Below are 56,558 nucleotides of genomic sequence, written 5' to 3'. Positions count from 1 at the left end.
CCCCGGACCCCGAACCTTTGCCGGACCCGGCCCCGGTTGAAGACCCGGTGCAAATGCCCGACCCCGTTGAAGCCCCGACCCCGATCGAGCAGCCGCTTCCCGAGCCCGAGCCCGAGCCCGAGCCCGAGCCCGAGCCCGAGCCCGAGCCGACCCCGGCACCGACCCCAGTCGAAGATCCGGTTATCGCACCGGATCCAACTCCCACACCGATCCCGGTCGAGCTGCCGCAAGACACACCCATCGAAGCGCCTCAACAGATGGACCCGACGCCCGCCGTCGAGGTGCAGGAAACTGCCCGCAAACCCGGCTTCCTGGGGCGTATGCTGGGACGGGGCGAGGCGAAAACCGTCACCCGCCGCGTGCTGGACGACGATATGTTGGAAAGCCTTGAGGATCTGATGATCACCTCGGACATGGGCGTCGATACCGCCATGCGCGTCACCGCGAACCTGTCGGAAAATCACTTCGGCAAGAAACTGTCAGTCGAGGAAATCAAGAGCCTGCTGGCCGACGAAGTCACCCGCATCATGGACAGCGTCGCGGTGCCGCTGCCGCTCTATCCGAAAAAGCCGCAGGTCGTGCTTGTCGTCGGCGTGAACGGATCCGGCAAGACCACGACGATCGGCAAGCTCGCGTCGCAATTCAAATCCGCCGGCAAGTCCGTGGTGATCGCTGCGGGCGACACGTTCCGCGCCGCCGCTGTCGAACAGTTACAGGTCTGGGGCGACCGTGCTGGCGTGCCGGTCCTGACCGCGCCCGAAGGCTCGGACCCGGCGTCGCTGGCGTATGACGCGATGACCAAGGCGGAAGAAGACGGTGCCGACCTATTGATGATCGACACTGCCGGCCGGCTGCAAAATCGCGCCGACCTGATGGAGGAGCTGGCCAAGATCGTCCGAGTCATCAAGAAAAAGGACGACACCGCGCCGCACAATACGCTGTTGGTTCTGGACGCCACCACCGGTCAGAACGCGCTGTCGCAGGTCGAGACCTTCCAAAAACTCGCCGATGTGTCCGGGCTGGTCATGACCAAACTTGACGGCACCGCAAAGGGTGGCGTTCTGGTGGCGCTGGCGGATAAATTCGCCTTGCCGATTCACGCCATCGGTGTTGGCGAACAGATCGACGACCTGGCCCCCTTCGACCCGGAAGATTTCGCCAAAGCCCTGACAGGCGCCTGATCTTTTTCTTGCCGAAAATATCCCGGGGGTCCGGGGGCTGGCCCCCGGCCTTGCCCGCAGTCGCACGATGAGCGATTGGCTGATCTCCCTCGAAGGCACGCCCGCCGGACACGACCTCGCGCTTTGGCTTGCTCTCATGGCAGCCTTCCTGCATGCGCTCTTCGGCGCGCTTCAGAAGGGTCGGCACGACCCTTGGCTGACCCGCGGTGCGATCGACGCCTCCTATGGTCTGATCGCAGCCCCCTTCGCCCTGTTCGTGGTGCCCTGGCCCGAACCGCACATGTGGCCGATCTTCGCCGCCGTCTTCGTGATCCACGTCGGATACAAGGTGGCGCAGGCCTATACCTATACGCTGGGCAGTTACACCGTGGTTTACCCGGTCGTGCGTGGCACCGGGCCGCTGTTCACCGTAATCGGCGCAGGCTTTCTGTTCGGAGAGGTCTTCACCTGGGTGCAATGGCTGGGCGTCGCCACGCTTTTGGCCGGGATTTACGGCCTTGCAGCTTACAACCTGAAACACTGGCAGATCGGGCGCGACAAGCTGAAACCGGCCATCGCAATGGCGGTTCTGACCGGGGGCTTTGTGGCCGCCTATACCACCTGGGACGCCTATGGCATCCGCGCCACCGCGGACCCGTTCACCTTTCTGGCCTGGTTCTTCTTCATCGACGGGCTGTTCATGCCGCCTCTCGCCGCATTGCGCTGGTGCAACATGGCCCACCGCCCCGCGCTGGGCCCGCTCGCGCTCAAGGGTTTAACCGGCGCGATCATTGCCTATCTGTCCTTCGGGTCGATCATGCTGGCCACCCGTCTGGACAGTGTCGGCGAAGCGGCCGTGCTGCGTGAAACCTCGACGGTGTTTGCAGCCCTCATTGGTTGGCTGGTTCTGGGTGAAAAGACCGGCCCGCGCCGGGTCACATTGATGGCTTTGATCGCGGCGGGCGCCGTGATAGTCGAAATGGGCGGATGACAGGGAGCCTGATATGAGCACGAAACAACCAAGCCCCGGCCTGAAAATGGCATTGGAGTACGGGCCGATCATCCTGTTTTTCGTGGGCTATGTGTTCCTGAAGGACCGCGTGTTCACCGTGGGTGGCACGGAATACACGGGCTTCATCGCGATGACCGCGCTGTTTATCCCGCTGCTGGCGCTGTCGACGCTGGCGCTGTGGCGCCTGACCGGCCACATCTCGAAAATGCAGATCGTCACGCTGGTGCTGGTCGTGGGCTTTGGTGGCCTGTCGATCTGGTTCAACGATGAACGCTTTTTCAAGATGAAACCGACGATGATCTACCTGTTGTTTGCGGGCATCCTGGGCTTTGGCCTGATGCGCGGGCAAAGCTATCTGGAAAGCGTGATGGACGCTGCCTTGCCGCTTCAGCGCGAAGGCTGGATGATCCTGACAAAACGGCTGGCGCTGTTCTTCCTGTTCCTGGCGGTCGCGAACGAAGCGATCTGGCGCACCATGTCCACCGACGCCTGGGTGAATTTCAAGACCTTTGGCCTGACCCTTGGCACCTTCGGGTTTTTCATGAGCCAGGCGAAGCTGTTCGCCAAATTCGGCATTCCCGAAGACGCGCCCAAAGATTGATCAGCGCTTGAACAGTAGCTTCTGCGCGTCCTTGTCGGTCTGCAGGTTGGACCGCGCCTCGGCGGCAACAGCGCGGCCCGCGATAACGGCGGGTCGGGCGCTGACCTCCTCCAACCACCGCGCCAGGTGCGGTTTGTCGTCTAGCGTCTGTTCTTGACCTTCCCACATAGATGCCCAGCCCCAGCAGGCCATGTCGGCAATCGAGTAGAAATCACCAGCCAGATACCGGTTGTCGGCCAGCTGCCGATCCATCACGCCGTAAAGCCGCGCGGTTTCGGCGCGATACCGGTCCTTGGCATAAGGCAGGTCGTGGGGCGGGTCCATCGCCGGGGCGTATTTCAGGAAATGATGCGTCTGTCCGGCCATCGGACCCAGCCCGCCCATCTGCCACATCAACCACTGGTCGACCGCGATCCGGTCGCGTTCGGTTGGCCCGCCGAACTGCCCGGTCTTGCGTGCCAGGTATTGCAGGATCGCCCCGCTTTCAAAGATTGAGATCGGCGCCCCGTCCGGCCCGTCGGGATCGACAATCGCAGGCATCCGGTTGTTCGGCGCGATCTTCAGAAACGCCGGGTCGAATTGATCGCCCGCACCGATATTCACCAGCTTCACTTCATACGGTAGGCCCATCTCCTCCAGCGCGATGGTGATTTTCCAACCATTCGGTGTCGGCCAGTAGTGAAGCTCGATCGGGGTGGTCATGTGCGGCTCTCCTGTCTGCGGTGGCTTGACGCAGCCTAGGGGCTGCGCTACCCCCAGACCAGAGGCGATTTGTCCACCGGATTGCGGGCCTCTTAAAAGATGCCGCTAAAGAGGTCAGGGAAGATGCCCCCGACGCTCGTGATGCGGTGGGGGTTTTTTTGTGCGGAAAGGATCGCGCGATGACGGAGTGGAGCAAGCGGACAAAGGCAGTGCATGCGGGCACGCGGCGCAGCCAGTATGGCGAGATCTCCGAGGCGATGTTCCTGACCCAGGCCTTCGCCTATCCCACCGCCGAGGCCGCCGAGGCGCGGTTCATCGAGGCCGGTGAAGATGAGTTCATCTATGCCCGCTACGGCAACCCCACCAACCGCATGTTCGAGGACCGCCTGGCGATGCTCGAAGGCACCGAGGACGCTTTTGCCTGCACCTCGGGCATGGCGGCCGTCAACGGCGCGCTGATGGCGCTGACCCAGGCGGGCGATCACGTCGTATCCTCGCGCGCGCTGTTCGGGTCGTGCCTGTATGTGCTGGAGGAGGTGCTGGGTCGGTTCGGGGTGGACATCACCCTGGTCGACGGTACCGACAACGCGGCCTGGGACGCGGCCATTCGGCCGGACACGAAGCTCGTGTTTCTTGAGGCGATCTCGAACCCCACGCTTGAGGTGATCGACCTTGCCCATGTGGTGAAGGTGGCCCACGCCAGCGACGCTTTGGTTGTCGTGGACAATGCCATGCCAACCCCGGTCTTTTCCTATGCGGCCAAGCTGGGTGCTGATCTGGTGGTCTATTCCACCACGAAACACGTGGACGGGCAGGGGCGCATGTTGGGCGGGGCCATTTGCGGCAGCCGTGACCTGATCCGCGGTCCGATCGAAACCTACATGAAACACACCGGGGGGGCGATCAATCCCTTTGCTGCCTGGACCCATCTGAAGGCGCTGGAAACGCTGGATTTGCGGGTGCGTGCGCAGGCTGACAGCACCATGCAGGTGGCCGAAGCGCTGGCCGGGCACGCGAAGCTGTCCCGCCTGAGCTATCCCCAGCATCCCAGCCATCCACAGCACGCGGTGGCGATGGAACAATCCCCGTCCGGCGGCACCGTGCTGGCGATCGAGGTCAAGGGCGGCAAGGAGGCCTGTTTTCGTTTCCTGAATGCGCTTGAGATATTCACCATCTCGAACAATTTCGCGGATGCGAAATCCATCGCCACCCACCCGGCGACGACCACCCATCAACGGCTGCCGCAGGATCAGAAAGATACGCTTGGCATCTCGGACGGATTGGTGCGCTTGTCGATCGGGCTGGAAGACCCCGAAGACCTGATCCGCGACCTGAAACAGGCGCTTGCGGCGGTCTGAACGTCGCACCCGGTGTTGTCGATTTGGTTTTTTGCCGTCAAACCCTTACATTAGGGCTGCGTGACAGGAGCCGGAGGGGCCGCCATGAACAAGCACACACCAGAGATCGATCAGGCACCTGATCGGGACGAGGCGGAGCAGGCGTTGCAGGTTCTGCGTGACTGGGCGGCGGCGGCCGACCCGGTTGAGGTGGCGCAGCTGGACCCGTCCATCGCCCGCCTGCTGCCCGGAGGCGAGGTCTCGAACTACCCGGCGCTCAACCGCGATTACCCGTCCGATTTCGCGCCGGATGCGGAGTACAAGGCGGGAATGCCCGACCTGCAAAACGGCCCCGCCAGCCTGATCCAGGGCGCCAAACGGCATATCCAGCATGTGGGCATCTCAAACTTTCGCCTGCCGCTTCGGTATCACACCCGCGACGGGTCGGACGTGCGGCTGGAAACCTCGGTCACCGGCACGGTCAGCCTTGAAGCCGGCAAGAAGGGCATCAACATGTCGCGCATCATGCGCAGCTTTTATGCCCATGCGGAAAAGACCTTTTCCTTCGAAGTGATCGAACACGCGCTGGACGATTACAAGGCCGATCTGGAAAGCCTGGATGCGCGCATCGAAATGCGCTTTTCCTACCCCGCACGGGTGGAAAGCCTGCGGTCGGGCCTTATGGGCTATCAGTATTACGACATCGCGCTGGAGCTGTTCGAACATCACGGCAAACGTCGCAAATTCCTGCATCTCGACTATGTCTATTCCTCGACCTGCCCCTGTTCGCTGGAACTCAGCGAACACGCGCGCCAAAGCCGCGGTCAGCTGGCAACCCCGCATTCGCAGCGCAGCGTCGCGCGGATTTCGGTCGAGAAGGTCAAGCAGCCGGGCCACACGCTGTGGTTCGAGGATCTGATCGACCTGTGCCGCGCCGCTGTGCCGACCGAAACACAGGTGATGGTGAAGCGTGAGGACGAACAGGCCTTTGCGGAACTGAACGCGGCCAACCCGATCTTTGTCGAGGACGCGGCGCGGCTGTTTTGCGAACAATTGCAGCAAGACCCGCGCATCGGCGATTTCCGCGTGGTCGCCAGCCATCAGGAAAGCCTGCACAGCCACGACGCTGTGTCGATCCTGACCGAAGGCGAAACCTTCGAGGCACAAAGCCTGGACCCGAAGCTGTTTTCGACCCTGTTCCACGTTGGTTAAACAGTCCGGGGAAGGCTCGGCTTTGCCGTATCTCGCTTGACACATGCGCCGTGCCCGTCCAACCCTGCGCCCATGTTTGACGTGCGCCCGGTAGGATATGTCATCGGTCTTCTGATCGCCGCTCTGGGCGCGACCATGCTCGTGCCCATGACGATCGACTTGTTGTTCGGAAGCCCCGATTGGGCGGTTTTCCTGCAAAGCGCCGTGATCACCATGATGGTCGGCAGTTCGATGGCGATTGCCAGCGCGAATGGCGTCGGCAAAGGGTTGTCGATCCAGCAAACTTTTGTTCTGACAACCGGCGTCTGGGTGGCGCTGCCTGTCTTCGGGGCCCTGCCATTCATGCTGGGCGAGGTCGACGCACGCCCGGTCGATGCCTTTTTCGAGGCGATGTCAGGCCTGACGACAACGGGCGCCACGGTCCTGTCGGGCCTGGAGGACCTCCCCGAAGGTCTGTTGTTCTGGCGCGGGTTGTTGCAATGGTTCGGCGGGGTCGGCATCATTGTTGTTGCCATGGTGTTCCTGCCTGAGCTTCGGATCGGCGGCATGCAGATCTTCCGCTCGGAAGGCTTTGATACCTTTGGTAAAATACTGCCCCGCGCCACTGAAATCTCGTCCCGCATTTCGGTCATCTACTTTTCCCTGACCGTACTTTGCGGGCTGACATATTACGCCCTGGGCATGTCGCCCTTCGATGCCGCGACACACGCGATGACGACGATCGCCACCGGCGGCTATGCGAATTACGACACAAGTTTTGGCGCGTTCGGCCCCGGAGTGGAATACGGTGCCGTGGTCTTCATGATGCTCGCGGCCTTGCCGTTCGTGCGCTATGTGCAGATGGTGTCGGGCTCGGCGCGCCCTCTGTTGTCCGACCCGCAGGTGCGCGGTTTTTTCACCACCGCCGCCGTGCTGGTCGTGGTCATGGCCGCCTGGCAGTGGAGCTTTGACGCCTCATCGCCGGAAACCTCGTTTCGCAAGGTGCTGTTCAATGTCACCTCGATCCTGACCGGCACCGGATATGCCAGCGAGGACTACATGAACTGGGGGTCTTTCCCAGTCGTGCTGTTCTTCTTCATCGGCCTGATCGGTGGCTGCGCGGGCTCGACGTCCTGTTCGATCAAGATCTTCCGCTACCAACTTCTGTTTGCCTCGATCCGGGCGCAGATACAGTCGATCCATTCCCCGCATGGAATTTTCACCCCGCGATACCAAGGCCGCCGGGTAAGCGAGGATGTGTTGTCCTCGGTCATGGGGTTCTTTGTCCTGTTTGTCGTCTCTCTGGGGGTGATTTCGGTGGTGTTGGGTATGACGGGGCTGGATGTGACCACCTCCGTGTCTGGCGCTGCGGCGGCACTGGCCAATATCGGGCCCGGCCTGGGGTCGGAAATCGGGCCGGCCGGGAATTACGCAGGTTTAAATGACACCGCGAAATGGGTGCTGGCGGGGGCGATGCTGATCGGGCGGCTGGAACTCCTGGTCGTCTATGTCTTGTTCACACTGAAGTTTTGGAGAGGCTGATGGCCATGCAACAGAAACCAACGCAGAAACCGTTGGGCGCGCAGATTTCACATATGCTGAAGGCGCGCGGGGTCGACACGATCTTCGGGATTCCCGGTGTGCACAATATCGAAATGTATCGCGGCATCGAAGAGGCCGGGATCACCCATGTTCTGGCCCGCCACGAACAGGGTGCCGGCTTCATGGCTGACGGATATGCCCGCGCCACCGGACGGCCCGGCGTGACTTATGTTATCACTGGGCCGGGGCTGTTGAACGCCCTGACGCCGCTGGGTCAGGCTTGGTCGGACAGCGTGCCGGTCCTGGCGATCTCTTCGTGTTTGGATGAGGTCGCCGCGCGCAAGGGGCAACTGCACCAGATGCGCGACCAGGAAGGTGCGGCGGCGACCGTCTGCGATTGGTCCGAAACCGCAACGTCGCCCGAGGCCGCCTTTGTCCTTGTGGACAGGGCGTTTTCCGAGTTCGCCAGCGAACGACCGCGGCCCAAGCACATGCAGGTACCGATCGCCCTTTTGGGTGCCCGCGCGGATGCTGCCCCCGAGGCCGCGATGCTGCCGACACCACCCGTGGCCCGGGCTGAAGACGTGGCAGCAGCGGCGGAATGGCTGCTCGGCGCGCGGCGCCCGTTGTTCATCTTTGGCGGCGGGGCTATTGAGGGATCGGATGCGGCGCGCGCGCTGGCCGCAGCCACCGGAGCGGCAAGTTTCTGTTCTTTTGCGGGGCGCGGCGTAATTGCGGGGGATGACCCGCTGCACTTTGGCGCCTACCTGTCGCGCCCCGGCTCGGCCGAGCTGATCGCCCGCGCGGACCTGGTCATAGCGGTGGGCACGGAGTTGGCCGAGGTTGACCTGTGGCGCGATACGCTGGGCCATGACGCCCCACTGATCCGTGTCGATATCGACGCGGCGACCCTGAACGCCACCGCGCAGGCCGATCTGGCCATCCAGGGCGACGCCGCCGCGTTTCTGAGCGACCTTCTGGCTCTGGTCGAACCGCATGCCACGCCTGGGAAATGGGACCGCGACATCATTGCCAGCGCGCGCGTGCGGTTCCGGGCTGAAGTGGACGCCGCACGCCCTGGAATTGCGCCGATCTGCGACGCCCTGGCCGCCGCGATGCCGGCGGATCTGATGGTCTATTCCGACATGACCCAGTTCGCCTATGTCGCCAAGGAAATCTGGCCGATGGCCCGACCGGGTCACTGGCACCACCCGTTTGGGTTTGGCACGCTGGGCTATGCCCTACCGGCGGCGATCGGCGGCAAGGTCGGGCGGCCGGATCTTCCGATCCTGACCATCGCGGGCGACTATGGGTTCCAATACACGCTGCAGGAGCTGGGCGTGGCGGTTGAGCTGGGCCTGCCGATGCCGATCCTTCTGTGGGACAACGCCAAGCTGAAAGAGATCGAGGATGCGATGGTGGCAAGCCAGATCGCCCCCAACGCGGTTGTGGCCCGCAACCCGGATTTTGTCGCGCTGGGCAAGGCCTATGGCACGATGGCGGTGAAGCCGGACACGGTGGAGGCGCTTATCGCCGCGGTGTTGGCGGGGTTCGAGGCGGACGGCCCGACCCTGATCCACGTCACCCCCGACATTCTGGGCTGAGCGCCAGGCCCGGCGCAGCTCCCACCCTTGTAAGCGTGCGTCCGGTGTGGGCCGCGTGGCATCCCACCCCGCTGCGCCGGGCAAAAAAAAGCGCGAGGTTTTGCCCCGCGCTTTTTTCCTTTTATCGGTCTTGGGTTTGACCCCGTCAGTTCCAGCAGCTGACCAAAACGGTCATATCCGCGGCCATCACGCTCATGTCGACCGGATCCATGTTGGCCAACGCGTCGGTGGCTTGCACGGTGATCCCGTTTTCAGCCAGGAACATGGCCAAGGCACCCGCGTCGGCGGCAAAGCTGACATCGGCGGGCAGTTGCGCCCCGCTGTTGTCGCGCGGTAGCAGCATGCCGATCACTGCACCGCCACCGTCCAGCACCGGGCCACCTGCATCGCCCGCCTGTGCCGCCAGCGCCAGGCGCGACAGATCCTGTTCGCCTTTCAACCCCTTAAGGTCCGCCAGGGTGCCGAAGGTCAGGGTCGGTGCGCTCAATCGGCCTTCGTAGGAATAACCGGCCACGGCCACATCGGATTTCAACCGCGGTTCCGAGGTCAAAAGAGCGGCCACCGCGATCGGGGCGAGGCTTTCGGTCGGCTTCAGCAGGGCCAGCCCGAGCGCTGTGTCCAACGCTGCGACCGAGACCTCATATGTGTCATTGATTGTGACACGCTCACAGCTGGCGACCGCTTCGGTGGTGGTCAGGATCGCACCGCTGCCGTCCACATAGAAGCCCGAGCGCGCCATGTCAGCGCGGCGGATTTCCAGGCCTGACAGCAGGTCCAGGCTTTGCGTTGCCGCGTCCAGCCCGGCGTTGTCTGCCAGCGCCACATCGCCCAGTGACGCAAAGCTGTTTTGCATCGCCGCAAGTGCCAAGCCACGGCGCTTTTCATCGCCATTGGGCCAGATCAGCGTGAAGCCCTTCACCGCGCCATCCACCAGCTTGGCATGGGTGTAGGAGGTGATTTTGTCGTCGGTGCCGGTCAAAGTGAATTCACGCTCCTTGCGTGTCCGGTCACCTTCCAGCGGCACGATTTCCAGCGATTGCAGGATGTCGTAGAGCCCGAATAAGGTCGACTGGTCGCCCGTCTGGCTGATCAGCACCACGCGCACACCGCTGTCATTTTTGGTGTCGTAGTGGGCAAACGGTGCCTCGTATCGCGAAAACCCGACCATACCAGAAGGCATTTCCACCACGATGCCCGCGTCGTGGTCCTGGATCGTCTGCATGCCCAGGCTGTCGATCACTGCCTGATAGCTTGCCAGAAGTTCACCGCGCTGCTTGGTGGTCAGAACGCCTGTCACCTCGTGCCCCATCGCGGCCTGATAATCGCTCATGGCGCGGCGCGTGCCGGGGCCGAAGGCGCCGTCGATCCCGGACGTGTAAAAGCCGTCCCATTTCAGTGCGACCTGAAGCGCCTCGCGGCCGGGGCGGTCGATCAACCGCTCCGAGGCCAGCGCCTCGCGCCTGGTCTCATCGGCGGGCGGCGGCGGGGTGACCTCGACAGTGGCTGCGGTGGTGTTTGCGGATGGCGCCGCAATCGGGGCCGCCCCCAGCGCGTTTGCGCCAACGGGCCAGAATTGCTGCCGATACTGGTTGGTGAAAGCCAGAAAGCTGTCGCCGGGAATGGCGCCCTGCCGGCGTAGATCGGCCAGACGCGCCACCGCGTCGCCGCGACTGTAGGGTCCAAGCGCGATCGCGTACCAGCCCGAGGCCATGCGAAACCCGTTCACGTCGGCCAATCGCCCGGCATAGGACTGCGCCGATCTCTGTGCTTCCTGAAGCGTCGGGTTCGCCTCGATCTGGACCCAGGCGGTCTGTGCCGAGGCGACCGCGCCCCACATCGTAACAAGCGCGACAAAAAGCGCGGAAAATAGTTGCTTCATAACCCCTCATGGCCCTGTTCGGGCTCTTTCACATGTAATCCGTTCCGATCAGATACACACCATCACGGGGGGGCAGGTCAATAACGCAGCCGCACCGATTGACCCTTTGTGACCCAAAGCCTATTGAGGGCGCGAGTTTCTACGAGGGTGCCATGGCCACGACCGACACGCTACCGACAAGTTTCCAGGAGATCATCCTGCGGCTTCAGTCATACTGGGCCGGGCAGGGCTGCGCCATGCTGCAGCCTTATGACATGGAAGTGGGCGCAGGCACCTTCCACCCGGCCACCACGTTGCGCGCGCTGGGGTCGAAGGCCTGGGCTGCGGCCTATGTGCAGCCGTCACGCCGCCCGACCGATGGCCGCTACGGCGAAAACCCGAACCGGTTGCAGCATTACTATCAGTATCAGGTGTTGATCAAACCCAGCCCGCCCGATTTGCAGGCGCTGTATCTGGGGTCGCTGGAAGCGATCGGCATCGACATGGATCTGCATGACATCCGCTTTGTCGAGGATGACTGGGAAAGCCCGACGCTGGGCGCCTGGGGCCTGGGCTGGGAGGTCTGGTGCGACGGCATGGAAGTCAGCCAGTTCACCTATTTCCAACAGGTCGGTGGACATGATTGCACCCCGGTGTCCGGCGAGCTGACCTATGGTCTGGAACGTCTGGCGATGTATGTGCTGGGCGTCGATCACGTAATGGATATGCCTTTCAACGCCCCCGATGCGCCGATCCCGCTGTCCTATGGTGACGTGTTCAAACAAACCGAGGAAGAATACGCGCGCTGGAATTTCGACGTGGCCAACACCGACGTGCTGCTGCGCCATTTCGAAGAGGCCGAGGCGGAATGCGCCCTGATCCTGGCCCAGGACCACGTGGACCCGAAAACCGGCAAGCGCATCGTCATGGCCCACCCGGCCTATGACCAATGCATCAAGGCCTCGCATATCTTCAACCTTCTGGACGCGCGCGGCGTGATCTCGGTCACGGAACGTCAGGCCTATATCGGCCGGGTGCGCACGCTGGCCAAGGCCTGTGCCGATGCGTTCGTTCTGACAGACGCTGGCGGGAACGCGGCGTGAGCGGTAAAATCGTAGGGATCGTCATCGTGCTGATTGGACTCATCTCGGGCATCGCAATCTATTGGTTGCAGCTTTTTGCCTTCTATGACCCGGTGCCGGTGGGCGAGGTCATGCGCATGACGAATGTCGTGACGGGCGAGGCCGAGGAGATCCTCGCCGACGATTTCGAAGGCATCGACGCCGACAGCTCCCCCCTGCGGTTTCGCGGCTGTTTCACCACGACGATGAGCCAGGCGATGCTGACCGAGACCTTTGAGACCTATGAAGAGGCCACGCCCCTGACCGCGCCGGGTTGGTTCGATTGCTTCGACGCGGTGGAAATCGGTGAAGCGCTGGAAACCGGCGAGGCGATCGCCTTTCTGGGCGAGCGCGAAATTCAAGATGGGGTGGACCGCATCATTGCCGTCTTTCCCGATGGCCGGGCCTTTGCTTGGCACCAGCTGAACGAAAAATACAGCGAGTAAAGCCCATGCCTGATCTGCTGATCGAACTCTTTTCAGAAGAAATTCCCGCCCGGATGCAGGCGCGCGCCGCCTCGGACCTGAAAAAGCTGGTGACAGATGGCATGGTTGAGGCCGGCCTGACCTATGCCGACGCTGCCGCTTTCGCGACCCCGCGCCGCCTGGTCCTAGCGGTCGAGGGTGTGCTGGCGCAGTCGCCAGACACGCGCGAGGAACGCAAAGGCCCGAAAGTGGGTGCGCCGGAGCGGGCGATCGAAGGCTTCCTGCGTGGTGCCGGGTTGACGATGGATCAACTTGAGGAACGCGACACGCCCAAGGGGGCTGTTTATTTCGCCACGATCGAGAAGGCCGGCCGCCCGGCCGCCGAGATCATCGCCGAGGTTCTGGACAAGACGATCCGCAATTTCCCCTGGCCCAAGTCGATGCGCTGGGGCGCGGGCTCCTTGCGCTGGGTGCGCCCGCTGCATTCGATCCTGTGCATCCTGTCGGATGAGGCTGGCGCCCAGATCGTGCCGCTGGACGTCGACGGCATCGTCTCTGGCGACACCACGCGAGGCCACCGCTTTATGGCGCCCAATGCCTTCGCGGTGACGGGGTTCGAAGACTACAGCGCCAAGTTGAAGAAGGCCCACGTGATCCTGGACCCGGCCGAACGTGCCGACCACATCTGGGTTGAGGCGCACAACATGGGCTTTGCCCAGGGGCTTGAGGTTGTCGAGGACAAGGGCCTTCTGGCCGAGGTCGCCGGGCTGGTCGAATGGCCCGTCGTGCTGATGGGTGACATCGCCGAGGATTTCATCGACCTGCCGCCCGAGGTGCTTCAAACCTCGATGAAAGAACATCAGAAGTTCTTTTCAGTGCGGAACCCGAAAACCGGCCGGATCGAGAAATTCGTTACCGTCGCCAACCGCGAAACCGCTGACAATGGCGCGACGATCCTTGCGGGCAACCAGAAGGTGCTGGCTGCCCGTCTGGCGGATGCAAAATTCTTCTGGGAAAACGACCTGCGCACGGTGAAATCCGTGGGGCTGGCTGGCATGGGCAAAGCGCTGGAGAACGTGACTTTCCACCGCGAACTGGGCAGCCAGGCCGAACGCATCGCACGGATCGAAAAGCTGGCGGGCGAAGTGGCGCCGCTGGTTGGGGCGAAACCCGACTTGGCGCAGGACGCCGCGCGGGTGGCCAAGGCCGACCTGTCGTCGGAAATGGTCTATGAATTCCCGGAACTGCAGGGTGTGATGGGACGCTACTATGCGTTGGCCGCCGACCTGCCTGAAGCCGTCGCAAACGCTTGTGAGGCGCATTATTCGCCGCTGGGCCCGTCCGACGACGTGCCAACCGAACCGGTGTCGGTCGCGGTGGCCTTTGCCGACAAGTTGGACACGTTGACCGGGTTTTGGGCGATCGACGAAAAGCCCACGGGATCTAAAGATCCCTATGCGCTGCGCCGCGCCGCGTTGGGGGTGATCCGCATCATCCTGACCAACGATCTGCGCCTGCGCCTGGACCGGTTCATCGACAGCCAGCTGCTGAAACATGAAATCGCGCAAAATGCCGATGGCGCCGAGGCGGCGGAACTGGCCGCGCTGGAAAACACGCTGGACGAGATCGCCGATCACGGCGTGTTCGGCGCGGCCTTCCGCGCGGTTCTGGACAAGCTTGGGCAAGACGTTCCCGAGGACGGGCTTCTGGCCCGGATCGAGGCGAAAATGCCCGATGTGTCGGTAGATCTTCTGGGCTTCTTCCACGACCGCCTGAAGGTCCACCTGCGCGAAGAAGGCATTCGTCACGACGTGATCGACGCCTGTTTGCACATGCCGATGAACGACGACCTGACGCTTCTGGTGAAACGCGCCGAGGCGCTGTCGGTGTTTTTGAAGACCGATGACGGGGAAAACCTGCTTCAAGGCTACAAGCGCGCCAACAACATTCTGTCGCAGGCCGAGGCGAAGGACGGTGTCGAGTATTCCTATGGCGCGGACGTGAAGTTTGCCGAGGACGACAGCGAGAAGGCGCTTTTTGCCGCGCTGGACGACGCGCAGGCGGCAATTGCCCCCGCGATGGAGGGCGAAGACTTCGCCGCGGCGATGACTGCGATGGCGGGCTTGCGCGCGCCGATCGATGCGTTCTTCGAGGCGGTGCAGATCAACACCGACAACCAGATCGTGCGACGCAATCGCCTGAACCTGCTGGCGCGGATCCGCGACATTTGTCATGGCGTCGCTGACCTGACCCGCATCGAGGGCTGACAGGGGGGCGTGCCTTTTCCAGACGCCGCCCACCCACCCACCCCGTCGCCCGGAAAAGGCACGCGAATACCTGCGGGAACACCCTGTTTTTTTGTGCCCCTTGTGTGAGCGCAAACCTGCGCTATGGTGAGGCTCGAATAGGAGCGCTGCAGTGCAGAAACTTGACGACATCACCGGTTTCACCGAAATCACGCCGACCGCGGCGATCGAGGCGGCGCGTCATGGCGGTCGGGCCAAGTGCCTGCAGCGCCTGATCCGGCTTGAGATGCCGGTGCCGCGCACCGTGGCGTTGGATTTCGACGCGGTGCATGGGGTGTCGGCAGGTGAAATGCCAGACTTGGCTGCGATGCTGGCCTTGTTCGGGCCGGATCCTCTGGTGTCGGTGCGCCCGTCGTCGGAAGACCCTGACTGGGGCGGTCCCGGCGCAATTCTGAACATCGGCATGAACGACGCGGTGCATGCCAAGCTGGTCGACAGCCACGGTGACGCGGCGGCCAATGCGCTTTATCTGCGGTTCATTCAATCCTATGCGGTGCATGTGGCCCGGTTGGACCCGGATGAGTTCGAGGCCCCTTCGGCCCCGACCGCCGCGGCGGTGAAGGCCGCGCTGGACCATTATGAAGAAGAGACCGACAGCTATTTCCCGCAAGACCCCGAAGTGCAGTTGGCGGAAATCCTGCGCTCGATGGCGCGGGCCTGGGAGGGCACCACCGCGCGACTGTTGCGCGAAGCCAAGGGCGCACCGGCGGATGCGGGGCTTGGCCTCGTGGTGCAGAAAATGGCACTGGGCGTGGGCAAGGGCCTGTGCGGCTCGGGCGTGATTCAGTTCGTGAACGCCCAGACGGGTCACCGCGAAGTGCGCGGGCGCTATCTGTGCAAAAGCCAGGGGCGCGACGCGCTGACCGAGGCCGGGGATCGCGACGTCATGTATCTGACCCGCGATGATCGCGGTCGGTCGATCGAGGATGTGCTGCCGCAGAATTTCGCTGACCTGAAACGCTATGGCGACCTTTGCCGCACCCGGTTGCGCGAAGAGATGCAGATCGAGTTCACCATCGAGAATGAAGAGCTGTTCATTCTGGACGCCGTGCGGGTGCATCGCAGTGAACGGGCCAATGTGCGCATTGCCGTCACCCTTGCGAGCGACGGTATCATTTCGCGTCAGGAAGCGGTGTTGCGGATCCCGCCGCGCGCCCTGACCGAACTGTTGCATAGCCACGTTGACCCCGACGGTGCGCGTGACGCGTTTGCCCACGGGATCGCTGCCAGCCCCGGGGCTGCCACCGGCAAGATCGTGTTCAACGCCCGTGCGGCCCAGGCGTTGGCAGCGCAGGACGAAGACTGCATTCTGGTGCGCCGGGAAACCAGCCCCGAAGACATTCGCGGCATGCATGCGGCAAAGGGCATTCTGACCATACGGGGCGGCATCACCAGCCACGCGGCGGTTATCGCGCGCGGGCTTGGCCTTCCCTGTGTCGTGGGCGCCAGCGACATGGCGCTGGACAAGAAGAAACGCCGCCTGATCGCCGCAGATGGTCGGGTGTTTAACGAAGGCGATGTGATCTCGGTGGATGGCACCTCGGGCCAGGCGATGGCCGGCGCGGTTGAGTTGCTGCCGCCAGAGCTAGGCGAAAGCTTTCAGACACTGATGACCTGGGCCGACGAGTTTCGCGATATCGGCATCCGGGCCAATGCCGACACGCCCCCCGACGCGCGCAAGGCAGTGATGTTTGCCGCTGAAGGCATCGGCCTATGTCGCACTGAACACATGTTCATCGACGATGACCGTCTGCTGGCAATGCGTGAGATGATCTTTGCCGACAGCCCGGAAGACCGGCGCGCCGCACTTGACCGTCTTTTGCCCATGCAGCGTGACGATTTCACTGAGCTGTTCCAGATCATGCAGGGCAAACCGGTCTGCATCCGCCTGTTCGACCCGCCCTTGCATGAATTCCTGCCGCACGGGCGCGAGGGCATGCGCGAATTGGCCGAGGCACTGGACCTGCCGCTGTCGGATGTTGAACGGCGCGTGGCGGGCCTGCGCGAATTCAACCCGATGCTGGGTATGCGCGGTGTGCGTCTGGGCCTGACCGTGCCGGAGATCTATGACATGCAGGCGCGCGCCATCTTTGAGGCGACGATCGAGGCGTCGAAATCCGGTGAACCGGTCGAACCCGAAATCATGATCCCTTTGGTCTCGGCTCGCCGTGAGGTCGAGATCGTGAAAGCCCGGGTCGACGCCGTCGCCGCCGCTGTGCGCATCGAGACCGAGGCCGACTTTGCCTATCGTCTGGGCGTCATGGTCGAAACCCCGCGCGCCGCGTTGGTGGCGGGCGACATCGCGCACCACGCGGCCTTCATGTCTTTCGGCACCAACGACCTGACGCAGATGACCTATGGTCTCAGCCGCGACGATGCCGGGCGCTTCATGGGCGACTACGTCAAACAAGGAGTTTATGAGGAAGACCCGTTTCACATGCTGGACACCGAAGGGGTGGGCGAGTTGTTGCAACTGGGCGCCACGCGTGGGCGCGCGGTGAACCCGGACGTGACGCTGTCGATCTGTGGTGAACATGGCGGCAACCCCGAATCTATCCGATTCTGTCGCGACACCGGGTTCGACTATGTGTCCTGTTCCCCGTTCCGCGTACCTGTGGCTCGGCTTGCTGCAGCCCATCTGGCGATCGGGGAATCCATATCGGAAGCCTCGGAAAAGGCTACATAAATCTCTAGGTTTTAGCCTGATGCATAGCGGACATGCGTGGTATCACAGGTCGTCAAGGTGGACGAGAACACATTTTTGCCCTATTTCCCCGGCCTGTTGGCGCGCGTTTTGGCGTCAGCAAGGGATAAAAATGGGTAACGACAATGCTGCGCAAGATGATTTCGGCCGCTGTTCTTGGCTTTTTCGCAACCGGTTCTGCTTTCGCGGAAACCGGCACAGATGCCGCCCTTGCGGGTGTTCTGGCACATGAGCAATCGTCCATCGCGGACCTTTCATCCGACCGGGTGGCCCGGCTCGGCGATACCTCTGCCGCTTCGAAACTGGCGCCGGGCACCATGTATTCCAAGGCGTGGCTGAGTGCACAACCCAAAGCCACCGGGGGCGCTGATTGGCAATGCCTGACTCAGGCGCTGTATTTCGAAGCCCGCGGCGAAACCCTGAAAGGGCAGTTCGCGGTGGCCGAGGTCATCCTGAACCGCGTGGACAGCGCGCAATACCCAAATTCGATTTGCGGCGTGGTCAACCAGGGCACCGGGCGCAAGTTTCAGTGTCAGTTCACCTTCACCTGCGACGGCAATCCCGAAACGGTGAACGAACCCGCCGCCTATGTGCATGTCGGCAAGGTTGCTCGCACCATGATCGACGGCGCGCCGCGTGTGCTGACTGAAGGCGCCACGCATTATCACACCACGGCGGTGAACCCGTCCTGGGCGCGTCGCTTCGTACAGACCGCGCGCATCGGTGTGCACAAGTTCTATCGCGTGCCCGTGCGGGTTTCCTCGAACTGAAACCCGTCGTTTCACGCGACCGCTCTGCCGCATTCCACTGGCCTTTGCCCCCCGTTTCGGGGCAAATTGCGCGCGACCCTGCCGGAGAGCGATATGAGCACCGAAACCCGCCTGGCCTTTGACCACCCCGACGCCCGCGCCGCCGCCACACCGCCCGGTGACACCCCGCCGGACCGGATTTCCTTGCGCGACCACGTGGTTGCGGTAGAGATCGGCGCTTTCCAATCCGAGCGTGGCGCGACGCAGCGCCTGTCTTTCAATATCGTGGTCGAGGTCGCCCCGCACGACGGTGCTGCCAGCGACGATGTGGATACGATCCTGTCCTATGACACGATTACCGAGGCGATTGCCGACGAACTGGCGGCCGAGCGGCTGAACCTGCTCGAAACCCTGGCCGAGCGGATTGCCGAGCGCATCCTGACCGAACCCCAGCCCTTGCGCGTCTTCGTGCGGATCGAAAAGCTTGACCGCGGCCCAGGTGCCTTGGGGGTCGAAATCGTGCGTGCCCGGGTCGAAAACGCGCCGTCTGATGCCGAAGATCTGGCCCCGCGTCCGCGCATCCTGCATTTGGGAAATGACGTGATCGACAGTCCTGAGCTGGCCTCGTTTCTGGACCGTCTCCAGGATGGTGGTCCGGTCATTTTGTGCGTAGACATCGGTGAAACGCCGCCCCCGGTCGCGCCCAGGGACGCGGCACAGCGGCGCATTGACCTGCTGGCCATCGAACAGAATGCCTGGCGCCTGGCTGGGCGCGACGAACGCTGCGTCGTGGTCGGCACTCGGACCGAGCTGGATTGGGGTCTGAAACATGGCCAGATCAGCGTGTGGGCTCCGTCCAAACTTGTGCTGGACGCGGTTGAGGGGCCGACCGGCCCGGTTGATCCGCGCGCCTTGTCGCGCTGGTTCGCAGAGGGGCTGGACGCGCAAGAGCTAACTATCCTGGGTGCCGATGACATGGGGCAGGGCTGATGCGGGTCTATCACCACGCGATTCCGTCCCAGAACGGCGCGCACCCCCTTGGCGGAAGTCGGGTGTTTCGGTTTCACGATGTGCAAGCAAGGCGGCGGGACGGCGCGGTGGATACGCTGGCCGATGCGGACACCCTGGCCCGTTTGAGCGCCCCGCGCCGCGACATAAGCGGCCTGACCCTGGACGTGCCACGCGTGATGGGCATCCTGAACGTGACGCCGGACAGTTTTTCAGACGGTGGCGACAACACCGACCTGACGACTGCCGTGGACCGTGCCCGCGCGATGGCCAAGGACGCCGACATTCTGGACATCGGCGGTGAAAGCACCCGGCCCGGTGCGGCCGAGGTTGGGATCGACGAAGAAATCCGTCGGACCGCTCCGGTCATCGCCGCTATTCGCTCAGCTGGCATCCAGACACCTATCTCAATCGACACCCGCAAAGCCCGCGTTGCCGAGGCCGCACTGAAGGCAGGTGCAAACATCGTCAACGACGTCTCGGCGCTGACATTTGACCCGAATATGGCGGCACTTGTGGCGGAGCGCGACGTGGCCGTTTGCCTGATGCATGCGCAGGGCGACCCTGAGATGATGCAAGCCGACCCGCGCTATGACAACGTCCTGCTCGACGTGTTCGATTGGTTGGAGCGGCGGATTGTTGCCGCCGAAGCTGCCGGGATTGCGCGCGACCGCATTATTGTTGATCCGGGCATCGGTTTCGGTAAGACCTTGCAACATAATTTGAGCCTTCTGCGCGGGCTGAGCCTGTATCATGACTTGGGCCTGCCGATCCTGCTGGGCGCGTCCCGCAAGCGCTTCATCGGCACGATCGACGAGGCGGATGAGGCAAAGGACAGGATGGCAGGCTCGGTCGCGGTGGCGCTGCATGCGGCGGCGCAGGGAGCGCAGATTCTGCGCGTGCACGACACGTATGAGACCAGACAGGCGCTGCGACTGCAGCTGGCATTGAGTGAGGTGGATTGAGACATGGACAAGCTGTTCGGAACCGATGGTGTTCGGGGTCTTGCAAACACCTGGCCCATGACCGCGGAGATGGCTCTGCGCCTTGGTGCCGCTGCCGGGCGGCATTTTCGTCGCGACGGGTTGAATGGCCACCGTGTGGTGATCGGTAAGGACACCCGCCTATCCGGCTATATGCTGGAAAACGCGCTGGTGGCAGGATTGACCTCGACCGGGATGAACGTGCTGTTGATGGGGCCGGTGCCGACGCCTGCGGTGGGGCGGTTCACCCATTCGATGCGTGCCGATCTGGGCATCATGATCTCGGCCTCGCACAACCCGTTCCATGACAACGGGATCAAGTTCTTCGGCCCGGACGGCTTTAAGCTGTCGGATGAGGACGAGGCGCAGATCGAGGCATTGGTTGCCTCGGGCGTCGAGCCTGTCCAGGCCCAGAACATCGGTCGCGCCCGCCGAGTAGACGAAAGCCGTCTGCGTTATGTCGAATACCTCAAGACGACCTTTCCCGAGGGCAAGCGCCTGAACGGCATCAAGGTCGTGGTCGATTGCGCCAATGGCGCCGCCTATCGCGCAGCGCCTGAGGTGCTTTGGGAACTCGGCGCGGACGTGGTGCCGGTGGGCGTCACCCCGGACGGAACCAACATCAACAAGGGCTGCGGCTCGACCGACACCGCCTTGGCCGCGCGCACCGTGGTGGAAACCGGCGCCGATCTGGGCATCTGCCTGGACGGCGATGCCGACCGGGTGATGATCATCGACGAAACTGGCCGGGTGGCGGATGGCGATCAGATCATGGGCCTATTTGCAAAACACTGGGCCGACGAAGGGCGCCTGACCGGCAACGCGCTGGTGGCCACCGTGATGTCCAACCTGGGATTGGAGCGGTTTCTGGGCGGGCACGGCATCGACCTTCTGCGCACCAAGGTCGGCGATCGTCACGTGGTCGAGGCAATGCGCAAGCATGGCCACAACCTGGGAGGTGAACAATCGGGCCATATCGTGATGACCGACTATGCCACCACCGGCGACGGGTTGTTGGCGGGCCTTCATTTCCTGGCAGAAATGGTTTTGACGGGCAAACCGGCCTCGCAACTGACACAAGTGTTTGAAACGGTGCCCCAGCTGTTGAAAAACGTGCGGTTCTCCACGGGGCAAGCCCCGCTTGAGGTTGCAAATGTGAAAGACGCGATCAAGGCGGGTGAGGCGGATCTGGACGGTAAGGGCCGGCTTTTGATCCGCAAATCGGGCACCGAGCCGCTGATCCGCGTGATGGCAGAATGTGAGGACGACGGGCTGCTCAGCCGTGTCGTCGACGATATCGTGGCGGCGGTCGAGGACGCGACCTAGGGCCGCCGTCGCACCGCGCGCGCCCGGCTGATGGCCAGTCCGGCCAGGATCAACCCCAGCGCATACAGGAACGAAGCCGGCAGGCGTTCGGACAGCAACATCACGCCAAACAGCACGCTCCAAAGCGGCACGAGGTAGTTCACGATGCTCAGAAAACTGGGGCCGGCGGAGCGTATCACCTGAACCAGCAGGATCGTGGCCAGGGCCGTGGGAAACAGCCCCAGATAGGTCACGGCCCACAGGGCGGGGGCGTTGGGCAGGGTCGGTAGGCCCTCGACGGCCAAAGCAACCGGCGCGATCAGCAGGCTGGCCACCAAAAGCGCGCCTGCGGAAAAGCTGATCAGGTCCGTCTTGGGGCTGAGCCGGGTGATGATCGACCCGATCGCATAGCACGCGGCCGCCCCCACACAGGCCAGCCGTGCCCAACCTTCGGTCTCGGCGCCCGAACTGGCCCAGGCACCCGGACCGATCAGGATGGCAACGCCGATAAACCCGACCGCAAAGCCGGCGGCCTTGCGCGGCGTCAGGTGTTCGTCGGGCACGAAAACATGCGCCAGGGGCAGAACCAGAAGCGGCACGACCGCCATGGTGATGCCCGCGAACCCGCTGGACACATGTTGCTGCCCCCAACTGAGCAGGAAAAACGGCACCGCGTTGGAAAACAGCCCCATCCCGGCGACGTGCAGCCACAGGCGCCGGTTGGAAAACGCAGGCAGCCCCACGCCCATGATCTGCGCCAGCACGACCAGTACCAGCGCCCCCATGACGATGCGAATGGCCGCCACCGTCAAAGGGCCAAACCCGGTCAGCGCAAGCGTCACACCCATGAAACTTGCGCCCCAAATCAGGGAAAGCAGCACAAGAAAGATCCAGTTGCGGGTCATGTCGGTATCCTGAAGGTCAACGCGGCCAAGGCTGCGATTGGGTCGGTAAAAAGTCTGAATGTCAAAAGAAAACGGCCCGCCAGGTTTCCCCGGCGGACCGCCTGATCAGATCACGCGGAGTGCGCGATCAGTTCTTTTCCTGGTCAACCAGCTTGCCGGCCGAAATCCACGGCATCATGTCGCGCAGCTTTTGGCCGACGACTTCGATCTGGTGCTCGTCGTTCAGGCGGCGGGTGCCCTTGAAGAACGGCTGGCCCACGGCGTTTTCCTGCATGAAGTCACGCACGAATTTACCGGTCTGGATGTCGGTCAGAATGCCCTTCATCGCCGCCTTGGTTTCGTCATAGGGCAGAACCCGCGGACCGGAAACATACTCGCCGTACTCGGCTGTGTTCGAGATCGAGTAGTTCATGTTGGCGATGCCGCCTTCATAGATCAGGTCGACGATCAGTTTGGTTTCGTGCAGACACTCGAAATACGCCATCTCGGGCGCATAGCCGGCTTCGACAAGGGTCTCGAAACCCATGCGGATCAGCTCGACGATGCCGCCGCACAGCACGGCCTGTTCGCCGAACAGGTCGGTTTCGCATTCCTCGCGGAAGTTGGTTTCGATGATACCCGAGCGGCCACCACCGATGGCGGAGCAATAGGACAGCCCGATTTCCAGTGCCTTGCCGGTGGCGTCGTGGTCAACGGCGACCAGGCAGGGCACGCCGCCGCCTTTGACGTATTCGCCGCGCACGGTGTGGCCGGGGCCTTTCGGGGCCATCATGATGACGTCGACGCCTTCTTTCGGGTCAATCAGGCCGAAATGCACGTTCAGGCCGTGGGCGAATGCAATTGCGGCGCCCGGCTTGATGTTGTCATGCACGTATTTCTTGTAGGTCTCGGCCTGAAGTTCGTCGGGCATGGTGAACATGATCACGTCACACCAGGCGGCGGCTTCGGCGATGCCCATGACCTGCAGGCCTTCGGCTTCGGCTTTCTTGGCGCTGGCCGAGCCTTCGCGCAGCGCAACGACAAGGTTCTTGGCACCAGAATCGCGCAGGTTCAGCGCGTGGGCGTGGCCCTGCGAGCCATAGCCCAGGATGGCCACTTTCTTGTCCTTGATCAGGTTGATGTCGCAATCGCGGTCGTAATAAACGCGCATGTCGGGCGTCCTTTCGGTTGGTTTGTGTTCTGAGGCGCATCATATGGGTTTTGATTGAATGGCGATTGCATATCGCTGCGAAAACCACATATGAACGGTAAAACAATTCGTATTCAGCGCTAATGATGAGAAAATCATGCAAGTTGACGACACCGACCGCCGCATTCTGCGCCGTTTGCAGCAGGATCCGAATCTGCCAGCCTCGGAGCTGGCCGAGCTGTCGGGCGTGACCGTCGCCACCTGTTCGCGCCGGCTGGAGAAGCTGTCGCGCACTGGCATCATTCGCGGCCAACACGCGGTGATCAACTGGGCCGCGCTGGGTTATGAGGTCGAGGTTGCGTTGCGCATCACCCTGGACAAGACCAACCCGCGCGCCTTCGATGAATTCCTGGCCGAGGCGCGCGATGTTCCCGAGGTGACCGAGATCCAGACCTTTCTGGGCCGGGTCGATGTGCGCCTGATCGTGCTGGCGCGCGACATGCCGCATTACCAGCAGATCTATCGCAGCCGCATCCTGACCTTGCCGCACATCGCAGACATCGAAAGCCTGGCCCATGTGGCCACGATCAAGACCGACGAGGTGCTGCCGCTATGACACTGGATGACACCGACCGCGCCATTTTACGCGCCTTGTCCGAGGACGCGACCCTGTCTGCGGGTGAGCTGGGGCGCCGCTTCGGCCTGTCGCAGCCGGCGGCGTGGCGGCGGGTGAAACGGTTACATGATGCGGACATCATCACCGGACGCAGGGTCGATCTGGACCGCGAAGCGTTGGGGTTCGGCGTAACCGTGTTTCTGGGTGTGAAACTGGCCACCAAGGGGCGTGTCAGCCTTGAGGATTTCGAACGTGCCGTGTCCGCCATCCCCGAGGTGCAAACCGTGCAGCACGTGCTGGGCATGTATGATTACCGCCTGCGCGTGGTCGCCCGTGACCTGTCGGATTTCGAACGCGTGCTGCGTCGACGCATCATGACATTACCCGGCGTCGGGGATGTCGAAGCCAATGTGTTGTTAAGTGAAGAACGCAGGCCCGGCCCGCTGGGCTGATTTGTCGCTTTTCAGGGCGGGCAAAATCCGCCACTCTGTCCGTCTGACATATGACGGAGGACCACATGGCCGCGCTTTTGCCCGATATCGACCCGGATGGGATGCTGGAATTTTCGGTGGTGTTCACCGACCGGTCCCTGAACCACATGTCCGCCGCCTTCCAAAAGGTCATGCGCGACATTTCGGAAATCCTGCGCGAGGTTTACACGGCAGATGCCGTGGCGTTGGTCCCCGGTGGCGGCACCTATGCGATGGAGGCCGTGGCGCGCCAGTTCGCAACCGGCAAGCGCGTGATGGTGATCCGTAACGGGTTCTTCAGCTTCCGTTGGAGCCAGATTTTCGAAATGGGTGCGATCCCGGCCGAAGAAACCGTGATGAAGGCGCGCCGCGTCGGCAATGACCGTCAAGCAGGGTTCGCCCCTGCGCCGATCGACGAGGTCGTGGCGAAGATTGGCGAAGAAAAGCCCGATGTGGTCTTCGCCCCGCACGTGGAAACCGCCAGTGGCATGATCCTGCCCGACGATTACCTCAAGGCGGTCGCCGACGCCGTGCATGCGGTCGGTGGCATCTTCGTGCTGGATTGTATCGCCTCGGGCTGTGCCTGGGTCGACATGAAAAAAACCGGCGTGGACGTGCTGATTTCGGCCCCGCAAAAGGGCTGGTCGGCGTCACCGTCGGCGGGGCTTGTCATGATGAACGACACCGCGCGCGACATGGCGAAAGCAGCCACTTCGACCAGCTTCGCCGTTGATTTGGGCAAATGGCTGGCGATCATGGAGGCGTATGAGGCCGGAGGACACGCCTATCACGCCACCATGCCGACGGACGCCTTGCGTGCCTTTCGCGACACGATGCTGGAAACCCGCGATTATGGTTTTGACAAGTTGGAGGCCGCGCAGTGGGAACAGGGCAACCGCGTGCGCGCGTTGCTGGCAGATCGCGGCGTGAAATCGGTGGCCGCCGACGGGTTCGGCGCACCGGGCGTGGTCGTGTCCTATACGGACGACGCGGATGTGAAGATGGGCAAGCCCTTCGCGGCCCAAGGGGTGCAAATCGCGGCCGGTGTGCCGCTGATGTGCGACGAGGGCGACGATTATTCGTCCTTCCGCCTGGGCCTGTTCGGCCTCGACAAACTTTACGATGTCGAGGCCTCGGTCGCGCGCCTGACGGCGGTCATCGACAAGGCGCTGTGATGGCTCAGCCGCCGTTGGTCATGACGATCAGCAGCAGGTAGATCACCGGCACGATGCCCACGGCCACCAGGCCGACGCCGGCCACGCCCATGGTCAGGAAACCGACAAGAAGGGCGGCGATGATCGCGGCAGCGATGCCAAAGCCGACCTTTTCGGCGCGGGCGTCGGCGGCTTTCTGTTCGGGGGTAAGGTCGGTTGCCATGGCGCGTGTCTCCTTGTGCTCGCGTGGTCATGGCCCGTATATGGATAAATTCCAGATTTGGAATGTGAAACCGGGGCGCTGCGTCCGCGTGCCGCAGAACGACGCTTAGCGGGGGCCAAGCCCCGCCCGCATCACGCCTTTGCGCACCGGGGCCACGTCATGCACGGCCTTCAATCCGGCAAGGCGTATCGCCTGCAGCGGCGCCTCGCCTGATCGGGCAACACGGTTGAACAGATCGATCACTCGCGCCCGCGCAGCTATGTCAGGTTTCCGTGCTTTTTCATAGGCTTGCATCATCTTGGGGCTTCCAAGATCAGCGGCATGTTTCGCCGCCAGATCCGACAGAACGATCAGGTCGTTCAGGGATGTGTTCAACCCCTGCGCTCCGATCGGAGGCAGGGCGTGGGCGGCCTCGGCCATCACCGCGACCCGTCCTGAGACCAGCTGATCCGCCGTCTGCGTGATGATCGGCCAGATCGAGCGTCGACCTTCCAGGCGCATCCGTCCCAGCAGCCCGACAGAGCGGTGGTGCATCACCTCTTCGAAGTCCGGCACGCCCATTTCCATCAGCTCGACGGCGCGCGGGCCCAGGTTCATCCAGACAATTGCCGAGGCATGGCGCCCGTCCATGTCGGGCAGGGGCACGATGGTGAACGGCCCGCCCGTGTTGTAGATCTCGGTCGAAATGTTGTCGTGCGGGGCGTCGTGGGTGACGGTGAAGGCCAGCGATTTCTGGCCATACCGCATGGTACTCACGTCGATCCCGACCGCCTCCCGCAGCGGGGAAAACTTGCCGTCCGCGGCCACGCCCAGACGCGCGCGCACCCGGTCGCCGTTCGTCAGGCCGACGATGATCTCTCCGGTGCGCTGCACGATCGATTTGAACCCGGTGCCATAGAGCGCGGTGATGCGGTCCTGCCCTTGCAGATACCCCCAAAGCTCGCGTCGCACGACCCAGTTCATCAGGTTCCAGCCAAAGGGTTCTTCGCCCATGTCGCTGGCCTGAAACACGCGCCGGTCGCGCTCCACAGGGGGCCAGCCGGCGGTGTCGATCACCTGCAACTTGTCCAGCGGCTTGGCGTGCGGCTCCAACACGGGCCAAAGCCCGCAGGTCTGGAACAGGTCCCGCGCCGGGCGCAGGAACGCAGTTGAACGCAGGTCGGATCCGTCCAGATCCGCCTGCGTGACTGGCGGCACGGGGTCGACCATCACGACGCTGAAGCCCTGGGCGGCAAAGACGCTTGCGGCCACTTGCCCCGCGATGCCGCCGCCCGAGATGAAGATGTCCACGTCATGAGTCTGCATGTCTGTCACTTAAGCCCGTTCAGTGCGGTCGGAAAGCCCGCTTGCGCCAGTTGCGACAGAAAGCCCGTCAGGTCGGCGGTGTGGTGGTGGATATGCGGGGCCGGCGCCGGGGTGCCGGCCACATGTACGGTGCGCATGCCCATCGCATGAGGCGCGGCCAGGTTGCGCGGGTCGTCTTCGAACATCGCCGCGCGGGTGGGGTCCAACCCGTCGTTCTCAAACACCGTCTCAAAGGCGATGCGGTCGGGTTTCGGATGAAAATCAGCATGTTCCACGCCATAGATCGCATCGAACAGCCCGCCCAGACCGCGCGCGTCCAGCACCCGTTCGGCATAGGGGCGCGAGCCGTTGGTATAGACGATCCGTCGCCCCGGCAGGTCGCCGATATGGGTGCGCAGATCCGCGTCCTGCTCCAGATGCGACATGTCGATTTCATGCACATGGGTCAGATAAGGGCCGGGATCGACGCCGTGTTCCTGCATCAGGCCTGCGAGGGTGGTGCCGTATTCGGCCCAATAGTGGCGGCGCAAGTGATCCGCTTCGGCCTTGTCCACGCCCAGCGCATCCATCACCCAGGCGGTCATCTTCACCTCGATCTGGTCGAACAGACGCGCCTCGGGCGGGTACAGCGTATTGTCCAGATCGAAGACCCAGGCCGAGACGTGAGAGAACGAGCGCGCAACCATGGGCGGACGCTAATCCTGCTGCGACCATTTTGCAATGCACGGGGCGCTTGATTGTGCCGCGTGGGGGTGCATAGTCGGTTGAACCCAAAGGGAGATTGACGTGTCCGAGACCAAATCCGGCCAGAAAGATGCTTATGAGCTGATCCTGGATGCCATTGACGTGGGGCTGTACAAGCCCGGCGACCGGTTGGTGGAAAGCGAATTGGCGGACCGGTTCGGAGTGTCGCGCACGCCGATCCGCGAGGCGTTGCAACGGCTTGAGACTCAGCGCCTGCTGGCCCGCGATGGGCGGTCGCTGATCGTGGCGTCCTTGACCCACAACCAATTGGCCGAGCTTTATGCGGTGCGGGCCGAGCTGGAGGGGCTGGCGGCGCGCTTGGCGGCACAACACGCAGCACCCGAAGAAATCAAGGTGCTGCGCGACATGGTCGAAGAGGATCGTGGTCTGCTGGATGACCCCGAAGCCCTGGCGCGCAGCAACCGGCGGTTCCACAAACAGCTGCACCTGGCGTCACACAACCGATACCTGGTGCAACAGCTGGATATGGTGCACCGCACGATGGCGCTTCTGGCAACCACCTCGCTTGCCGTCGAGGGGCGCAGCGAAACTGCCGTGGCCGAACATGACGCCATCGTCTCCGCGATTGAAGCGCGCGACGGGGAAGTGGCCGGAACGGCGTTGAAAACGCATATCTCCAAGGCGTTTGAAACGCGGCTCAAGCTGGATGCTGGCGGGGCTGATCCGGGACGCTGATTGTGTCGTCTTCGGCATGGTCGAACACGCCATGCATGGTCTTGTCCCAGTAAAACGGCCGGTGCGCGATTTCCAGAAACCCCTTCATCGCGGCCAGTGAGGCCAGCGGGAAATAGACGTGCAGCGTGGGCACCCACCAGCGCAGCCAGCGGTGTTTCGGGCCGGACACCGCCAGCACGCCCACGGCGATGGTCAGGACCTCCGACAACAAGAAGACTGCGCCCAGAAGATAGAACATCTCGATCGGCATCACGTTCAACAGCGGGTGCGGCAGACCCAGGGGCAAAGCCCAGAACGACCATAGGACGGGTGCCAACAGGAATTGGGACAGGGTGCCCAGGAACAGGATCTGGACCCCCAGGAATTTCCACCAGCCCAGTTCGCGCAGCAACGCGCGCGGCGCGCGCATCGCGACGCCATAGGTCATCGCATAGCCCTTGATCCAGCGCGACCGCTGTTTGATCCAGGGCCAGACCCGGCAATTGGCTTCTTCCTCGGTGACCGTGTCGATCAGCTCGGTCCGGTAGCCATGGCGGGCCAGACGAATACCAAGATCAGCGTCTTCGGTCACGTTGTGGGCGTCCCAGCCTCCCAGCTCTTCCAGCGCGTGGCGGCGGAAAAACAGCGTGGTGCCACCCAGCGGAACGGCAAAGCCAAGGCGTTCAAGCCCGGGCAGGATAACCCGGAACCAGGTGGCATATTCCACGGTGAAACAACGGCTGAGCCAGTTCGTGCGCGCGTTATAGAAATCCAGAATGCCTTGTAGACACGCCACGTCTTGTCCGCGTTCGTGAAACCGGCGTACGACGCGGTGGATCTGGTCGGCGTCCGGGGCGTCCTCGGCATCATAGACCCCGATGATCGAGCCCTTGCAGAAATCCAGCGCGAAATTCAATGCGCGGGGTTTCGTTTTCACAGCACCGCGCGGCACGGTGATCTGGCGCATCCAGCGCGGCAGGGCGGATCGGGCCAGGGTGGTCTGGGTCAGCGTGTCGTCTTCTTCGACGACAAGGCAGATATCAAGCAACTCGCGCGGATAGGAAATCGCGCTAAGCCGTTTGACAAGGCGCCCGGCAATCTCGGTTTCCTTGAACAACGGCACCATGATCGACACCGTGGGCAGTTTTGCGATGCCCGGGGGCTGCCGCTCTGAGAAAAAAGTCACCTTCTCGCTGTTGCGCCGGCGCATGTGGGCGACAGCCGCGCTGGCTTTCACGGCGGAGTTGACGACAAGCGTCGTGACCGCCCAGGCGGTGAGCAAGCCGAAGCCCAGGGCCGGACTGAAGATGAACAGGGCGATGATGCTCAGGGTCAGCGCAATGAAGATGAGACCGACCGTGCCGCGTTTCCAACTGCGGCAGCTTTCATGTTCAGCAACGCGGGTTTCAGCCCGCTTTGCCAGCGATCGGTGCCGTGCGGCGATCAGGGCCGCCTGAATGTCTTGCTCGGGCGCGATGGCCAGAAGCAGGCGCCCGAAATCATCGGGCATGACCTTTGCCAGCTTGTCGAATTCATCCGGCCGCGAGCAGATCAGGATGGTGGCCCCGCCGACGCGTTTCCAGGGCACAACGGCGTGACGAATGCAGAAATCCGCCCCCAGCTTGTCGATCAGGCGCACATCGGGCGGTTGGGCCTGCAGGTCTGCCGTCGAGGTGCCATATTGCTGAGCGAGGGCGGCATAAAGCTCCTCTGTGGTGACAAAACCGTTGGCCAACAGGATGTCGCCAAAGCGCGCTTCTTCGCGCTGCTGCAATGCGACGGCCATGGCCAGATCGTCCTCGGCCAAAGCGCCGCGCTGGCGCAGAAGCTCGCCCAACGGGACGCGCTGCGGGGCTGAGCGCGCCAGTTTCGGGGCCGGCTGAACGTCCCGTAGAAAGTGAAGATTGGATGCGGTCATATCTCATCAGGGTCTGTTTCCTGACGAGACTGCCTCACGGTAGGTTAACAGGTCGTTAACCGTAATGTTTTTTCCAATGTCAGCCGCGCTTGTCCATCGCTTCAGCGAAGCGTTCGAACAGGTAGTAGCTGTCTTGTGGCCCAGGGCTTGCCTCAGGGTGGTACTGAACCGAAAACACCGGGCGATCAGTCATGCGAATCCCGCAGTTCGAGCCATCGAACAGCGACACGTGACTTTCGATCACCCCATCGGGTAGGGTCTGGCTGTCCACGGTGAAACCATGGTTCATCGAGGTGATTTCAACCTTGCCGGTTTCTAGGTCTTTAACCGGGTGGTTTGCCCCGTGGTGGCCGTGGTTCATCTTCACCGTCTTGGCGCCCAGCGCCAGAGCCAGCATCTGGTGGCCCAGGCAAATGCCGAACACTGGCAGGTCGGCCTCAAGCACGGATTTGATCATCGGCACGGCATAGGCGCCGGTGGCCGCCGGATCGCCGGGGCCGTTTGACAGGAACACGCCGTCGGGATTGTGGGCAAGGACCTCTTCGGCAGTGGCGGTGGCGGGCAGGACGATGACCTCACAGCCAGCCGAGGCCAGACAGCGCAGGATGTTGCGCTTGGCGCCGAAATCGAGCGCGACGACCTTGTGGCGCGGGTTGTCCTGGGTGGCGAAACCTTCGCCCCAGGCCCAGCGTTTTTCGGTCCAGCTGTAGCTTTGTGCGCAGGTGACTTCTTTCGCAAGGTCAAGGCCTTCGAGGCCGGGAAAGGCGCGGGCCTCGGCGATAAGGGCTTCGATGTCGAAGGCGCCTTCGGGGTCGTGGGCGATGGCCACGTGCGGTGCACCTTGCTGGCGGATCGCGCGGGTCAGGCGCCGGGTGTCGATGCCGCCGATGCCGATCCGGCCGCGACGCTCCAGCCACGCGGTCAGTTCTTCGGTCGACCGCCAGTTCGAGGGCTCGGTCGGGTCCCATTTCACCACCATGCCAGCGGCGACCGGTTCGGCGGTTTCATCGTCTTCCGGGGTCACGCCGGTGTTGCCAATGTGGGGGAAGGTAAAAGTCACAACCTGGCCGGCATAGGACGGGTCGGTCATGATTTCCTGATACCCGGTCATGGCGGTGTTGAAGCACAGCTCGGCGGTGGTGACGCCGGTTGCGCCAAAGCCTTGACCATAGAACAGCGTGCCATCCGCAAGGGCCAGGCAGGCCGTGGGCCTAGAAGTTTCGACGGCGGTTGCAGCGGCAGCAGACATGGACGTTCCCCCGATTTCAAACAGGCCGGAACCTAAGCGCGGTGGCACGTGGGGTCAAGGGGCATCACGGCTCTGCGCTTTTTTGCCGTATTCAATGAAAACAGAGACTTAGCGGGTTTCGGGGGGAGTTGTAAGCCCGGATCGGATTGGATAGTGTCGGACTTCTGAAAAGCATGGGGATGCACCGGACAGATGGAAATGCGAAACCGCATCACGGACGCCTTGAAAACGGCGATGAAAAACAAGGACGCGGCACGGCTTTCGACGCTGCGCCTTATCAATGCCGCGATCAAGGACAAGGATATCGACCTGCGTGGCAAGGGCGATGACGCCACTGTCACCGACGCCGATGTGCTGTCGATTCTGGGCAAGATGGTGAAACAGCGCCAGGAAAGTGCGCGTGCTTATGAAGAGGGCGGGCGGCTGGAGTTGGCCGAGAAGGAACTGACGGAAGTCGGTGTCATCGAAGAGTTCCTGCCCAAACAGCTGGACGAGGCCGAGACCGAAGCTGCGGTGAAAGCGGCCATTGCCAAGGTCGGCGCCGAAAGCATTCGCGATATGGGCAAGGTCATGGGCGTGCTGAAGTCGAAATACACCGGCCAGATGGATTTCGGCCGCGTCGGCCCGATGGTCAAGGACCTGCTGGGCTGAGCCCCAGCCAGGCCGCGCGTGATCCAAAGGCGTGGCTGCGCCACACTCGATTCTGATTTGGCGCCCGGTGCGCGTGGTTTGCCCTACTGACGGCTTTTCGCAAGAATCAGGGCGCGGGTCAGCGCGTCGTGCAACGTCGGCCGTTCCGTTTCATCGAGGAAGGCGCCCAGTTCGACCGTGCGCCCAGCGCCTTTCAGTGTCAGGTAATTCGCAACCGGGCCTCCGGTCGGGTGGATTTCGAGGCTGACCCAATAGGGGTTGGCCTCCCAAACCTGCCGACGGCGCTTCGGGCCTGTGCGGGTCAGGCGAATGTGGTCGGGCCAGATCTCCAGCTCCTCCAGGATCTCGCCGTCCTTGTAGCTTTTTTCGATGAAGAACCACAGCCCGGCCAGGGCGGTCAGGGCGAAAGGCAGAATCCCCCACAGCAGAACCGACCCGATCAGGGGAAACAGCGGGATCATCAGAAGCAGGAAGGCCATGCCGATGATCCCGACAAAACCCCGGCGCGGCAGGGATCGGAACGGCCAGGCGTGCAGTTCCGCCACCGGTGCATCCCCGGCCGAGAAGCTGGGCGGGTGATCCACAGGCGGGGCCTGGGTGATGGCTGTGGTCCATTCGTATGGCATCAGCGTTCGGTGCGAAAAAGGGAGATCGCCGAAGCGGCCAACAGTGTGATCAGGCCCGCGAGTGCCACAAACGCGACAATGCCCAGCGCCATCGCGGTGCCGTTCAGTGGTGTGAAGCGCTCGACCAACGTTTCGGGGTCCAGAGAAGTGACCTGCGCCATCCACAGGCGCGGCAGGACCCAGCCGGACACCTGCGCGACCAGAAGCCCCCAGAACAGCCCGCATGCAAGGCGTGGATACAGCAGAGCGTTGCGCTGTGCCAACGCGCGGGTGGCAAGGGCCAGCAGGCCCCAGACCAAGGCCGTGGTCCAGGTGCCGGGTGGCGCGGCCACATAGTAACTGTCCTGCAGCGCGGGATCAGTGCCACCGACCGCGAACAGCTGCGGAGCCAGGGTCAGCAGCAGGCGACTCAGCGCTGCGGTCCCCAGATACAGGCCCGCGACGCTGGCCATCAGGGTCCACAGCTGCGCCCCCCGCCAGGCCAACCCGACGGGGACCAGCACGATCAACGCATGAAACAGGTCCGACAAAGTCATGCCCTGTGATTGGCACGGGTTCGGGCAAAAGAAAAGGCCCGGGCGTTTCCGACCGGGCCTCTTTGTCTCAAGTGACGGGGATCAGTGCGCGTGGCCCTTGTCCCAGTCCTCCTGCTTCGGCAGCTGCTCGAACGTGTGCTCGGGCGGCGGGCAGGGCAGGGTCCATTCCAGCGTATCCGCGTATTCGTTCCAGTAGTTGTTCTCGGTCACGCGTTTGCCCTTGAGCAGGGTGTAGGCGACGATGCCGATGAACAGCAGGAACGAGGCGAACGAGATCATGGCGCCAACAGACGACAGTTTGTTCCAGTAGGCGAAGGCCTCGGGATAGTCGATGTAGCGGCGCGGCATGCCCTGGCGACCCAGGAAGTGCTGCGGGAAGAAGGTTACGTTCACGCCGATGAAGAACATCCAGAAGTGCACCTTGCCCCAGAATTCCGGGTAATGACGCCCCGACATCTTGCCGATGTAGAAGTAAATCCCGGCGAAGATACAGAAGGCCGCGCCCATCGACATCGTATAGTGGAAGTGCGCCACGACGTAGTAGGTGTCGTGATAGACGCGGTCGACGCCAGCCTGCGACAGAACCACACCGGTGACACCACCAACGGTGAACAGCAGCAAAAAGCCCAGCGCGAACAGCATCGGCGTTTTGAACTCAAGCGAACCGCCCCACATGGTGGCGATCCAGCTGAAGATCTTCACACCCGTCGGCACTGCGATGACCATGGTTGCCAGCATGAAGTAGCTTTGCTGCGTCAGGCTCATCCCCACGGTGTACATGTGGTGCGCCCAGACGACGAAGCCCAGGAAGCCGATCGCGATCAGCGCCCAGACCATAGGCAGGTAGCCGAACACAGGCTTGCGCGCGAAGGTGGCGAAGATGTGCGACACCAGGCCGAAACCGGGCAGAACGACGATGTACACTTCCGGGTGGCCAAAGAACCACAGGATGTGCTGATACAGGATCGGATCGCCGCCACCGGCAGGGTCAAAGAAGGTCGTGCCGAAGTTGCGGTCCATCAGCAGCATGGTGATGGCGCCGGCCAGAACCGGAAGCGACAGCAGAATCAGCCAGGCGGTGACGAAGATCGACCAGGCAAACAGCGGCACCTTGAAGATGGTCATGCCGGGGGCACGCATGTTCAGGAAGGTGGTGATCATGTTGATCGCGCCCAGAATGGACGAGGCACCCGACACGTGAACCGCGAAGATCGCCAGATCCATCGAGTAGCCGCCTTCGGTGGTCGACAGCGGCGGGTAAAGCACCCAGCCAACACCCGAACCCAACTGGTCATTGCCGCCGGGCGACAGAAGCGAGGCCACGCCAAGCGCGACACCGGCCACATACATCCAGAACGACAGGTTGTTCATGCGCGGGAACGCCATGTCCGGCGCGCCGATCTGCAAAGGCATGAAATAGTTGCCGAAGCCACCAAACAAGGCGGGAATGACGACGAAGAACATCATCAGTACGCCGTGATAGGTGATCATCACGTTCCACAGGTGGCCGTTCGGGGTACATTCCGCCGCCGAGTTGGCGATGAAACGTGCGCCTTCCAGGCACATGTATTGAACGCCCGGTTCCATGAGCTCGAGGCGCATGTAAACGGTGAAACAGACCGAGATGAACCCGACCAGACCTGCGACAAACAGGTAGAGAATCCCGATGTCCTTGTGATTCGTCGACATGAACCAACGCGTGAAGAAGCTGCGCGTATCTTCGTGGTCATGGCCGTGAATGGCTGCGTCCGCCATGTAGTGCCTCCCTCAGGGTTACTTCGCCCGTTTGGGGAGTCGCCCCATCACGGATTTTGAATGTTTTTAAAGGGCGAAGTGTCACAGGGCAACGGGGTCTGGCGTGGTTGAGGCAAAAAACTTGGGCGGCGTGGGCGCCTTGCGGGCCGTTTGCAGGTGAAATCACGCACGGGGGCGCCGATCAGGATGCCGGTTTGCCGGTGTCACGGTGCGGTTGCCGGACCGGTGCGACCTCGGATCGGCTGGACTTTACCCTGTGGATGCGCGAGGGCTGCGACATAAGCGGGCCGACCGACGGCCGCCTTTGGTCACACGAAAGGGACCGCGATGCTGTTCCAATGGGATTTCTGGGTGTTCGTCGGGGCGCTGGCGCTCGCGGCAGCAACGCCCGGGCCGGGGTTGGCAGCCATCCTGGCCACGGTTATGGCCTGGGGTGCTCGTCGCACCGCTTGGTTCTGTGTCGGCATGATCCTGGGCGACTTGGTCTGGCTGACCCTGTCGCTGGGCGGGCTTGCGGTCGTCGCGTCCCGCATTCCGGCCGTGTTTCTTGTGATCAAATGGGCCGGTGTCGCTTATCTTCTTTTCTTGGCGATCAAAACCTGGCGGGCCCCGGTGCGGTTGGACCCGGCACAGGCGGCGCCGCGCGAAAAAGGCCGTGCCGCGCGTGTGCTTGCTGGATGGACTGTCACAATGGGCAATCCCAAGGCGATGCTGTTCTACTTGGCGCTGCTGCCCTCGATCCTGCACGCCGAACGCCTGACTCTGGACACCGCTATGTGGCTGGGAGCAGCCATCGTCATCGTTCTGACCCTGGTATTTGCGGCGTATGTCACCGCCGCCGACAAGGCGCGGCAGGCGTTCACCTCTCCCAGATCGCTGAAGCGGTTCAACATGGCGACCGCCGGGGCGCTAAGTGGCGCTGCGGTCTGGATCGCCAGCCGGTGAACCACGCCGCACGTAAAAAAAAGCCCGCCCACCGCGAATACGCGGGGGCGGGCCGGAATACCCATTTGGAAAGGGCTTATTCGCTGGCGGCGGTGTCACCATCGGCGGCTGCGGCGTCATCGGCGGCAGCTTCTTCGGCTTCACCCTCTTCGGCCATCGGGGCCGGGGCCAGGCTGGCCAGGTAGGCAACAACGTTTTCCGGAGTCTTCAGCTTGAAGGTCATCTTCGACTTGGCCGCGCCGTCGTCCAGAACATCCTTCAGGTATGCCTTCGGGTCCATCGCGTAGGCGATCAGCTGCTCTTCGTCCCAGACCAGCCCGGCTTCGCCAGCGGCGATGATCGACGCGCCGAATTTGAAGCCCTCGTAGGAGCCAGCGGTGCGGCCGACGATGCCATAGAGGTTCGGGCCGGTTTTGCCGCCCTTGACGATCACTTCGCCGGCATCATCCACGATTGCGTGGCAGGCTTTGCACTTTTTGAAGTCTTTTTCACCCTTGGCGAGGTCGACTTCAGCGAAGGCAGTGCCCGACAGGGCCAGCAAGGCAGCGGTGGTGGTCAGAAGAGTTTTCATGGTCATCCTCGTAGTTTGGGGCTCGGTTTGCGCAAAGGCGCGCGAATTTCAGGCGGAACCTGCCGCAAATGCAAGCGGAAACCAACAGGGCGCGCTGTCGCAGGGTGCTGCAGTGCGGAAAGCGGCCGATACGACACGTGTTCCTATGTGGCAATGCGCCCCAAAGGTAAGGAAACCGGCTCAAACGGCGAATCACGATGGTTCAAACGCTACCTCGGTCCAACGCGCCAAAAACCTGATCAAAGCTGCGCCGCAGCGCCACGTCCACGTCGCCCATGGTGACCGGAAGGCCCAGATCTACCAGGCTGGTCACACCGTGTTCCGTGATGCCGCAGGGCACGATCCCGGTGAAATGGTCAAGCTCTGGCTCTACGTTGATCGAAATGCCATGGAAGCTGATCCATTTGCGCAGGCGAATGCCAATGGCGGCGATCTTGTCTTCCCGTTTGGCCCCGGTGACGGTCAGGGGCTTGTCGTCGCGCTGGACCCAGACGCCCACGCGGCCCTCGCGGATCTCGCCGGTCACGTTGAACTCGGCAAGCGCCGCGATCACCCATTCTTCCAGCTGCTGCACGAAAAGGCGCACATCGTGGCCGCGTTTTCCCACGTCCAGCATGACATAGACCACCCGCTGACCCGGGCCGTGATATGTATACTGCCCGCCGCGCTTGGACGGATAGACCGGGAACCGGTCGGGATCGACCAGATCGACCGGGTTGGCCGAGGTGCCAGCGGTATAAAGTGGCGGATGCTCAACCAGCCAGACAAGTTCATCCGCCTCGCCACGCGCCATCGCATCGGCATGCGCCTCCATGAACGCCACAGCCTCGTCGTAGTCGGTCAGCCCGTTGGTTGTTTTCCACTCCACCATGGCCCCGGTTTACGCCCAGTGAAGGGGGCGTGGCAAGCCGGTGGCACAGGCGGCGGTTTTCCTCTTCCATTCCGCGGGAAGCCTCGCTATGAAGCGCCTCACCAAGTCAGGATTTGCGGTCGTGGCGGAATTGGTAGACGCGCAGCGTTGAGGTCGCTGTGAGGTAACACTCGTGTGGGTTCGAGTCCCACCGACCGCACCACTTACTCAGATAAAATCATTGAAATTCAATTGATTGATTGGGTTTATGTGTTTTTCATCCACCCTTTTGTCCACCTGAACGCGTCCATTTTCGTCAATTCATTCAGTTTCCAGAGGGCTTCTGCTGAACTATCCAAACCCCATGAATAGCCTCGACAAACTAGACCGGTTCTAAGATTCAGATGACCGCCCTGACGAGTGCATGGCGTTGTCTGACCTCGACGGGTTCCTGCATGGCGTGGCTTGCATGCTGGGCTAAAAATCACTTTTTCTACTACCCTAATGCGTGTAGAAAGATTGCATGACTCATCCGATAGACAAGCATGTGGGCCAAGCTGTTCGGCTGGCAAGGCAGATTTCTGGTCTCTCGCAAAGCGAGCTAGGCGCAGCAATCGGCGTCAGGTTTCAGCAGGTACAAAAATACGAAACCGGCGCCAATCGTATTTCCAGCTCCAAACTGTGGGACATTGCTAACACACTGGGCGCCCCCGTTTCAGACTTCTTCCCTGACAGCACTAAACCATTAAATGGAGCGAAAGCATTGGGGCTTTCGAGACAAGACGCGCGCCTAGTTTCATCCATTTTACAGCTTTCGGCTCGTCAAAAGAGTGCATTTCTTGAAATTGTGACGTCACTTGAATCACTACCAAAAAGCTAAACGCTGTTTTTAGGGTCTGCTGATTAACCGGCGAAAACTACCTAGTTCAGGGTCTTTATCACGCGAGAAGTTTGATAGGGGCCACGGATGGGCCGTGCTCATCGCTCCGTATTCCCTCCAATTTTCGCCTTGAAGGCTCTTGGATAGGTCATCAAGCGCCGCCTTGTTCTCGCTTGCTCGGTTTGTCGACACTTTATCGAGAGGGGCGAAATTCGAACGTATCTGCGCCTCCCGGATCTGGGGGGCAAGGTGCCCGTATGTTCGGCTCACAGTATCCGTGTTTGCGTGCCCTAACTGCTGCGCCACAACAACGAGCGGTGTCCCAGCCTGGACAAGTTGGCTTGCGTAGGTATGTCGCAAGCCATGAAATACAAAGTCTGTCGGAAGGCCTGCCTTTTGTACGGCCTCCCGATACAAGTGCTTGTAGTGCACGTTCCAAGAACCACCATTTCGTTTGGGGAATACGAGCTCGTCTTCTGACCGCCCCTCGCAAGTATCCAAGAAAAACTGCATGCCCTCGTCCGGCAAGAACACGTAGCGGGCCCGATAGTTTTTTGCTTGTGCTATGTAGATACCAAATACATTTGCCGCGACATCTCTCACGCGCAAGTTACAGAGTTCACCTGCTCGGCATCCAGTGTACAATGCGCCTAGAACCAGTTTCCGAATATCATCCCTGCAGGCGTCAAGGAGCCGATTGCACTCACTCCGAGATAAAAATACTTGCCTTGGACGTGCAATGTTGGGAATTCGTCGGATGCAACGCCAAGCGCGTTCGGAGTCCGTTCCCCCATTTTCCCATGCGAGTTGGATGGCTACGCGCAATATCCCTAGCAGGGTATTTAGTGTGCACTTTCTCTTTCGCAATTCCTCTGGAGACAAACTCTCGATTGGCCGTGGTGGCGGCGTTTTCTGATTGCCTCGCTTTGGAGCGGTTTCAAGCACCCTTCTGGAAAACTGAGTTATATGACGGCCATTGAACTCATTCAGTGGGATACCCCCGATCACCGGGAGAATATGGTGGTTAATTAGGCTGAGATTCGCATCAAAATGCGACTTGGCGGCAGCGATACGCTTCCATTCAACATAGTCCCTTAATGCATGGGCTACTGTGTAAACGTCGCCATACGGCGAATATATCAGATCCTGACGAACGCCGACGGGGTATGGGTCTGACGAGAGCGCAGAAATAGGAGGGGACGAAAACCACGCTCTTGCTAGAGTGAGCGCCTCTTGGAACGTCATGGAGACCGAAACATCAGAAGCTCCCGTGTCCAATGTCACATGTTTGTATGAACCCTTTTTTGTGCGCACTCGCGCCATCCAGAACCGCTTCTGGTCAGAACGAACGCGAATTCCAATATGACGACAGTACTCCAGTGTCATCCAATACGGGTGCTCTCTCGGGGGGAGTGAGATTCTCTCGGCCGAATTTGTGAGGTCCAGATTCTTCATGACGCCATTTCCTCAAAGCAGGTCTAGGTTGAAGCGCCATTCTCCTCCGTAATGATTGTTTTTGCGACGACTGCGGCAGCCGACTGCGTCGCAAGAATTTTCCGACCATAGCGGGCGGGCATCTCGGGTGAATTCCAGCGACCCGCTATCATTATTGAAGAAAGGTCACACCCTAACTCAAAGGCATCGTGCACGCCGCCAACTCTGGTGCTATGTGCGGAAACGCCCTGACGGCCAGCACACCTACGAATAAGCCTCGATAGGGTGGCGGTGTTGAGGGGGGCTTTCACACAGCCCTTTGCTGCTTTGGTCAGGATTGGATCATCCAAACTCAACTCCGCCAACTCTATCCAATCAAGGACCGCTTTCGTTCCCTCGCGAGAAAGGTAGGCGTAAGCTCCCTCGCCGTACTGGTCGGTTTTAGACTTGGCTACATACAGCAAACTTGATCCGTCTTCCTGTGCCTGGATGTCTCGCACCCGGAACGCAACGATTTCCGAGGCTCGACACCAACTGTCGCTCGCAATCCAAAGGGCGGCTTTGTCCCGAACTTCAATTCGACTGATACCTAAACCTTGGATAATTCTCAGAACCTCTCGCTTTCGCAGTGCAGGAGCCTGCCGAGACGTTGCCCCGAAGGTTCGCTTCACCCCTTTGAATGCCAGTTCCACTAGGCGATGGTTGCACGGCGACGGAAGAAACTGAGATTTGTGATATTCAGCTATTCCCCACAGCCTGGTCTCAATAGTATTCGCGCGGAGTTTCCCACCGAGATAATCCACATACTTAGCGACGACCTGGGGCGAAATTGGTGGGTCGGAAGAGTGACCGTTGTCCTCAAGCCATTTTCGAAAATGCTTGATAATGAGGCGTAGGTTTCGAACGGTTTCCGGTGAAAAAGCGCGCTCAGCCCTCTCTTGATACTCCTTTACAAGATTTTCGCGCTTACCGGCGGGAAGCTCCATTAGCTTTGCCGCTATGTTCATCCGTTCGGCTTCACGTTCCCTTTTAGTCTGCATTTCACCCTCCTGATTCGTACTCAGAAGTCTTATCAGATTGCCCTCCTTCCTTGAGTTCTCGCTCGCCCGGCAGTTCGTCTCCCGCTTGCGACGGAAGCAGTGAAAGCCCGCCCTGACGTGCGGGACCAGTTCAGCCAAACACCCAATGGTGCGAAACTGATGCTGCCAATCATGGTTCATATGCTGGATGAAAGTGGCAACTCGCTGCTTGGCATTGCGCAAGAAGACTTGGGCGAAACGCTTAAAGTGGCGGCTGAGGCCATATGCTTTTTTTAAGAAGACGTAGTTCGAGCGTCTGCTCCGCAACCACCTCCTTCAGGTCTTTGGTCTCGCGACGCAGCTCCTTCACTTCGTCCGTGTTTGCAGCCCGTGCGGTATCCCCCGCAAGCCGTTTCTTACCGGCTTCCATGAAGTCCTTCGACCTCTTGTAGTAGATGCCCTGCGATATCCCTTCACGACGGCACAGCTCAGCGATGCTGTCTTCGCCACGGAGGCCATCCAGAACAATCCGGATCTTCTCCTCGGATGAATATTGCTTGCGCGTGGCACGCTTGATGGCTTTGACGATCTTCTCGCCCGGGCTCTTCGTTGTCTTTCTCATCATCCACTCCTTGGTGGCTACGATGAGCAACAAACCCTTCTTAGCAAATCGCCCTATTTGGACCCATAAGCGCTGACGCCAGACAGTGCACCGTTTCCTAAATATGGGGCGCTATTGGCTTGTAAGGGAGCGCCAGAATTGGAAGAATTCCCTTTTTTAGCGGAGAACAGCTCCCCGTTGAAGTTCATGCAGATTGGCACATTTCTATTTTGAGCTTATCCATTTTTTCGAGTTCAAAATAAAACTCAGACCCAGAACCCACTTCGCTGACACAGCCCACCTTACCATTATGCATTTGTACGATTTTCTTGCATATAGCCAATCCAAGCCCCGATCCCGGGCGTGATACACCGTCCACCGGTTCAATCTGGCTGAAGTTTTTAAACAAACGATCTTGTGCTTCTTTCGGAATTCCAGGGCCGTTGTCAGACACGCTAACCCGCCAATTTCCCTTGGATTGTTGAAGCCCAATCCTTATCTCGCCGCCTGAAGGTGAGTATTTTACCGCGTTTGAGATTAGGTTGGATACAACCTGCAACAATCGTGCGCGGTCGCCGTACACAAGCGCGTCAACTTCTGATGTGAACAGCGTAAGATCTACGTCATGTTCTAGCCCAAAACCAATGTTTACTTCTAGCCCCTCCCCAATAAGTTCGCCTAGGTCGACCGGCCCCAACTCATAACTAAGCTCGCCGACCTCAAGCTTTTGGAAGTCCAAAATGTCATTAATGATCATCAACAAACGCGATGTATTGCGCGAAGCCAGTTGGACAACTTGTTTGCCGGTGTCGGAAAGCGGACCTGCAGCGCCAGATTCAAGAAGCTTCAGTGAGCCCGTGATTGAAGTCAGAGGTGTTCTGAGCTCGTGGCTGATTTGAGAAATTGACTCCATCCGGATTTTTTCAACCTGCTTGCGCTCGGTAATGTCACGAAGCACGGATAGGAATACAGTATCTCCACAAGGGGTTCTTGCAAGACGTGTCGAGATTTCTACCGGTCCCTTTTCGTGAAAGGTTTCGATCGAGACCATTTCTTTCTCGCCAGACAAAAGAGGTTCTCCAACGATTTCCCAAAAAAGGTCTTCGCGAAATAATTCTGAGGAGTCTGTGATGTATTTTCCGTGGAGTTCACCGTCATTCCAACTGCAAAGCTTGCGTGCCGCAGGGTTTGCATAAACTAGTAAGAGGGAGTTCGTTTTGTAGACAAAGATTCCATCCTGAATCTCGCCTAGGAAAGCGCTCATCATCGCTTGGGCATCGGCATCTTCAAGCGCCGAAACATCAGTTTGGATGCTTATCGAATGCGTCCACATTCCTGCATTGTCAAACACTGGGACAATGGTGGCGCTTACAACAACTCTTTGACCGTCCTTTGTGCGCAATATCTGGCGACCAACCCAGACCTTTCTAGAGCGCATGCTTTTTTGAATGGCAAGTTGCGTGTTGTCAGTGCCGGTTTCTTCGGAAACAAGGGCTTCTGAAGCGTGCCCAAGCTCGTCATGCGTGTATTTAAATGTGTTCAAGAAATTGTTGTTGGCATATACAATCTTCCCGCAGGGTTCGGAAATGCTGACAATCGAGTGGCTGTTCACCGCTTGAGACAGGCCCTTAAGCACGCGACTGGGTGCAGAGTTTTCCTGAAGTGCATCACGCTCGTTCAACAATCGGCGTATTCGTAAAACCATCCCGACCACTAACAACCCTAGTGAAGCCGAATAGAATATGCTCAGTTTTTGAGCTGAATGGAGAAATTCTGTCAGCGAAGTTGGAAGAACCCACACGCCAGTTGTCTGAGCAAGCACCGAGACAATCGCGTTGCTCACAACAACAACAGCCAAGACTCGAGAAAAGAAGGGGCTACTTTCCTGGTCGCCCGCTCCAGAAATGCTCTCAATATCTCCGTTCATTTGAAACCCCATAATAATTTTAGGAATGCTGCCACGTAAATACGGCACAAGCTTGCAACCCAAATGGAATATCTACCCCTTTTTTTAAGCTGTCCGCGAGTGACGCCAAGGTCACTATTGTCCCTAGTGTGAGCAAATTATTGAGGTAGGGCACTGAGCTTTTCTCCTATGATTGGATGGAAACTGGCGTGGCATAAGCAGCTCCTAACACCCGTGATCAAGGTGTGTTGTTTCATTCCTCTGCCCGTTGGTCGCAGAAGATGGCTTGCCGTTAAGAATTCCGCACGGGCGCTTGCGGTTGTGAATTTCCATCTATTCTCTGACGTCACCATTCGCTTCCAATCCTGTCCTTCAAACGCGCAGGTTAGCTCACGTTGTGGTTCTTGAAGAAGGTGAAAAAGAAACCCTAGTGGGTTATTGATACTACCTTTAGTGTTGTTGGGCAGGGTTCTTTTTCGCGTAGGTTTAGTGTGTGCTGTTGAAACCACAGAAACTCAATTGGAGGGTAGCGAAGTGGTTAGTTACAAAAAACTAATTCTTAGGTACGCGGAGTGGAACTTTCCTGACCGCCTGAAACACAGCCTAGAAGACTACACTGAGGTAACATTTCGACTGCTGTGGCAGAGGCAAATTCTTTTTCTTTCAGCCTTGTTAATTACCTCACTGTATTTTGACCCAGTTATCTCCATAGCTTGCTATGCCTTGGTTCTCTTTTCTGAGGGTGTGGATCTCACGGTTGCTGTCGGAATCAGAAATTGGCAAGGAAACGACCCGAAGACGTGTCGAAAATTCCTACTACTAACACTTGTGAGTACCCTCGTTAGCGCGACCGCCATTTGTACCTTCATTCTTGCAATCGCTTTTCAGCAAGAAAATGTGGGCCATTTCACTCCACTATTCTTCCTTCTTGCGGCTTCACTCTTCGCTTCAATGAACAACCACAAACTGCCCGTCGCTCTCGCCCTTAGGCTAACGGTATACGCCATGGCATTTGTGATAATCGCCTTCTTAGATGTTGTTCGATTTCACCCGCCGCTCACTTCACCCGTTTGGTTGAATTTTTTCACCATACTTTTTGCCCTTCAATTCGCGATCCGAAACTCACTGGGCTTCTTAAGGATGTACAAGAACATCAAGAGGCAAATGAACAAGCTGGAAAGAGAGCATCAGCGAACAAGGCAAGCTCTAGAAGCGAAGTCCCAATTTGTTTCTACTGTCAGCCATGAATTGAGAACCCCGCTAACTTCCATCAGAGGGTCACTTGAGCTCGTACTCAAGGGTTTAGTCGGGGAAATACCGGAACAAGCGAAATCCATTCTGGAGGTAGCGAACCGGAATAGCGTCAGGCTAGCTCACCTGATTGATGACCTTCTAGATCTGCAAAAAATTGAATCGGATGAACTCACATTTCACTTCGAAAACCTAAATTTAGGCAATCTCATTTTAGATTGCGTTGCCGAGAGTGCAGGTTTCGCGACGCTGTACGAGGTAGAAATTGATACCAAGTTGCCCGATGAGGATGTGTTCGTGTCAGGTGATGAAGTGCGACTTCAACAAGTTTTGTCCAATCTACTGTCAAACGCTATTAAGTTCTCAGCGAGAGGGCAAACCGTTGAAGTTTGTCTACAAACGCAAAACGGCAAAGCCACTACTTACGTAAAGGACAGCGGGATTGGCATTCCAGACAACGCAAAAGAAGTTGTTTTCGAGCGTTTCAGTCAAGTGGATTCCTCAGACACCAGGAAAGCTGGTGGTACAGGTCTTGGGCTACATATCTCCAAAATGATAGTTGAGAAGCACAATGGAACCATTGACTACACAAGCCGCCTTGGCGAAGGGACAACTTTCAAGATGGAACTCGAGCTTTTTTGAATTTCGAACTTAGACGCTGATCTGCTGCCGCAATTCTTGATTTTGAGGTAGTGAAAGCAGACCTATCCTGGTTTTGCTTAGCTCCAAATGCAGCACCTATTGTTTTCAAAGGAGTTTATCAAAGCAGTGATAGAACCTGCCCAACAATTGGGGAGTAGCTCACTCGCCCCAAACATCAATTGATGTTTCAAGCAGCTCTAAAAAGGTGTTGAAATTGGTTTTAGTCTCTTTCCAAGTTGCATCTGCCGTTTGCGACGCTTCTCTGGAGGCAATACTCATCTCTATTTCCCGGGCACGATCCCCAATTTCACCGAAACCCAGGGTTGGCGCTGTCCCAGCAAGTTTGTGGCAACGGGCTGCGACGTCATCCAGAGTTGCTTGCGTGGCGCCACTGGTTTCAATGTCTTCCACGTATTTCTCAAAAACGAGAATATGATCGTATACCGCAAGCAGAAACCTATTTCTAATGTTTGCTAGCCCTTGCTGGAGGGCATCTACAGGTGTTTCTGTAAAAGCTGTTTGTGTCATTTTCTACCTAGCTCACGCGCTTAAAAATCCGACGTAAGCCACTGTTATTATGACTAAAATGAGCTTTCACGGCTTGCGCTCTGGCAGCTTCAATAGCTTTTTGCAGTACAGTGGTAGTATCGGTTCGATTGATGAGGAAGTGATTTACGGGCTTGCCGACGAAAACAGAGGGATTAGAACATTCGTACGCATCCCAAATTGGTCGAGACGCATCTAGGCTCATGCGGATTTCGTCTTCCACCTCACTTCTCTGGAAGCCCGAAATTCGATCTATAATCGCAATGAACTCTCCTTCACCACAGTAAGAGAACATTTTTACTCCCGGTATGCATTGAAAAATCTTTTCTGTTGAAAACCCCATGATGTCGATAAAATCTTGATTTGAGAGCTCCGAATACAGGGTTCTTGCATTGCTGATATGGCAGCCAACAAGTGTGTAAGATAGCGCCCGAACGGTGCCCAGGCGGTAAAGGTAGTTTTCCAGTGCAAGGAGGCTGGTCATCCTAGTGACGTCTTCAAAAACCACCGAGTCACGGAAGTCGAGAGTATCAAGTGAACTCGCGCTTCTTTTCTCCACGCGGGATGACAAGTCGCAAAGCTGGCGGGTGTTTTCTACAAGAGTATGGGCCGTTTTTAGTCGGGCCTTCAATTCCATTTCATCGATGGGCTTACTGACGTAGTCAGTTGCACCCACTTTAAAAGCGTCATCCACGTGCCCTTGATCTGATAAGGCTGTAATCATTAGAACCGGTGTGCTGCTGTACTTCGCGAAACACCGTATGTTCCGGCAGAGTTCAATTCCGTTTGTTCCGGGCATCTGTATATCGAGCAGAAAACAATCGAATGACTTTTTCTCGTCACGTAGCAGGACAAAGGCTTCATCCGCCGAAGAAGCAGTCGTTACTTGGTCAAGTCCAAGATTTCCCAATGTCAGCACAAGTATTTCTAGGAAAATGGGATCATCATCTACACACAAGATTTGCATTGCGGTTCGGTGCCTTTATCACCCCTAGGTGGGAAAGAATGTATCAACTCGACTATAGAGGGAAACTTGTCAACAATAAGACATTTATCTCTTAGGTTGAAAAAAGTAGTATCAAATAATTCGTAAGGAGAGTTTTTTTGCTGGCATTTGAACGAATTTTCCTCTCGTGCCATTGAGAAAAGCCAAGGTTTATTAGGAGCTATAACCAATCGCGACTGAGGGACCCAAGTTGAGCAGCTTTCCGGCTAGCAACAGGATCAGAAACGAACGTCCGTATCGCCCAGAAATACGGCCGTTAGTTAAATGTGCGGCGAGAGTCCGCTTCCTGCCCTTTTTGTCGATTGCTGCATTAAGCTGCAATGTCTTCAATGGGCTCGACAACCCCACGGATACGAAAGCGAAGGTCAGCGCAAATGGACGGAGTGATCCTGCATTCAGGGTTTGATGGGCTAAGATTCACCATTCAAGCCGACATCCCACCCGAGTTTCGCGAAGAACTGGCTTCCGCTAAAGCTTATGCCAAGGAAAGCCACGGGGAAGCGTGGTTGAATTTGGTGCCGTCACGTTGAACGTCACCAACAAAGGCGCACGTGGCTTTGCCTACCACCTCCACTGACGTGTCACTTAACGCTCCAGTCTCGGCTCATTGGTCAGATTCGTGGCGTAGACTCGCAGCCTGAATGCTTCTTCTGTTTCGTCGTTTGCACGCTCAATCCAACCGAGATTGGAGCCAACAATGATGGCATGCCCAACTCTCTCACCGTTTTCGCCCACCCAACTAATGAAACGGACTGCATCCCCGCCGCCCGTCGGTTGCTTATCCTCCAGTTTCTTTAGCCTGTGCTTAATCGTCATGAACCGCCTCCTTTTCTGCCTGTTCAACCCGCTCCAGGAAAGCCTCCTGGGTTTCGCCGTCTTCAAGCTGAAGGCTGCCAAATCCCGTCACGTAAGCGCGGCCATAGTATTCTTCCCCCGGACACGGAGCGCCGTTTTCATCACGGGCAACACACACAATTCGATAGAGGATTGTCACCTGGTCCGACTTTGCCGGGCGCAGGTCCTCAAGCCGTCTCACCCGGTGCTCAAGTCGCATTCTGATACTCCAGGTTCTTAAACAAATCCCCGACCGGGCTTTCCCACCCGCCCAACTCTTTTGCCCGCTCCTTTAGGGCTGGCGTCGAAACGCCGCCGACCTTGGTGAGCAGCACTTTTGCCGCAATCGTCATGGGCGATTGCATTCGGCACCAATCTTCATCCGGCTGATCGTGTTCGATCCGGGCCGCAATTCGCAGGAGTTCATTCCAGAGCCAATCTAATGCGGCTTGGTTGTCACCCTCCTCGGCTCCAAGATGGGTTCTCCGCTCTTCTAGCTTCATCAACCTACTTTCGAGTTTCATGGGCGGTCTCCAATGCTTCGATGCGCTTCTCAAACTCGCTGGCTTCCAGCGTCTTTCGATAGGCTTCCACGAGGTTCATGACCGCTGCACCTTCAAGAGGGGTTATATCACCGCCGGAAACGGCCCGCAGGACCGCCTGAGCGGACTCAGCAGCGTCGCTGGCGCATTTCATGGGTGGGAGGTCAAAATTCACCAAGGCGTCCTTCTTGGGCGGCGCTATGCGCTCCAGGCACAATCGCAAGGCTGTGGTGTCGCCCTCCAGCGCCATATCTACCGCTTTCTGAGAGATGGCCTCAGCTTGACCATCCATCAGTTTAGCAACGGCGCGGGTGACACGGTGCCGTGTGCCCTTGGGCTTTCCAGGGTTTCCCTCAGAGAATGTGCCGTCCGGGTTCCTGTCCGCATTCATTCCGTTTTTTCGGCCCGCCATCAGTTCCCCCAAACCAAGTCATTCGCGACCATGCCGAGAACCGGCGCAAGGCCAGGCAGCGCATTCACGGGCTGACGCGGGGCAACAGAGTCCGTTTCCGTGGTGTCGTCCTGTGCCCGGCTTGCTTCTTGAGCAAGTTCAAGCAACCGGTGCGCGTGGTCTGGTTGATTACCTGCATGCGCCTTTCGCGCGGCTGCCATGAATGCTTCGTATGTCCCCATTTTACCGCTCCTGGTTTTCTATGAGTGTTGCTGTTTCAGCCCCATCACTAGAGCGCTACGCTTGGTGCTTTCTCTGGGGCTAGGGATGGGAGAACCACGGTCAAGTGCCGCACCATTTCTCAGCACTTCCACGCCTTCGGCATGCGAGACGTCGCTGGTCAGCGTTTCGCTGAATTCTCGCGGCGTCTTCGTCTTCGTCTTCGTCTCAGTCTCAGTTTTCGTATTCGTCTCCGTATCATCTACGTCTACGTCTACGTCTACGTGTGCGGCCACGGTGTCGGCAGGGTGCCTGCAGGGTGCCCGGTCCAGCTCGGTCAGAAGCGGGAAAATGGACACCAATTCCGCACGCCCGGCCTTTCCAGCGTGTTTCAATTCGGCGGCGAACGGCTCAAGGAAGTCGTCAGCATATTCTTGGTAGGACTGTCGAAGAAAGGCCTTCAATGGTTCCCGCAGTTTCGGCCATTCTGCGCTATCAGGTATCCATGATTGCGCCCGTTTGACCGCTGCAACGCTGAGCTCGGCAACGCCGTTCATCCAGATCCGGGCAACGCTTCCACTGTCGGTTTCCATATTTGATAAATCGCCAAGCATTGAAACGAGACGGGATGCGTTTTCCGGCGGGCGCTGCCGATGTAGTCCAACGATGCGCAGAAGCTCCTCGTCGTGGTCGTATTCAACCAGCCCTGCCTCACAGAGCCGGTTCACGACACCGTGAAGCTCGTCCACGGCAGTCCCTGCATCCTGCGCCCACAAGACCAAGGGGTAATGGAAAATTCCCGTGTAGCTGCCAATCGGGGTTAGATGGGCGCAAAGATACGCCCACCTTTCTTCGTGATTGCAGTCAGCCATCTTCTTTGACCGAAGAATGCTGCAATTGATTTGTGCGAACTTCTTAAGGGCCATTACGCGACCTCCCCGAAGATCCAGCGCGCGAGATGCGCGGCCTGACGATGGGTCAGACCATGCGACCGACGAAGGCGGGCGATTTGCAATTGTTTGGTCATGCCGCCACCTGCACATTCTGGACCTCACCGAGGTATTCGACGTGGTCAATCAGCCGGTAAACACCGTAGCGAGAGCCGTCCTTGGCATCGCTGTACCAGTCGGTTTGAATGTGGATGCCGCACTCTTCTTTGATGCGCATAGCACCGTCGCTGAGCCGCACCGGGCTGGCGCTGTAGATGGGGCTAGACATCAAGCATTCGAGAACCTGACGCTTGCGCTTCGATGCGATTACCTCGCGCGATTGTTCACCCGGCGGCGTGATCCGAAACCGAGCCGGGGCCACCGCCTTCGGCAAGTCTGCACACGACAAAATCCAGCGCGTGTTGTGTGCAGGCGACCCTGCGATTGAGTGTTTGGTTTGGTCAGTCATGTTGACGTTCTTTCTTGAATGCCAGACGCGAAGACGCTATGTTTCGGACACCTCTGCACGAAAGCCGCGCCCCGCCATCTGGCGGGGTTTCTGTTAGGCGGCTGAGTCAGAGGCACCGACCAACGCTTCATCTACTTGGCTTTCGACCCAGTACAGACGACCACCAAGCTTGATGGGTTTGGGCAAGCGGCCAAGGTCAATATCACGATAGACGGTGGTGCGACCGCGACCACCAAGCTTCTGACGCAATTCAGAGAAGTTGAGGTATTTCATTTTGAACCCTTTCGGTTGTTCCGTTGGGTTCAGTAGTGCCTTAGATAGGTTGCCTCTGTCATAAGGCGCAATTCACGGGGATAGACCTTATGACCTTGGATTAAGCGCGCGGATTTTAATCAGATAGGAATCCTTCATCATCGCTACCAAGCTGTCAGCTTTCTGCCGAAATACCGCATTTTTCGGATTCTGGCACCAGTCTCTAACCGTGTTGTATTCGCAAAAAAAACCCACTTCCTTTGACACTTCCACAACGACGTCGCAGGCACTGCCTCCGGGCTTATCGTCGCCTCGGGCGACCTCAATATCGAACATCATTTCCAAATCCATTGCCGCCTTGCGAAGTAACATTTTCACAACGAACTCTCGTCCTGGTTTTGGTCCCCTGAGCCGGGGAGGCTCATGCAGCATACGAATAGACTTGAGAGCGAATGGTCGGAGAGGCTTGGGGACCGATTTGCCATTGAACACATTGGCTGCACAAACAAGTGCCGCAATTTCAAAAAAATCTGGGTCTCTGTTTGCGCTAGCTGCAATATTCATAGCGAGACGGTCTGAGACCACATATGTGGTTTCCTCGGGGGTCGCACCCTCTTTGCGAATTTCTGGATGAAAGTCCAAAATGAAGTAGGGGACTGTCATCTGTCGCCAGTCTTCTAGTGGAGCAAGATTTAGCAGCTCCCGCGCAGATTCGCGTGCGTATTCCAATGCCTCCACATACCCACCTAGAGAATCGTTCTTGCTCATCCCGCAATCCTCACGACTTCACCGGTTCCACCGGTCACATGGTTGGCCCAGCGTTCCATCAAGGCCCGACGTTGCTCCAAAAAGTCCGTCCGACGGTATGACCTTTCAACCTTGCCGCCGGTGACATGCGCCAGCGCCGTTTCCGCCACTTCCCGCGATGTGTCCGTCTCCTCGGCACACCAGGTGCGGAAGCTAGACCGAAAGCCGTGTGGGCGCTCTGCCATGCCCCTGCGTTCCATGAAGCGAGACATGGTTGCGTCGGAAATCACTCCCTTGCGTACGCTGGGGAACAGGAAGCCGTCACGCGCCAGTGGCTTGATGAGTTCGATAACCGCCAATGCTTCCTTTGAAAGCGGGACCCGGAAATCCTGCGCCTTGTCCTTAGTTGATTTCATGTTCTCGGCAGGAATGGTCCAAACGTCGCCGTCAATTTCATCCAATCGGGCAAAACGGATCGGTTTCGACCGCACGGCGGTTAGGATCAGCAAGCGCAAGGCCTGATGTGTCACTGTGCCTTCGTCTAGTTCGCTGTAGAACGCCGGAACCTCTTCCCAGGTAAGGGCTGGAATGTGCCTAACGGTGTGCCTGCTCTTGCCGAGAAGAGCCCTGGCCTTCTCTGTGGCCTGCACGTCTACATCTAACCCCATCGCGGCAGCATGGCGCATAACAATCGAGAGCCGACCTATCGCTTTCTGGGCGGTATCCGCCTTCGTATGCCAGATGGGTTCAAGAGTATTCTTGATGTCGCGCTGGTCAATTTCCTCAACCGGCACTTTTCCAATTTTTGGCAGGATGTGCAGAGCGAGCGGCGAAAACCAACGGCCTGCCTTCCCATCGCCTTTCAGTTGGGCTTTTCGAGCCTCGTGGGCCTCATGGGCGACTACGGTCAACGTGTGATCCGCCTTGGTTAATTCACGACGTTCACTCTCGCGTTCTTTGATAGGGTCAATTCCCTTTCTCGCGACGGCCTGCCACTTCTGCGCCTCTTTTCGTGCCATCTTGAGCGAAACGCCATACTTGCTAGTGGAATCATATCCACCGAGGCCCATTTCGCGCCTGCGGCCATGAACGGAAACGCGTAATATCCACTGCGCCCCGCCATCGTCGCGCTTGTGAAGCCAGAGACCCGCACCATCTGAATACTTGCCAGGTGGAGCGTTTTTGATTTTCACTGCAGTGAGTTTGTTCAATGCGCGCAAATCTATACCCCCCGAAATATCCACCCTTATAATCTAACATAGAGTGGCACGGGATGAAACAGCGTGAAACAGCATTGCAATCTAACTAGTTGTAATATTGGAAATTCTGAAGCAACTTGGAACTACATGGTATAGAAATTCAATGCCCACCGACCGCACCACGAAACTCGGCAATCCCCTTAAAAAAACTGGCCCACTCCCTTTCTCGGCGCGTGTAATTCGCCCAGACGCTCCCCTTGGGCATTTCCCGCCCCGGGTTTCCCCGTGGAAAGCCACTGCACGGTTTCGACCTCGCGGCCGAGCCTGTGCGGGTGTCGCTTATACCGCGCAAAAGCCGTCCCGATGGGCGTCGTTTTGGTCCGGCGCTTGTCGGGGCTTGAGGGGCACGGGGCAGCCGCAAAAGACCAGTGGCCGGGGCGGATGTGAAATATCCTGTTGTGTGATGGACACAAACGGAAAAGCGCAACGATTCCTGTGACTTGCCGAATCAACGCCTAGCGTGGCAAGATGTCGCGGCCCGGTCCGAATTTAGCGACCGTTCTGATCGGTTTTTTAGCGCAAGGATTGACCATGGCTACCCCTCCGACGATCGACAGAAACGTTGACTTGGGGCTTTGGTTGCCCGGCACGCTGGAGGGCGCGTTGGCACCGGGCGCGGTGGTCGGGATCACCATTGCGCAGCTTGGCGCTGCCATTGATGGCTACGCGGTTTCATTCTCGGCGGAATCCGAGATCGCCGGCCCGAAATTGGAGCTTTTCGTTGATGGCCAGAAAGTGGGCGAGGCGACCGCGACCCGCGTTCCGCTGCTGGATGTCGACGGCGAAAGCTCGGACCCTGACGAAGGCGGGGCGACGGTGCCAGACGGGACCGCGCAGGCCAGCGCGCTGATCTATTCCACAGGGTTCAGTTTCGGAACCGAAGACGGCCAGATTGATTTGTCGGGATTTGCGGTGGGCAGCCGGATCGTTTTGCAGGTGGTGAATCAGGATCCGGCCGTGGCCCTCGAACTTGGCGGACTTTCGGTCCAGTCCGGTGTCGCAGTGGGCACTGGTACCCCCCCCAAGTTCGACCTCAGCCCGCTGGCGACTTACGACCTTATCGAAACCGGGGCGGAGGGATTCACCAGCGCCAGCCTTGGGGTGCTGACCGATGACGATGAGATCGCGATCGCGGCGGGCGACATTGAGGTAATTGGCGCGGGCGAACAGGCGGCGGCAATCGCATCAGCCATCGCGCTGGGTCAAACCGGCAATGGGCTGACGGATTTCGATTGGCGCTTCGACGCGCCGCTGGGCGCGTTCGATTTTCTGTCTGCGGGCGAGGTTGTGACCGTCTCGCGCAGCTTCACAATCACGGTGACCCGCACGACTGAGGTGCCTGCTGCAGACGGCGGAACCGAATTGCAAACCGAAACCGACACAATCACGGAACAGGTCGCGATCCGCATTGTCGGGCGCAACGACGCGCCGGATGTGATCGACGTTGCGCTGACCACAGACGAAGACACCGAGATCGGCCGGACCCTGGCCGCGTTTGAAATCGGGACCGATGACCCGGCGGATGCAGTGCTGATCGCCACCGATGCTGACAGCAGCACGTTGACCTTCACATTGCTTGATGCCCCGACGCTGGGCCGGCTTGTCGAACCTGGCGGGGAAGGGTCCGCGCGTGCGTCGATCTCGTCCGGCGACCTGTTGGGGGCTTTCACCTATGTGCCGGACGCCGATGCCTCGGGCCTCGACACCTTCCGGATCAAGGTCAGCGACGGTGATGGGGCCAGCAGTATTCAGACCTTCACCGTGGACATCGCAGCGATCAACGATGCGCCGGTGAACCGGGGAAGCGATCTTGATCGGACCGTCGAAACAGTGACCGGGGCGACGGTCGCTGTTTCCTTGGCGGGGTTGAAGCTGGAAGATGTCGAGGTTGCGGCCGCGGGGGGCACGCTCACGGTAAGCTTTGACACCGGCGGCGCGGGCACAATCGCCTTCAACCTGCCCGCTGGCAGCGCACTGGTTGCAGGGGCCAATACGCTGACCGGAACACCCGAGGTGCTGAATGCGTATTTCGCCGAGGGCGGCACGCTCAGCTACACCGACACAAGCGGATCCTCTCCCTTGATCGTGGCGCGGGTCACCGACGCGGGCGTCGCCGGTGCGGGGGGCACGCAGACCACGGACCTCGGCACGATCAAGGTTGATCTGAACGCAACACCGGTGGCACCCGTCCAGAATCTGAGTGGGGTCAAGAACGCGGTGATCGTCGACCAGCTCGTGGCCACAGATGCCGAGGGCGACGCGCTTACCTTCCGGCTTGCCGCTGATGGAGCGCCAGTCGGCGGCACGGTTTCGATAGACCGGGACGGCAGCTTTTTCTATCAACCCGAACCCGGGTTCGTCGGTGTCGACACGTTCAAATTTACCGTGACCGATGGCCGATCAAGCGCCGACCGCATTGTATCGGTGGCGGTTGTCGATCAGCCCGACCTGCCGACGCTGGTGCGATTTCCCATCAACGTGCTCGAAGACAGGGCGATCGAGGGCCAGATCACCGTCGTGAACCCCAACGGCGGCGAACTGACCTTTGCGCCAGTGACCGACCTGCCGCCGGCCCTCGGTGCCTTTTCGCTGTCTCCGGACGGCAGCTACAGCTACACGCCAGCGCCGGATGTATTCGGGGAAGACCAGGTGTTCTTCACCCTGTCCGGCGCCGACCTTGCCGAACCTCTGACACTCAGCCTGCCGGTGACGATCCGGCCTGAACAGGATGCCCCGGTTGCAGGGGCACTTGCGGCGGATGCGGTTGAAGACCAGCCCCTCTCGGGACAATTACCGGGAACAGATGCGGATGGTGACGCGCTGAGTTATGCGCTGCCCACCGATGGGTGGCCGGAGAACGGGAGCGTGACGATTGCCGAAAACGGTGCGTTCACCTACACACCCGCCGCGGACTTCTTTGGCCAGGATCGGTTTTCGTATACGGTCACGGACGGTGTCGACACCGATCGCGGGCTGGTGACCGTGACGGTTGCCCCGGTAAACGATGCGCCTACCATTGCCGATCAAACTGTCACCCTGAACGAAGACACGCCCCTGACCCGGTCGCTCGAGGCGTCGGATGTGGACAACACACCGCTGTCTGCGACGATTACGCGGGCGCCGACGCTTGGCGCGGCGGGGGTGAACGACGACGGGACCTACAGCTACACGCCTTTTGCTGATGTAACCGGAACCGATAGTTTCGAGGTTACGATCAGCGACGGGGCCCTTAGCGATACGGCAACCATAAATCTCACGATCCTCGGGCGGAACGACGCCCCTGTTGGGGCTGATGATTTTTTCGTTTTGCGTGAGGATGTTGCGGTGGTTTTGGACCCTGCGGGGAATGACACCGATGTGGATGCGGGCGATGTTTTGCGCGTGGTGGCTGTCGGGTCCGCCGCGCATGGTATGGTCGAGGTGACCGGGAATGGCCGGGTGCTTTACACGCCGGATGCGGATTATTTCGGGTCCGACAGCTTTGACTATACGGTGGCGGATGGTGCGGGCGCGACGGGCACAGCCACGGTCACGCTTGAGGTCCGCGCGCAGGGCGAGCTGCCGGCGCCGGGCAGCGATGGCGACGATGTGTTCGAGGTGCAGGGCCGGTCGGGTGAGCACGTGGCCTTCGACGGCGGCGCGGGCTTTGACGTTGTGCGCAACACGCGCGACGGGCGGGACATCTGGCTGACGGATGCAAG

At 59.8% G+C, this 56,558-nt stretch carries 53 protein-coding genes, 1 tRNA gene, 1 pseudogene and 1 riboswitch (1 of these 56 running past the window's edge); of the genes and pseudogenes, 26 read left to right on the top strand and 29 right to left on the bottom strand.

The window, feature by feature from the left end; translation table 11 throughout:
* From ftsY to MN188_RS08030, 3 genes are all read left to right on the top strand, one after another.
* Positions 1–1,181: the 3' portion of a signal recognition particle-docking protein FtsY gene (gene ftsY, locus MN188_RS08040; RefSeq protein ID WP_242107609.1), read on the top strand. The gene continues 193 nt to the left of window position 1, outside the view; only the last 1,181 of its 1,374 coding nucleotides appear in the window; the start codon falls outside the window, past its left edge; its stop codon occupies positions 1,179–1,181.
* A gap of 67 nt (positions 1,182–1,248) precedes the next feature.
* On the top strand, positions 1,249–2,151 hold the full coding sequence (locus MN188_RS08035; RefSeq protein ID WP_242107607.1) for an EamA family transporter: 903 nt from the start codon (positions 1,249–1,251) through the stop codon (positions 2,149–2,151).
* A 13-nt stretch (positions 2,152–2,164) separates the two neighbouring features.
* A complete protein-coding gene (locus tag MN188_RS08030) occupies positions 2,165–2,773 on the top strand; it encodes an inner membrane-spanning protein YciB (RefSeq protein ID WP_242107606.1) in 609 nt (202 codons plus the stop codon).
* Here MN188_RS08030 and MN188_RS08025 read toward each other — a convergent pair whose 3' ends face one another.
* Positions 2,774–3,475, bottom strand: coding sequence for a glutathione S-transferase N-terminal domain-containing protein (locus tag MN188_RS08025; protein WP_242107604.1), 702 nt, complete (start codon positions 3,473–3,475; stop codon positions 2,774–2,776).
* Between the two features lie 51 nt (positions 3,476–3,526).
* Positions 3,527–3,605, top strand: a riboswitch (SAM riboswitch).
* Between the two features lie 49 nt (positions 3,606–3,654).
* On the opposite strand from MN188_RS08025, the gene MN188_RS08020 reads away from it, so the two are divergent.
* The 4 genes from MN188_RS08020 to MN188_RS08005 all read left to right on the top strand — a co-directional run bounded on the left by MN188_RS08020 (position 3,655) and on the right by MN188_RS08005 (position 9,149).
* Positions 3,655–4,833, top strand: a complete 1,179-nt coding sequence (locus tag MN188_RS08020; protein WP_242107602.1) for a trans-sulfuration enzyme family protein — start codon at positions 3,655–3,657, stop codon at positions 4,831–4,833.
* An 84-nt stretch (positions 4,834–4,917) separates the two neighbouring features.
* Complete coding sequence (folE2, locus tag MN188_RS08015; RefSeq protein ID WP_242107600.1) at positions 4,918–6,024, top strand: GTP cyclohydrolase FolE2; 1,107 nt, start codon at positions 4,918–4,920, stop codon at positions 6,022–6,024.
* A 72-nt stretch (positions 6,025–6,096) separates the two neighbouring features.
* On the top strand, positions 6,097–7,545 hold the full coding sequence (locus MN188_RS08010; protein WP_242107598.1) for a TrkH family potassium uptake protein: 1,449 nt from the start codon (positions 6,097–6,099) through the stop codon (positions 7,543–7,545).
* Positions 7,545–9,149: a 5-guanidino-2-oxopentanoate decarboxylase gene (locus MN188_RS08005; RefSeq protein WP_242107596.1), complete on the top strand. Its 1,605-nt coding sequence runs from the start codon at positions 7,545–7,547 to the stop codon at positions 9,147–9,149. The genes MN188_RS08010 and MN188_RS08005 overlap by 1 nt, the downstream gene beginning before the upstream one ends.
* A 145-nt stretch (positions 9,150–9,294) precedes the next feature.
* Here the strand turns inward: MN188_RS08005 and MN188_RS08000 are convergent, their stop codons facing one another.
* On the bottom strand, positions 9,295–11,028 hold the full coding sequence (locus MN188_RS08000; RefSeq protein WP_242107594.1) for a serine protease: 1,734 nt from the start codon (positions 11,026–11,028) through the stop codon (positions 9,295–9,297).
* 152 nt (positions 11,029–11,180) lie between these two features.
* Here MN188_RS08000 and MN188_RS07995 point away from each other — a divergent pair, with 152 nt between their 5' ends.
* The 8 genes from MN188_RS07995 to glmM all read left to right on the top strand — a co-directional run bounded on the left by MN188_RS07995 (position 11,181) and on the right by glmM (position 21,629).
* Positions 11,181–12,110 carry a glycine--tRNA ligase subunit alpha gene (locus MN188_RS07995; RefSeq protein ID WP_242107584.1) on the top strand — a complete coding sequence of 310 codons (930 nt, stop codon included), beginning with the start codon at positions 11,181–11,183 and terminating at the stop codon, positions 12,108–12,110.
* Positions 12,107–12,574: a DUF6446 family protein gene (locus MN188_RS07990; RefSeq protein ID WP_242107582.1), complete on the top strand. Its 468-nt coding sequence runs from the start codon at positions 12,107–12,109 to the stop codon at positions 12,572–12,574. Before MN188_RS07995 ends, MN188_RS07990 begins: the two co-directional genes overlap by 4 nt.
* 5 nt (positions 12,575–12,579) lie before the next feature.
* Positions 12,580–14,820 (top strand): glycine--tRNA ligase subunit beta, encoded by a 2,241-nt coding sequence (gene glyS / locus MN188_RS07985; protein ID WP_242107580.1) that lies wholly within the window; start codon positions 12,580–12,582, stop codon positions 14,818–14,820.
* 151 nt (positions 14,821–14,971) lie between these two features.
* On the top strand, positions 14,972–17,545 hold the full coding sequence (locus tag MN188_RS07980; protein ID WP_242107579.1) for a putative PEP-binding protein: 2,574 nt from the start codon (positions 14,972–14,974) through the stop codon (positions 17,543–17,545).
* Between the two features lie 143 nt (positions 17,546–17,688).
* A complete protein-coding gene (locus MN188_RS07975; protein ID WP_242107577.1) occupies positions 17,689–18,333 on the top strand; it encodes a cell wall hydrolase in 645 nt (214 codons plus the stop codon).
* 93 nt (positions 18,334–18,426) lie between these two features.
* Positions 18,427–19,302 (top strand): dihydroneopterin aldolase, encoded by an 876-nt coding sequence (locus MN188_RS07970; RefSeq protein WP_242107575.1) that lies wholly within the window; start codon positions 18,427–18,429, stop codon positions 19,300–19,302.
* Positions 19,302–20,285, top strand: coding sequence for a dihydropteroate synthase (gene folP, locus MN188_RS07965; RefSeq protein WP_242107573.1), 984 nt, complete (start codon positions 19,302–19,304; stop codon positions 20,283–20,285). Before MN188_RS07970 ends, folP begins: the two co-directional genes overlap by 1 nt.
* A gap of 3 nt (positions 20,286–20,288) precedes the next feature.
* Positions 20,289–21,629: a phosphoglucosamine mutase gene (gene glmM, locus MN188_RS07960; RefSeq protein WP_242107571.1), complete on the top strand. Its 1,341-nt coding sequence runs from the start codon at positions 20,289–20,291 to the stop codon at positions 21,627–21,629.
* Here glmM and MN188_RS07955 read toward each other — a convergent pair.
* Together MN188_RS07955 and ilvC are read right to left on the bottom strand one after the other, a co-directional pair.
* The gene (locus tag MN188_RS07955; protein WP_242107569.1) at positions 21,626–22,513 is read right to left on the bottom strand and encodes a DMT family transporter; all 888 of its coding nucleotides are present in this window, start codon (positions 22,511–22,513) and stop codon (positions 21,626–21,628) included. The genes glmM and MN188_RS07955 overlap by 4 nt on opposite strands.
* Before the next feature lie 127 nt (positions 22,514–22,640).
* The gene (ilvC, locus tag MN188_RS07950; RefSeq protein ID WP_242107568.1) at positions 22,641–23,663 is read right to left on the bottom strand and encodes a ketol-acid reductoisomerase; all 1,023 of its coding nucleotides are present in this window, start codon (positions 23,661–23,663) and stop codon (positions 22,641–22,643) included.
* A 136-nt stretch (positions 23,664–23,799) separates the two neighbouring features.
* On the opposite strand from ilvC, the gene MN188_RS07945 reads away from it, so the two are divergent.
* The 3 genes from MN188_RS07945 to MN188_RS07935 all read left to right on the top strand — a co-directional run bounded on the left by MN188_RS07945 (position 23,800) and on the right by MN188_RS07935 (position 25,903).
* Positions 23,800–24,258 carry an Lrp/AsnC family transcriptional regulator gene (locus MN188_RS07945; protein ID WP_242107566.1) on the top strand — a complete coding sequence of 153 codons (459 nt, stop codon included), beginning with the start codon at positions 23,800–23,802 and terminating at the stop codon, positions 24,256–24,258.
* The gene (locus MN188_RS07940; protein ID WP_242107564.1) at positions 24,255–24,710 is read left to right on the top strand and encodes an Lrp/AsnC family transcriptional regulator; all 456 of its coding nucleotides are present in this window, start codon (positions 24,255–24,257) and stop codon (positions 24,708–24,710) included. Before MN188_RS07945 ends, MN188_RS07940 begins: the two co-directional genes overlap by 4 nt.
* 65 nt (positions 24,711–24,775) lie before the next feature.
* Positions 24,776–25,903 (top strand): aminotransferase class V-fold PLP-dependent enzyme, encoded by a 1,128-nt coding sequence (locus MN188_RS07935; protein WP_242107562.1) that lies wholly within the window; start codon positions 24,776–24,778, stop codon positions 25,901–25,903.
* A gap of 4 nt (positions 25,904–25,907) precedes the next feature.
* Here MN188_RS07935 and MN188_RS07930 read toward each other — a convergent pair whose 3' ends face one another.
* From MN188_RS07930 to MN188_RS07920, 3 genes are all read right to left on the bottom strand, one after another.
* Positions 25,908–26,105, bottom strand: a complete 198-nt coding sequence (locus tag MN188_RS07930) for a hypothetical protein (protein WP_242107560.1) — start codon at positions 26,103–26,105, stop codon at positions 25,908–25,910.
* A 105-nt stretch (positions 26,106–26,210) separates the two neighbouring features.
* On the bottom strand, positions 26,211–27,410 hold the full coding sequence (locus MN188_RS07925) for an FAD-dependent monooxygenase (protein WP_242107558.1): 1,200 nt from the start codon (positions 27,408–27,410) through the stop codon (positions 26,211–26,213).
* A 5-nt stretch (positions 27,411–27,415) separates the two neighbouring features.
* On the bottom strand, positions 27,416–28,096 hold the full coding sequence (locus MN188_RS07920) for a pyrimidine 5'-nucleotidase (protein ID WP_242107556.1): 681 nt from the start codon (positions 28,094–28,096) through the stop codon (positions 27,416–27,418).
* Positions 28,097–28,196: 100 nt separating this feature from the next.
* Between MN188_RS07920 and MN188_RS07915 the strand changes: the two genes are divergently transcribed.
* Entirely contained in the window at positions 28,197–28,850 is a 654-nt protein-coding gene (locus tag MN188_RS07915; RefSeq protein ID WP_242107554.1) for a GntR family transcriptional regulator, read from the top strand.
* On the opposite strand, the gene MN188_RS07910 is transcribed toward MN188_RS07915, so the two are convergent.
* Positions 28,813–30,747, bottom strand: coding sequence for a glycosyltransferase (locus MN188_RS07910; protein ID WP_242107552.1), 1,935 nt, complete (start codon positions 30,745–30,747; stop codon positions 28,813–28,815). The two genes, MN188_RS07915 and MN188_RS07910, sit on opposite strands and share 38 nt — an antisense overlap.
* Positions 30,748–30,826: 79 nt before the next feature.
* Positions 30,827–31,996 carry a glutamine-hydrolyzing carbamoyl-phosphate synthase small subunit gene (gene carA, locus MN188_RS07905; protein ID WP_242107544.1) on the bottom strand — a complete coding sequence of 390 codons (1,170 nt, stop codon included), beginning with the start codon at positions 31,994–31,996 and terminating at the stop codon, positions 30,827–30,829.
* A 192-nt stretch (positions 31,997–32,188) separates the two neighbouring features.
* On the opposite strand from carA, the gene MN188_RS07900 reads away from it, so the two are divergent.
* Positions 32,189–32,647, top strand: coding sequence for a GatB/YqeY domain-containing protein (locus MN188_RS07900; RefSeq protein WP_242107542.1), 459 nt, complete (start codon positions 32,189–32,191; stop codon positions 32,645–32,647).
* 83 nt (positions 32,648–32,730) lie between these two features.
* Here MN188_RS07900 and MN188_RS07895 read toward each other — a convergent pair whose 3' ends face one another.
* The 3 genes from MN188_RS07895 to MN188_RS07885 form a co-directional block, all read right to left on the bottom strand.
* The gene (locus MN188_RS07895; protein ID WP_242107540.1) at positions 32,731–33,273 is read right to left on the bottom strand and encodes a DUF2244 domain-containing protein; all 543 of its coding nucleotides are present in this window, start codon (positions 33,271–33,273) and stop codon (positions 32,731–32,733) included.
* Positions 33,273–33,809 (bottom strand): hypothetical protein, encoded by a 537-nt coding sequence (locus tag MN188_RS07890; protein WP_242107538.1) that lies wholly within the window; start codon positions 33,807–33,809, stop codon positions 33,273–33,275. The genes MN188_RS07895 and MN188_RS07890 overlap by 1 nt, the downstream gene beginning before the upstream one ends.
* 81 nt (positions 33,810–33,890) lie before the next feature.
* Positions 33,891–35,564: a cytochrome c oxidase subunit I gene (locus MN188_RS07885; RefSeq protein WP_242107536.1), complete on the bottom strand. Its 1,674-nt coding sequence runs from the start codon at positions 35,562–35,564 to the stop codon at positions 33,891–33,893.
* 327 nt (positions 35,565–35,891) lie between these two features.
* Between MN188_RS07885 and MN188_RS07880 the strand changes: the two genes are divergently transcribed.
* On the top strand, positions 35,892–36,509 hold the full coding sequence (locus tag MN188_RS07880) for a LysE family translocator (RefSeq protein WP_242107534.1): 618 nt from the start codon (positions 35,892–35,894) through the stop codon (positions 36,507–36,509).
* 76 nt (positions 36,510–36,585) lie between these two features.
* Here MN188_RS07880 and MN188_RS07875 read toward each other — a convergent pair whose 3' ends face one another.
* Together MN188_RS07875 and lipB are read right to left on the bottom strand one after the other, a co-directional pair.
* The gene (locus MN188_RS07875) at positions 36,586–37,080 is read right to left on the bottom strand and encodes a c-type cytochrome (protein ID WP_242107532.1); all 495 of its coding nucleotides are present in this window, start codon (positions 37,078–37,080) and stop codon (positions 36,586–36,588) included.
* A 202-nt stretch (positions 37,081–37,282) separates the two neighbouring features.
* Positions 37,283–37,951: a lipoyl(octanoyl) transferase LipB gene (gene lipB / locus MN188_RS07870; protein WP_242107530.1), complete on the bottom strand. Its 669-nt coding sequence runs from the start codon at positions 37,949–37,951 to the stop codon at positions 37,283–37,285.
* A gap of 115 nt (positions 37,952–38,066) precedes the next feature.
* Between lipB and MN188_RS07865 the strand changes: the two genes are divergently transcribed.
* Both MN188_RS07865 and MN188_RS07860 read left to right on the top strand, forming a co-directional pair.
* Positions 38,067–38,153: transfer RNA gene (locus MN188_RS07865), tRNA-Leu, on the top strand.
* A 300-nt stretch (positions 38,154–38,453) separates the two neighbouring features.
* Positions 38,454–38,810, top strand: coding sequence for a helix-turn-helix domain-containing protein (locus MN188_RS07860; protein WP_242107528.1), 357 nt, complete (start codon positions 38,454–38,456; stop codon positions 38,808–38,810).
* Positions 38,811–38,819: 9 nt separating this feature from the next.
* Here the strand turns inward: MN188_RS07860 and MN188_RS17745 are convergent, their stop codons facing one another.
* From MN188_RS17745 to MN188_RS07845, 4 genes and pseudogenes are all read right to left on the bottom strand, one after another.
* A complete protein-coding gene (locus MN188_RS17745) occupies positions 38,820–40,055 on the bottom strand; it encodes a tyrosine-type recombinase/integrase (RefSeq protein ID WP_353890418.1) in 1,236 nt (411 codons plus the stop codon).
* Between the two features lie 233 nt (positions 40,056–40,288).
* On the bottom strand, positions 40,289–41,464 hold the full coding sequence (locus tag MN188_RS07855) for a tyrosine-type recombinase/integrase (RefSeq protein WP_242107526.1): 1,176 nt from the start codon (positions 41,462–41,464) through the stop codon (positions 40,289–40,291).
* Positions 41,465–41,552: 88 nt separating this feature from the next.
* A pseudogene (locus MN188_RS07850) lies at positions 41,553–41,888 on the bottom strand (transposase); the annotation flags it as partial.
* 181 nt (positions 41,889–42,069) lie between these two features.
* On the bottom strand, positions 42,070–43,791 hold the full coding sequence (locus MN188_RS07845) for an ATP-binding protein (RefSeq protein ID WP_242107523.1): 1,722 nt from the start codon (positions 43,789–43,791) through the stop codon (positions 42,070–42,072).
* Between the two features lie 513 nt (positions 43,792–44,304).
* Here MN188_RS07845 and MN188_RS17700 point away from each other — a divergent pair.
* Entirely contained in the window at positions 44,305–45,663 is a 1,359-nt protein-coding gene (locus MN188_RS17700) for a sensor histidine kinase (RefSeq protein WP_242107521.1), read from the top strand.
* Positions 45,664–45,822: 159 nt separating this feature from the next.
* Here MN188_RS17700 and MN188_RS07835 read toward each other — a convergent pair whose 3' ends face one another.
* Both MN188_RS07835 and MN188_RS07830 read right to left on the bottom strand, forming a co-directional pair.
* The gene (locus tag MN188_RS07835) at positions 45,823–46,191 is read right to left on the bottom strand and encodes an Hpt domain-containing protein (RefSeq protein WP_242107518.1); all 369 of its coding nucleotides are present in this window, start codon (positions 46,189–46,191) and stop codon (positions 45,823–45,825) included.
* Positions 46,192–46,198: 7 nt separating this feature from the next.
* Entirely contained in the window at positions 46,199–47,176 is a 978-nt protein-coding gene (locus tag MN188_RS07830; protein ID WP_242107516.1) for a response regulator, read from the bottom strand.
* Positions 47,177–47,589: 413 nt separating this feature from the next.
* Between MN188_RS07830 and MN188_RS07825 the strand changes: the two genes are divergently transcribed.
* Positions 47,590–47,745 carry a hypothetical protein gene (locus MN188_RS07825; RefSeq protein ID WP_242107513.1) on the top strand — a complete coding sequence of 52 codons (156 nt, stop codon included), beginning with the start codon at positions 47,590–47,592 and terminating at the stop codon, positions 47,743–47,745.
* Between the two features lie 55 nt (positions 47,746–47,800).
* Here the strand turns inward: MN188_RS07825 and MN188_RS07820 are convergent, their stop codons facing one another.
* From MN188_RS07820 to MN188_RS07780, 9 genes are all read right to left on the bottom strand, one after another.
* Positions 47,801–48,031 carry a hypothetical protein gene (locus tag MN188_RS07820; RefSeq protein ID WP_242107511.1) on the bottom strand — a complete coding sequence of 77 codons (231 nt, stop codon included), beginning with the start codon at positions 48,029–48,031 and terminating at the stop codon, positions 47,801–47,803.
* Positions 48,021–48,269, bottom strand: a complete 249-nt coding sequence (locus MN188_RS07815) for a hypothetical protein (protein WP_242107509.1) — start codon at positions 48,267–48,269, stop codon at positions 48,021–48,023. Before MN188_RS07815 ends, MN188_RS07820 begins: the two co-directional genes overlap by 11 nt.
* Entirely contained in the window at positions 48,259–48,573 is a 315-nt protein-coding gene (locus MN188_RS07810) for a hypothetical protein (RefSeq protein ID WP_242107508.1), read from the bottom strand. Before MN188_RS07810 ends, MN188_RS07815 begins: the two co-directional genes overlap by 11 nt.
* Positions 48,557–49,003 carry a DUF5681 domain-containing protein gene (locus MN188_RS07805; RefSeq protein WP_242107506.1) on the bottom strand — a complete coding sequence of 149 codons (447 nt, stop codon included), beginning with the start codon at positions 49,001–49,003 and terminating at the stop codon, positions 48,557–48,559. Before MN188_RS07805 ends, MN188_RS07810 begins: the two co-directional genes overlap by 17 nt.
* A gap of 239 nt (positions 49,004–49,242) precedes the next feature.
* A complete protein-coding gene (locus tag MN188_RS07800; RefSeq protein ID WP_242107504.1) occupies positions 49,243–50,127 on the bottom strand; it encodes a hypothetical protein in 885 nt (294 codons plus the stop codon).
* A 97-nt stretch (positions 50,128–50,224) separates the two neighbouring features.
* Positions 50,225–50,599: a hypothetical protein gene (locus MN188_RS07795; protein WP_242107502.1), complete on the bottom strand. Its 375-nt coding sequence runs from the start codon at positions 50,597–50,599 to the stop codon at positions 50,225–50,227.
* Positions 50,600–50,692: 93 nt separating this feature from the next.
* Positions 50,693–50,872: a helix-turn-helix transcriptional regulator gene (locus MN188_RS07790; RefSeq protein WP_242107500.1), complete on the bottom strand. Its 180-nt coding sequence runs from the start codon at positions 50,870–50,872 to the stop codon at positions 50,693–50,695.
* A gap of 87 nt (positions 50,873–50,959) precedes the next feature.
* Entirely contained in the window at positions 50,960–51,619 is a 660-nt protein-coding gene (locus tag MN188_RS07785) for a hypothetical protein (RefSeq protein WP_242107498.1), read from the bottom strand.
* Positions 51,616–52,791 (bottom strand): tyrosine-type recombinase/integrase, encoded by a 1,176-nt coding sequence (locus MN188_RS07780; protein WP_289053004.1) that lies wholly within the window; start codon positions 52,789–52,791, stop codon positions 51,616–51,618. Before MN188_RS07780 ends, MN188_RS07785 begins: the two co-directional genes overlap by 4 nt.
* A gap of 597 nt (positions 52,792–53,388) precedes the next feature.
* Between MN188_RS07780 and MN188_RS07775 the strand changes: the two genes are divergently transcribed.
* Positions 53,389–56,558: Ig-like domain-containing protein (locus tag MN188_RS07775; RefSeq protein ID WP_242107496.1), on the top strand; the 3,170-nt coding region annotated here is incomplete at its 3' end.

This window comes from Aliiroseovarius subalbicans (genome assembly GCF_022678625.1).
In the GTDB taxonomy this organism is placed as follows: Bacteria; Pseudomonadota; Alphaproteobacteria; order Rhodobacterales; family Rhodobacteraceae; genus Aliiroseovarius_A; species Aliiroseovarius_A subalbicans.
This window is presented reverse-complemented; position numbering and strand designations above follow the sequence as displayed.

Excerpts from the sequence above, each read along its gene's own strand:
- MN188_RS08035 (WP_242107607.1), top strand. The coding sequence starts at position 1,249 with ATGAGCGATTGGCTGATCTCCCTCGAAGGCACGCCCGCCGGACACGAC.
- MN188_RS08030 (WP_242107606.1), top strand. The coding sequence starts at position 2,165 with ATGAGCACGAAACAACCAAGCCCCGGCCTGAAAATGGCATTGGAGTAC.
- MN188_RS08025 (WP_242107604.1), bottom strand. The coding sequence starts at position 3,475 with ATGACCACCCCGATCGAGCTTCACTACTGGCCGACACCGAATGGTTGG.
- MN188_RS08020 (WP_242107602.1), top strand. The coding sequence starts at position 3,655 with ATGACGGAGTGGAGCAAGCGGACAAAGGCAGTGCATGCGGGCACGCGG.
- folE2 (WP_242107600.1), top strand. The coding sequence starts at position 4,918 with ATGAACAAGCACACACCAGAGATCGATCAGGCACCTGATCGGGACGAG.
- MN188_RS08010 (WP_242107598.1), top strand. The coding sequence starts at position 6,097 with ATGTTTGACGTGCGCCCGGTAGGATATGTCATCGGTCTTCTGATCGCC.
- MN188_RS08005 (WP_242107596.1), top strand. The coding sequence starts at position 7,545 with ATGGCCATGCAACAGAAACCAACGCAGAAACCGTTGGGCGCGCAGATT.
- MN188_RS08000 (WP_242107594.1), bottom strand. The coding sequence starts at position 11,028 with ATGAAGCAACTATTTTCCGCGCTTTTTGTCGCGCTTGTTACGATGTGG.
- MN188_RS07995 (WP_242107584.1), top strand. The coding sequence starts at position 11,181 with ATGGCCACGACCGACACGCTACCGACAAGTTTCCAGGAGATCATCCTG.
- glyS (WP_242107580.1), top strand. The coding sequence starts at position 12,580 with ATGCCTGATCTGCTGATCGAACTCTTTTCAGAAGAAATTCCCGCCCGG.
- MN188_RS07975 (WP_242107577.1), top strand. The coding sequence starts at position 17,689 with ATGCTGCGCAAGATGATTTCGGCCGCTGTTCTTGGCTTTTTCGCAACC.
- MN188_RS07970 (WP_242107575.1), top strand. The coding sequence starts at position 18,427 with ATGAGCACCGAAACCCGCCTGGCCTTTGACCACCCCGACGCCCGCGCC.
- folP (WP_242107573.1), top strand. The coding sequence starts at position 19,302 with ATGCGGGTCTATCACCACGCGATTCCGTCCCAGAACGGCGCGCACCCC.
- glmM (WP_242107571.1), top strand. The coding sequence starts at position 20,289 with ATGGACAAGCTGTTCGGAACCGATGGTGTTCGGGGTCTTGCAAACACC.
- MN188_RS07955 (WP_242107569.1), bottom strand. The coding sequence starts at position 22,513 with ATGACCCGCAACTGGATCTTTCTTGTGCTGCTTTCCCTGATTTGGGGC.
- ilvC (WP_242107568.1), bottom strand. The coding sequence starts at position 23,663 with ATGCGCGTTTATTACGACCGCGATTGCGACATCAACCTGATCAAGGAC.
- MN188_RS07945 (WP_242107566.1), top strand. The coding sequence starts at position 23,800 with ATGCAAGTTGACGACACCGACCGCCGCATTCTGCGCCGTTTGCAGCAG.
- MN188_RS07940 (WP_242107564.1), top strand. The coding sequence starts at position 24,255 with ATGACACTGGATGACACCGACCGCGCCATTTTACGCGCCTTGTCCGAG.
- MN188_RS07935 (WP_242107562.1), top strand. The coding sequence starts at position 24,776 with ATGGCCGCGCTTTTGCCCGATATCGACCCGGATGGGATGCTGGAATTT.
- MN188_RS07930 (WP_242107560.1), bottom strand. The coding sequence starts at position 26,105 with ATGGCAACCGACCTTACCCCCGAACAGAAAGCCGCCGACGCCCGCGCC.
- MN188_RS07925 (WP_242107558.1), bottom strand. The coding sequence starts at position 27,410 with ATGCAGACTCATGACGTGGACATCTTCATCTCGGGCGGCGGCATCGCG.
- MN188_RS07920 (WP_242107556.1), bottom strand. The coding sequence starts at position 28,096 with ATGGTTGCGCGCTCGTTCTCTCACGTCTCGGCCTGGGTCTTCGATCTG.
- MN188_RS07910 (WP_242107552.1), bottom strand. The coding sequence starts at position 30,747 with ATGACCGCATCCAATCTTCACTTTCTACGGGACGTTCAGCCGGCCCCG.
- carA (WP_242107544.1), bottom strand. The coding sequence starts at position 31,996 with ATGTCTGCTGCCGCTGCAACCGCCGTCGAAACTTCTAGGCCCACGGCC.
- MN188_RS07900 (WP_242107542.1), top strand. The coding sequence starts at position 32,189 with ATGGAAATGCGAAACCGCATCACGGACGCCTTGAAAACGGCGATGAAA.
- MN188_RS07895 (WP_242107540.1), bottom strand. The coding sequence starts at position 33,273 with ATGCCATACGAATGGACCACAGCCATCACCCAGGCCCCGCCTGTGGAT.
- MN188_RS07890 (WP_242107538.1), bottom strand. The coding sequence starts at position 33,809 with ATGACTTTGTCGGACCTGTTTCATGCGTTGATCGTGCTGGTCCCCGTC.
- MN188_RS07885 (WP_242107536.1), bottom strand. The coding sequence starts at position 35,564 with ATGGCGGACGCAGCCATTCACGGCCATGACCACGAAGATACGCGCAGC.
- MN188_RS07880 (WP_242107534.1), top strand. The coding sequence starts at position 35,892 with ATGCTGTTCCAATGGGATTTCTGGGTGTTCGTCGGGGCGCTGGCGCTC.
- MN188_RS07875 (WP_242107532.1), bottom strand. The coding sequence starts at position 37,080 with ATGAAAACTCTTCTGACCACCACCGCTGCCTTGCTGGCCCTGTCGGGC.
- lipB (WP_242107530.1), bottom strand. The coding sequence starts at position 37,951 with ATGGTGGAGTGGAAAACAACCAACGGGCTGACCGACTACGACGAGGCT.
- MN188_RS07860 (WP_242107528.1), top strand. The coding sequence starts at position 38,454 with ATGACTCATCCGATAGACAAGCATGTGGGCCAAGCTGTTCGGCTGGCA.
- MN188_RS17745 (WP_353890418.1), bottom strand. The coding sequence starts at position 40,055 with ATGACGTTCCAAGAGGCGCTCACTCTAGCAAGAGCGTGGTTTTCGTCC.
- MN188_RS07855 (WP_242107526.1), bottom strand. The coding sequence starts at position 41,464 with ATGAACCATGATTGGCAGCATCAGTTTCGCACCATTGGGTGTTTGGCT.
- MN188_RS07845 (WP_242107523.1), bottom strand. The coding sequence starts at position 43,791 with ATGAACGGAGATATTGAGAGCATTTCTGGAGCGGGCGACCAGGAAAGT.
- MN188_RS07835 (WP_242107518.1), bottom strand. The coding sequence starts at position 46,191 with ATGACACAAACAGCTTTTACAGAAACACCTGTAGATGCCCTCCAGCAA.
- MN188_RS07830 (WP_242107516.1), bottom strand. The coding sequence starts at position 47,176 with ATGCAAATCTTGTGTGTAGATGATGATCCCATTTTCCTAGAAATACTT.
- MN188_RS07825 (WP_242107513.1), top strand. The coding sequence starts at position 47,590 with ATGGACGGAGTGATCCTGCATTCAGGGTTTGATGGGCTAAGATTCACC.
- MN188_RS07820 (WP_242107511.1), bottom strand. The coding sequence starts at position 48,031 with ATGACGATTAAGCACAGGCTAAAGAAACTGGAGGATAAGCAACCGACG.
- MN188_RS07815 (WP_242107509.1), bottom strand. The coding sequence starts at position 48,269 with ATGCGACTTGAGCACCGGGTGAGACGGCTTGAGGACCTGCGCCCGGCA.
- MN188_RS07810 (WP_242107508.1), bottom strand. The coding sequence starts at position 48,573 with ATGAAACTCGAAAGTAGGTTGATGAAGCTAGAAGAGCGGAGAACCCAT.
- MN188_RS07805 (WP_242107506.1), bottom strand. The coding sequence starts at position 49,003 with ATGGCGGGCCGAAAAAACGGAATGAATGCGGACAGGAACCCGGACGGC.
- MN188_RS07800 (WP_242107504.1), bottom strand. The coding sequence starts at position 50,127 with ATGGCCCTTAAGAAGTTCGCACAAATCAATTGCAGCATTCTTCGGTCA.
- MN188_RS07795 (WP_242107502.1), bottom strand. The coding sequence starts at position 50,599 with ATGACTGACCAAACCAAACACTCAATCGCAGGGTCGCCTGCACACAAC.
- MN188_RS07790 (WP_242107500.1), bottom strand. The coding sequence starts at position 50,872 with ATGAAATACCTCAACTTCTCTGAATTGCGTCAGAAGCTTGGTGGTCGC.
- MN188_RS07785 (WP_242107498.1), bottom strand. The coding sequence starts at position 51,619 with ATGAGCAAGAACGATTCTCTAGGTGGGTATGTGGAGGCATTGGAATAC.